This window comes from Pantoea latae (genome assembly GCF_002077695.1).
GTDB lineage: Bacteria > Pseudomonadota > Gammaproteobacteria > Enterobacterales > Enterobacteriaceae > Pantoea > Pantoea latae.
Genome location: NZ_MWUE01000017.1, coordinates 115343 through 172181, shown reverse-complemented (window position 1 = coordinate 172181; position 56839 = coordinate 115343). Strand labels below are relative to the sequence as shown.

51 protein-coding genes and 2 pseudogenes (1 of these 53 only partly in view) are annotated in these 56839 nt (G+C 54.7%); 19 read left to right on the top strand and 34 right to left on the bottom strand.

Going from position 1 to position 56839, the window contains the following annotated elements; translation table 11 throughout:
• Positions 1-44: 44 nt before the first annotated feature.
• The 4 genes from B2J69_RS12230 to B2J69_RS12215 all read right to left on the bottom strand — a co-directional run bounded on the left by B2J69_RS12230 (position 45) and on the right by B2J69_RS12215 (position 3919).
• Positions 45-941 (bottom strand): transporter substrate-binding domain-containing protein, encoded by an 897-nt coding sequence (locus tag B2J69_RS12230; RefSeq protein ID WP_081139563.1) that lies wholly within the window; start codon positions 939-941, stop codon positions 45-47.
• Between the two features lie 86 nt (positions 942-1027).
• Complete coding sequence (locus B2J69_RS12225) at positions 1028-1999, bottom strand: D-2-hydroxyacid dehydrogenase (RefSeq protein ID WP_081139562.1); 972 nt, start codon at positions 1997-1999, stop codon at positions 1028-1030.
• Positions 1999-2391: a RidA family protein gene (locus tag B2J69_RS12220; RefSeq protein WP_081139561.1), complete on the bottom strand. Its 393-nt coding sequence runs from the start codon at positions 2389-2391 to the stop codon at positions 1999-2001. The genes B2J69_RS12225 and B2J69_RS12220 overlap by 1 nt, the downstream gene beginning before the upstream one ends.
• A gap of 277 nt (positions 2392-2668) precedes the next feature.
• Positions 2669-3919 carry an acyl-CoA dehydrogenase family protein gene (locus B2J69_RS12215; RefSeq protein WP_081139560.1) on the bottom strand — a complete coding sequence of 417 codons (1251 nt, stop codon included), beginning with the start codon at positions 3917-3919 and terminating at the stop codon, positions 2669-2671.
• 365 nt (positions 3920-4284) lie between these two features.
• Between B2J69_RS12215 and B2J69_RS12210 the strand changes: the two genes are divergently transcribed.
• The 5 genes from B2J69_RS12210 to B2J69_RS12190 are packed head-to-tail and all read left to right on the top strand — an operon-like array spanning position 4285 to position 10781.
• On the top strand, positions 4285-5865 hold the full coding sequence (locus B2J69_RS12210) for an ABC transporter substrate-binding protein (RefSeq protein WP_081139559.1): 1581 nt from the start codon (positions 4285-4287) through the stop codon (positions 5863-5865).
• Positions 5862-6854 (top strand): ABC transporter permease, encoded by a 993-nt coding sequence (locus tag B2J69_RS12205; RefSeq protein ID WP_081139558.1) that lies wholly within the window; start codon positions 5862-5864, stop codon positions 6852-6854. The genes B2J69_RS12210 and B2J69_RS12205 overlap by 4 nt, the downstream gene beginning before the upstream one ends.
• Positions 6851-7735, top strand: coding sequence for an ABC transporter permease (locus B2J69_RS12200; RefSeq protein ID WP_081139557.1), 885 nt, complete (start codon positions 6851-6853; stop codon positions 7733-7735). Before B2J69_RS12205 ends, B2J69_RS12200 begins: the two co-directional genes overlap by 4 nt.
• Positions 7732-9381, top strand: coding sequence for a dipeptide ABC transporter ATP-binding protein (locus B2J69_RS12195; RefSeq protein WP_081139556.1), 1650 nt, complete (start codon positions 7732-7734; stop codon positions 9379-9381). The genes B2J69_RS12200 and B2J69_RS12195 overlap by 4 nt, the downstream gene beginning before the upstream one ends.
• A 20-nt stretch (positions 9382-9401) precedes the next feature.
• Positions 9402-10781: an NtaA/DmoA family FMN-dependent monooxygenase gene (locus tag B2J69_RS12190; protein ID WP_081139555.1), complete on the top strand. Its 1380-nt coding sequence runs from the start codon at positions 9402-9404 to the stop codon at positions 10779-10781.
• A gap of 232 nt (positions 10782-11013) precedes the next feature.
• Here the strand turns inward: B2J69_RS12190 and B2J69_RS12185 are convergent, their stop codons facing one another.
• Genes B2J69_RS12185 through B2J69_RS12165 form a run of 5 tightly spaced genes read right to left on the bottom strand, consistent with a single transcriptional unit; the run spans position 11014 to position 15459 of the window.
• Positions 11014-12330, bottom strand: a complete 1317-nt coding sequence (locus B2J69_RS12185) for an NAD(P)/FAD-dependent oxidoreductase (RefSeq protein WP_081139554.1) — start codon at positions 12328-12330, stop codon at positions 11014-11016.
• 17 nt (positions 12331-12347) lie between these two features.
• On the bottom strand, positions 12348-13097 hold the full coding sequence (locus B2J69_RS12180; RefSeq protein WP_167376576.1) for an amino acid ABC transporter ATP-binding protein: 750 nt from the start codon (positions 13095-13097) through the stop codon (positions 12348-12350).
• A complete protein-coding gene (locus B2J69_RS12175; RefSeq protein ID WP_081139553.1) occupies positions 13094-13903 on the bottom strand; it encodes an amino acid ABC transporter permease in 810 nt (269 codons plus the stop codon). The genes B2J69_RS12180 and B2J69_RS12175 overlap by 4 nt, the downstream gene beginning before the upstream one ends.
• A 4-nt stretch (positions 13904-13907) precedes the next feature.
• Positions 13908-14618: an amino acid ABC transporter permease gene (locus B2J69_RS12170; RefSeq protein ID WP_081139552.1), complete on the bottom strand. Its 711-nt coding sequence runs from the start codon at positions 14616-14618 to the stop codon at positions 13908-13910.
• Positions 14619-14634: 16 nt separating this feature from the next.
• On the bottom strand, positions 14635-15459 hold the full coding sequence (locus B2J69_RS12165; RefSeq protein WP_081139551.1) for a transporter substrate-binding domain-containing protein: 825 nt from the start codon (positions 15457-15459) through the stop codon (positions 14635-14637).
• A 191-nt stretch (positions 15460-15650) separates the two neighbouring features.
• Here B2J69_RS12165 and B2J69_RS12160 point away from each other — a divergent pair, with 191 nt between their 5' ends.
• The 4 genes from B2J69_RS12160 to B2J69_RS12145 all read left to right on the top strand — a co-directional run bounded on the left by B2J69_RS12160 (position 15651) and on the right by B2J69_RS12145 (position 19176).
• Positions 15651-16451, top strand: a complete 801-nt coding sequence (locus tag B2J69_RS12160; protein WP_081139550.1) for an IclR family transcriptional regulator — start codon at positions 15651-15653, stop codon at positions 16449-16451.
• A gap of 33 nt (positions 16452-16484) precedes the next feature.
• A complete protein-coding gene (locus tag B2J69_RS12155; protein WP_081139549.1) occupies positions 16485-17189 on the top strand; it encodes an SDR family NAD(P)-dependent oxidoreductase in 705 nt (234 codons plus the stop codon).
• Positions 17190-17203: 14 nt separating this feature from the next.
• Positions 17204-18532, top strand: a complete 1329-nt coding sequence (locus B2J69_RS12150; RefSeq protein ID WP_081139548.1) for an NAD(P)/FAD-dependent oxidoreductase — start codon at positions 17204-17206, stop codon at positions 18530-18532.
• Between the two features lie 410 nt (positions 18533-18942).
• Complete coding sequence (locus B2J69_RS12145; protein ID WP_081139547.1) at positions 18943-19176, top strand: EexN family lipoprotein; 234 nt, start codon at positions 18943-18945, stop codon at positions 19174-19176.
• A gap of 156 nt (positions 19177-19332) precedes the next feature.
• On the opposite strand, the gene B2J69_RS23830 is transcribed toward B2J69_RS12145, so the two are convergent.
• Positions 19333-19881 (bottom strand): hypothetical protein, encoded by a 549-nt coding sequence (locus B2J69_RS23830; RefSeq protein WP_143806281.1) that lies wholly within the window; start codon positions 19879-19881, stop codon positions 19333-19335.
• 470 nt (positions 19882-20351) lie between these two features.
• Between B2J69_RS23830 and B2J69_RS24345 the strand changes: the two are divergent.
• A pseudogene (locus tag B2J69_RS24345) lies at positions 20352-20795 on the top strand (helix-turn-helix domain-containing protein); the annotation flags it as partial.
• Position 20796: 1 nt separating this feature from the next.
• Positions 20797-21000, top strand: a pseudogene (locus B2J69_RS24535) (cation transporting ATPase C-terminal domain-containing protein); the annotation flags it as partial.
• Between the two features lie 60 nt (positions 21001-21060).
• On the opposite strand, the gene B2J69_RS12130 reads toward B2J69_RS24535, so the two are convergent.
• The 7 genes from B2J69_RS12130 to B2J69_RS12095 form a co-directional block, all read right to left on the bottom strand.
• Positions 21061-22242 carry an acetyl-CoA C-acetyltransferase gene (locus B2J69_RS12130; protein WP_081139545.1) on the bottom strand — a complete coding sequence of 394 codons (1182 nt, stop codon included), beginning with the start codon at positions 22240-22242 and terminating at the stop codon, positions 21061-21063.
• 171 nt (positions 22243-22413) lie between these two features.
• Complete coding sequence (locus B2J69_RS12125; RefSeq protein ID WP_081139544.1) at positions 22414-23067, bottom strand: HAD family hydrolase; 654 nt, start codon at positions 23065-23067, stop codon at positions 22414-22416.
• 36 nt (positions 23068-23103) lie between these two features.
• Positions 23104-23862 carry a hypothetical protein gene (locus tag B2J69_RS12120; protein ID WP_236722715.1) on the bottom strand — a complete coding sequence of 253 codons (759 nt, stop codon included), beginning with the start codon at positions 23860-23862 and terminating at the stop codon, positions 23104-23106.
• Between the two features lie 364 nt (positions 23863-24226).
• On the bottom strand, positions 24227-24676 hold the full coding sequence (locus B2J69_RS12110; RefSeq protein ID WP_081139541.1) for an AfsA-related hotdog domain-containing protein: 450 nt from the start codon (positions 24674-24676) through the stop codon (positions 24227-24229).
• 15 nt (positions 24677-24691) lie between these two features.
• Entirely contained in the window at positions 24692-25303 is a 612-nt protein-coding gene (locus tag B2J69_RS12105; RefSeq protein WP_081139540.1) for a hypothetical protein, read from the bottom strand.
• A gap of 59 nt (positions 25304-25362) precedes the next feature.
• Complete coding sequence (locus B2J69_RS12100) at positions 25363-26280, bottom strand: DMT family transporter (protein ID WP_081139539.1); 918 nt, start codon at positions 26278-26280, stop codon at positions 25363-25365.
• Between the two features lie 6 nt (positions 26281-26286).
• A complete protein-coding gene (locus B2J69_RS12095) occupies positions 26287-27006 on the bottom strand; it encodes an SDR family oxidoreductase (protein WP_081139538.1) in 720 nt (239 codons plus the stop codon).
• A gap of 179 nt (positions 27007-27185) precedes the next feature.
• Here B2J69_RS12095 and B2J69_RS12090 point away from each other — a divergent pair, with 179 nt between their 5' ends.
• On the top strand, positions 27186-28160 hold the full coding sequence (locus B2J69_RS12090; RefSeq protein WP_081139537.1) for a LysR family transcriptional regulator: 975 nt from the start codon (positions 27186-27188) through the stop codon (positions 28158-28160).
• Between the two features lie 173 nt (positions 28161-28333).
• Here B2J69_RS12090 and B2J69_RS24080 read toward each other — a convergent pair whose 3' ends face one another.
• Positions 28334-28474, bottom strand: coding sequence for a hypothetical protein (locus tag B2J69_RS24080; RefSeq protein ID WP_158083433.1), 141 nt, complete (start codon positions 28472-28474; stop codon positions 28334-28336).
• A gap of 84 nt (positions 28475-28558) precedes the next feature.
• On the bottom strand, positions 28559-29566 hold the full coding sequence (locus tag B2J69_RS12080; RefSeq protein WP_081139536.1) for an AI-2E family transporter: 1008 nt from the start codon (positions 29564-29566) through the stop codon (positions 28559-28561).
• Positions 29567-29735: 169 nt separating this feature from the next.
• Here B2J69_RS12080 and pagP point away from each other — a divergent pair, with 169 nt between their 5' ends.
• Entirely contained in the window at positions 29736-30293 is a 558-nt protein-coding gene (gene pagP, locus B2J69_RS12075; protein ID WP_081139535.1) for a lipid IV(A) palmitoyltransferase PagP, read from the top strand.
• Positions 30294-30303: 10 nt separating this feature from the next.
• Here the strand turns inward: pagP and B2J69_RS12070 are convergent, their stop codons facing one another.
• The 3 genes from B2J69_RS12070 to B2J69_RS12060 are packed head-to-tail and all read right to left on the bottom strand — an operon-like array spanning position 30304 to position 35416.
• The gene (locus B2J69_RS12070) at positions 30304-31269 is read right to left on the bottom strand and encodes an acyltransferase (protein ID WP_081139534.1); all 966 of its coding nucleotides are present in this window, start codon (positions 31267-31269) and stop codon (positions 30304-30306) included.
• Positions 31266-34328, bottom strand: coding sequence for an efflux RND transporter permease subunit (locus tag B2J69_RS12065; RefSeq protein ID WP_081139533.1), 3063 nt, complete (start codon positions 34326-34328; stop codon positions 31266-31268). Before B2J69_RS12065 ends, B2J69_RS12070 begins: the two co-directional genes overlap by 4 nt.
• Positions 34328-35416: an efflux RND transporter periplasmic adaptor subunit gene (locus B2J69_RS12060; RefSeq protein WP_081139532.1), complete on the bottom strand. Its 1089-nt coding sequence runs from the start codon at positions 35414-35416 to the stop codon at positions 34328-34330. The genes B2J69_RS12065 and B2J69_RS12060 overlap by 1 nt, the downstream gene beginning before the upstream one ends.
• Before the next feature lie 755 nt (positions 35417-36171).
• Between B2J69_RS12060 and B2J69_RS12055 the strand changes: the two genes are divergently transcribed.
• Positions 36172-38859: a cation-transporting P-type ATPase gene (locus B2J69_RS12055; RefSeq protein ID WP_081139531.1), complete on the top strand. Its 2688-nt coding sequence runs from the start codon at positions 36172-36174 to the stop codon at positions 38857-38859.
• Between the two features lie 344 nt (positions 38860-39203).
• Here B2J69_RS12055 and B2J69_RS12050 read toward each other — a convergent pair whose 3' ends face one another.
• From B2J69_RS12050 to galB, 6 genes are all read right to left on the bottom strand, one after another.
• Complete coding sequence (locus B2J69_RS12050) at positions 39204-40436, bottom strand: MFS transporter (RefSeq protein ID WP_081139530.1); 1233 nt, start codon at positions 40434-40436, stop codon at positions 39204-39206.
• 62 nt (positions 40437-40498) lie between these two features.
• A complete protein-coding gene (locus B2J69_RS12045; RefSeq protein WP_081139529.1) occupies positions 40499-41479 on the bottom strand; it encodes a VOC family protein in 981 nt (326 codons plus the stop codon).
• Between the two features lie 317 nt (positions 41480-41796).
• On the bottom strand, positions 41797-42675 hold the full coding sequence (locus tag B2J69_RS12040) for an NAD(P)-dependent oxidoreductase (RefSeq protein WP_407944743.1): 879 nt from the start codon (positions 42673-42675) through the stop codon (positions 41797-41799).
• 10 nt (positions 42676-42685) lie between these two features.
• Positions 42686-43768 carry a 4-oxalomesaconate tautomerase gene (locus tag B2J69_RS12035; protein WP_081139527.1) on the bottom strand — a complete coding sequence of 361 codons (1083 nt, stop codon included), beginning with the start codon at positions 43766-43768 and terminating at the stop codon, positions 42686-42688.
• A gap of 2 nt (positions 43769-43770) precedes the next feature.
• Entirely contained in the window at positions 43771-44487 is a 717-nt protein-coding gene (locus tag B2J69_RS12030) for a 4-carboxy-4-hydroxy-2-oxoadipate aldolase/oxaloacetate decarboxylase (protein WP_081139526.1), read from the bottom strand.
• The gene (galB, locus tag B2J69_RS12025) at positions 44484-45221 is read right to left on the bottom strand and encodes a 4-oxalmesaconate hydratase (RefSeq protein WP_081139525.1); all 738 of its coding nucleotides are present in this window, start codon (positions 45219-45221) and stop codon (positions 44484-44486) included. Before galB ends, B2J69_RS12030 begins: the two co-directional genes overlap by 4 nt.
• Positions 45222-45350: 129 nt before the next feature.
• Here galB and B2J69_RS12020 point away from each other — a divergent pair, with 129 nt between their 5' ends.
• Positions 45351-46577, top strand: a complete 1227-nt coding sequence (locus B2J69_RS12020) for a LysR substrate-binding domain-containing protein (RefSeq protein ID WP_081139524.1) — start codon at positions 45351-45353, stop codon at positions 46575-46577.
• A gap of 240 nt (positions 46578-46817) precedes the next feature.
• Positions 46818-48197, top strand: a complete 1380-nt coding sequence (locus B2J69_RS12015; RefSeq protein ID WP_081139523.1) for an MFS transporter — start codon at positions 46818-46820, stop codon at positions 48195-48197.
• Between the two features lie 109 nt (positions 48198-48306).
• Here the strand turns inward: B2J69_RS12015 and B2J69_RS12010 are convergent, their stop codons facing one another.
• Positions 48307-48777 carry an ester cyclase gene (locus tag B2J69_RS12010; protein ID WP_081139522.1) on the bottom strand — a complete coding sequence of 157 codons (471 nt, stop codon included), beginning with the start codon at positions 48775-48777 and terminating at the stop codon, positions 48307-48309.
• A gap of 10 nt (positions 48778-48787) precedes the next feature.
• Positions 48788-50215, bottom strand: a complete 1428-nt coding sequence (locus B2J69_RS12005; RefSeq protein ID WP_081139521.1) for a gamma-aminobutyraldehyde dehydrogenase — start codon at positions 50213-50215, stop codon at positions 48788-48790.
• A 321-nt stretch (positions 50216-50536) separates the two neighbouring features.
• Here B2J69_RS12005 and B2J69_RS12000 point away from each other — a divergent pair, with 321 nt between their 5' ends.
• From B2J69_RS12000 to B2J69_RS11990, 3 genes are read left to right on the top strand one after another with little or no spacing between them, the layout of a single operon-like run.
• Positions 50537-51262 carry a FadR/GntR family transcriptional regulator gene (locus B2J69_RS12000; protein WP_081139520.1) on the top strand — a complete coding sequence of 242 codons (726 nt, stop codon included), beginning with the start codon at positions 50537-50539 and terminating at the stop codon, positions 51260-51262.
• Between the two features lie 23 nt (positions 51263-51285).
• Entirely contained in the window at positions 51286-51972 is a 687-nt protein-coding gene (locus B2J69_RS11995; protein ID WP_081139519.1) for a cache domain-containing protein, read from the top strand.
• Between the two features lie 41 nt (positions 51973-52013).
• Complete coding sequence (locus B2J69_RS11990; RefSeq protein WP_081139518.1) at positions 52014-52319, top strand: type II toxin-antitoxin system RelE/ParE family toxin; 306 nt, start codon at positions 52014-52016, stop codon at positions 52317-52319.
• A gap of 52 nt (positions 52320-52371) precedes the next feature.
• Here B2J69_RS11990 and B2J69_RS11985 read toward each other — a convergent pair whose 3' ends face one another.
• The 4 genes from B2J69_RS11985 to puuE form a co-directional block, all read right to left on the bottom strand.
• Positions 52372-53853 (bottom strand): APC family permease, encoded by a 1482-nt coding sequence (locus B2J69_RS11985; protein ID WP_081139517.1) that lies wholly within the window; start codon positions 53851-53853, stop codon positions 52372-52374.
• Positions 53854-54002: 149 nt separating this feature from the next.
• The gene (locus B2J69_RS11980; RefSeq protein ID WP_081139516.1) at positions 54003-55274 is read right to left on the bottom strand and encodes a Glu/Leu/Phe/Val family dehydrogenase; all 1272 of its coding nucleotides are present in this window, start codon (positions 55272-55274) and stop codon (positions 54003-54005) included.
• A 101-nt stretch (positions 55275-55375) separates the two neighbouring features.
• Positions 55376-56824, bottom strand: coding sequence for an NAD-dependent succinate-semialdehyde dehydrogenase (locus tag B2J69_RS11975; RefSeq protein ID WP_081139515.1), 1449 nt, complete (start codon positions 56822-56824; stop codon positions 55376-55378).
• Positions 56825-56827: 3 nt separating this feature from the next.
• Positions 56828-56839, bottom strand: partial view of a 4-aminobutyrate transaminase gene (puuE, locus tag B2J69_RS11970; protein WP_081139514.1) — the 3' portion only. It continues 1263 nt past the right edge of the window; only the last 12 of its 1275 coding nucleotides appear in the window; its start codon lies beyond the right edge, outside the window — the gene reads right to left on this strand; the stop codon is at positions 56828-56830.

Genomic DNA, 56839 nt, shown 5'->3' with positions numbered 1-56839 from the left:
TTGCGCGCGATGCGGCAACCCAGCGACCGGGCTGAGTGTATGCATTAACCGCGTTCAACCACCGGACGTTCAGCCGCGCTGCCCTGACCCCAGTAATCCAGCAATTTCTTCTGTGCGCCGCTCTCCTGAATCACCTTCATGGCATCCAGCACCGCGCTGCGCAGCGTAGCGTTGTCTTTAGCGATCGGGAAGCCGACCATAATGGGCAGGTCGACGGTAAAGCCGCTTTGCAGCGTTTTATCGGCTTTGGCAATGGCGATGGCGGATCCCGCTTCGGTCAGGTAAATGTCCGCCCGCCCGCTTTTCACCGCCTGGATACTGTTGTCTGTGTTCTGCACCATCAGCATGCTGACTTCCGGCTTGCCTGCGGCGGCGCATCTGGCGCTCTGCTCCGGCACCAGCTTGTTAGCTTCATAGGAGCCCGCCGCGGCCGCCACCGTTTTGCCGCACAGGTCGTCTACGCTGCGAATGTTTTTGGGATTGCCTTTTGCCAGGATAGAGCCGTCCTGCACCTGCATAGAGGCCACAAACGCGATCTGTTTCAGACGCTCATCGGTGACGTACAGCATCGGGCCGATATCCGCGCGACCGCTGGAAATAGACGTCAGCAGGACGTTGAACGAACCGGTCTGATAGCTGTGTTTTGCCCCCAAACAGCTGCTGATGCGCTCAAACAGTGAGGGATCCAGACCCTCAATAATGCTCGGATCTTTCTCTGAAGGGGCTTCAAAACCTTTGGTGTAGCCGCCGAGGCCCACCACCAGTTCTTTGCCTTTCAGCGAGGGATATTTGGTTTGCAGCGCCTTGCACTGCGCCATCGCGGCAAAGTCGCTGGCGCCAGGCGTAATGGGATCGGTGCTGGCGGCGTGGGCGCTGGTGACTCCAGCCAGCAGCGTGCCGGTGATGCCAGAGATAAGCAGGGCGATGCGGGCAAATTTCATAATAAGGTTCTCCTGGTGCGGGTGAATGTGTAAGCGATGACCTTGTGTTTTATGAACGTCTTACGGTTTTTTTTGCTGCTGTTACGTCAGTACCCTTTTGCGACATCAACCTGGTTGCGCAGCGGTTCGCCACTGCGGTAACGCACCAGGTTGTCGATAAACACCTCCAGGCATCCCTCCAGGTAGGCGCTGTGATCGTCGAGGCTGCAGTGCGGCGTCATTACCACGCCCGGCGTATGCCACAGCGCATCGTCAACGGGCAGCGGCTCTTGCGGATAGACATCCAGCACCGCGCCCGCCAGCTCCCCGGCGCACAGCTTGTCGCGCAGCGCGGTGTAGTCAAAGACGGCGGCACGGCCGACAATCACGATGCCGGCGCGGGCCGGCAGCAGATCGAGGCGGCGGCGATCGAACAGCATTTCCGTCTGCGGCGTCAGCGGCAGCGTCGATACCAGCACATCCACCTGCGGCAATACCTCGTCGATGGCATCAGTGCGAATGCAGCGCGCCACATCGGCCTCGCACTGGCCGCTGCGCGTAACGCCGATTACGCGATAGCCCTGCGCGGTCAGCAGGTTGGCGGCGGCGGCGCCAATGCCGCCTACACCGAGCATCAGCACGGTTTTGCCGCGCGCGCAGCCACCGAACGAGGGGCGCCACAGGCGCTGAGCCTGATCCTGTAAAAAGCCCGGAATGCCAAAGTTGAACATCAGCGCGGCCATCAGGATGAACTCCGCACCCTTATCGCCGTGGACGCCGGATGCGTTGGTCAACGTCACGCCCTGCGGCCAGTGCGCCAGCCACTGCTCCACGCCAGCCGACATCACCTGTACCCAGCTGAGACGCGGTGTGCTGAAGGTATCGAGCGCCAGCTTGCGGCCGCTCCACAGCAGATCGCAGTTAGCCAGGAACGTCGCGGTCTGTGCGGGATCGCTGTTTTCCGTCAGCGTGAAATGGCTACGCAGTTTTGGCTCTGCGTCCAGACGCTGCTGCAGCCTTTCCCGTGACAGATGCAGGGCTGGCGGGGCGCTGGCGTCATTTTCGATATGAATATGCATTAGCGCATCGCCGTGACTTCCATCTCGACCAGCAGGTCGGGATGGTTAAGCTGAATGCCGACCGTGGCGCGCGCCGGGAAGGGAAACTGGAAGAATTCGCCGTAGGCGGCGTTCATTTCGCTGAAGGTGCTGAGATCGGTAAGGTAAATCGTTACGCGTACCACGTTATCAAAGGTCATCTGCGCTTCGTTCAGCAGCGCGCCGACGTTCTTTAAGACCTGCCGCGTCTGGCTGGCGATATCGTTGCCTGTAATCTCGCCGCTGTAGGGATCGATCGCTACCTGACCAGAGATAAACAGCATGGGTTCATGCAGCACCGCCGGAGAAAGCGGAGCCGGGCCCATTGGGCGGTCGGCGGCATCTATTCCAGGGTAGGTAATAACGGTTTTCATGGTGAAAATCCTGACGGGATTGTTTCACCGCAATTTCGTATACGATCTGAAAAGTGTCAATGCGTTTGATTGGTAGGCAGGGTTTAGCAGGCCGATTCGGCCTTCGTGCTAAATTTCACATCATGCGATTATATTATTGATATAAATATAATTTGTTTTTTATTCGTTAAGCGTTTTTCAGTAATTTTTTATCGTATACGATTTTCATATGCTTCGTCACTTAGCCAGGGTCGCGGCGCGAAATCAGCCTATGGTGTATATGGAGTTGATATTTGATCTACTGACTGCCATCGTTATTCTCTGAGCTGTCCGCCACACCAATACGCCACTGTTCAGGTGGCAGCGTACCGTTTACGGCGAAATCGCCCACAATACGATCTTTATAAATTCGCGGATTATGTGAAGAAAGGGTGCGCACATTGCGCCAGAACCGATCTAAAGCCAATGGTTTTAACGTACCTGAGGCCCCTAATGCGTCAAATAGCGTGGAGGAACTATTGAGCAGCAGATCCGTGACGACATTAAGCGATTGAGATACTTCGAGTTCAGCCATAGCAACGCTGCGAAGCACCTGCTGTTCATCACCGTTTATCTCTGCCTCAAACGCGCGCTGTAGTGCTTCGGCGGCCTGCAAGACTATCGCGCTGCTGCTGTAGGCCGCACCCCGTAAACGTCCAACGACCTGCAAAATCTGAGCATCCTGCGCTGCGCGGGGGGCGTTGCCATTGCTGTAGGTCCGCTTACGTGAGGCAACTTCCCTGGCCACTTCACTGCTCTGCGCGCGCCCAATACCCGCAAGGGTAGCCAGATGGATAAGCTGATAAAACGCGGGGGCGTATCTGAAACGTTCCTCTCTGTTAATGTCGCTCTGGTCAATAGCGACATTGTCAAAAATTGCCGTCCCGCTGGCGGTAAGGGTCTGACCGAAGCCATTCCAGTCATCAAGCACGGTGACGCCTTGTGCGGTTCGTGAGACGGTGACTGACACCGTTTTGTCGTTATCATCGGTAAGCCCGATATCTATCCAGTCTGAAAAAATCGAGCCGGTGGTGTAAAATTTTTTACCATTCAGCCGCCAGCCATCACCGCTGCGCTGGATACGCGTCGAGAAAGCCGTCTGACGGACATCTCCGGTTTCGCTCCATGCCGGACCCACTATCTCGCCACGACTCAGACGCGGTAACCACGCGTCACGAAACGAACGGCTATTACTGTTAAGCACATTTTCCACGAACCCCAGATGACCGCGAATCGCCTGAACCAGGTTTGAGTCCGCTTCACCTAATTCAATAAGCAAATTAATGAGTTCCGGCAACGTGACGCCGTGGCCGCCTGCGCTTTCAGGAAGACGTAACGCCGTAAAACCGCTTTGCCTGAGCCAGCCGATCTCTTCTACAGGCAGCTGGCGCCGTAGCTCACGATCGATCGCTCCGGCTCTGATTTTGTGAAACAGCGGGCGAAACTGTTCCGCCAGCTGTTCATATTTTGCTGACGGCCCGGCGCCCCAGCCTAATTCGATTTGTGACATTCTACACTTCTCCATTGGGTGAAGTATCATTGTTGAAGTTAAAACATCATGTCATCGCCCAATTCCGTTATTTAATGTTTTTTTCTCTAAGTTATTTCACAACCCGCCGCTGACGAGGTTATTCCAGTATCCGGAACTGATGAAGCGCTTTTTCATATTAACTGCCACTATTGTTATTTGCCCTGCATTAAATGTGTGATTTATTCAGCTGCTATTCGAAAAAGCATAAATGCCTTCGGGTGACGATGTTCAGCGAAAGATAAAGCGATCTGATGCTGGAGTGAATGGTTGTCTTTTACCAGGAAATATAGAGCTAAATGAACCCAATACCTTTACCGAGGTTACTCATCCCGCTATGCGTCATCATGGCACAGATGACGCTGTATAATAACGCATGGGCAGAGGGTAATATAACGGTTTCTGAGCAGCCCTCCTACAGCGATAATACATTGATTTATCTGCATGAGCAGGAGCCTCCCTGCCTGGGGGGCGGGTGGGTGCAGCAGGCTTATTTATCCCGTCAGGTGTTTGATTATTTAGTGAGTTACGATAACGGGACTATTCGTCCCTGGCTGGCGACAAGCTGGAGTGAATCACCTGACCGTAAAACCATTACGTTTACTTTGCGCCATGATGTGAAATTTACTGATGGCGATGTGTTTAATGCTGATGCTGTCATTGCGAACTATCCTGCCTGGCAAAAAGGGATCGGCTGGCACGGTTTTACCTATATGACCGGATTTACCCGGATCGATGATTATACCGTTGCGCTGCATTTGTCTGAGCCAAACCCTGAAATTTATAACGTGCTGAGCAATGGGCATTATGGTTTCCAGTCTCCTGATTCCCTGGCGCACAATAGTAGCGAACAAAAATGTTTGCGGCCGGTGGGAACCGGCCCCTGGAAAGTTGCACGCTGGGCAAGGGGAGAAGGGATCAGCTTTGTGCGTAATGATGACTACCACTGGGCACCGCCGAACGCACACCACAATGGTCCCGCTTATATCAAACATCTGGAATGGAAATTTGTTCCTGACGCCACGACACGTTGGGGGGCGTTAGTCAGCGGCGGAGCAGATGCTATCTATCAGCCGCCCTCAGCGCAGTGGCAAAAATTGCAGCGTCACTATCAGACCCTGTCGTATGTCGCAACGGGCCGGCCGCAGGCGTTCTCTTTTAATGTTCAGCGCGGCCCCTTTACCGATCAGCGAGTACGACAGGCCTTTGCCTATGCGCTGGACCGCAAACAGATCGTGAAAACGGTGTTCAAAGGCGCGGTGCCGTATGAAGGCAATGGCTCGCTGAGTAAAAGTACGCCGCTTTATCTCAACGTGGACGATCGCTATTCATTAAACGTCACCAGGGCGAATCAACTACTGGATGAGGCAGGCTGGACCGGTCGCAATGCGGATGGCTATAGGGTCAAACAGGGCACCGTACTGGAAGCCCGCCTGCCTTATATTCAGGCCATTATTGACCAGGAAGGCGCGCTGATGCTGCAGGCGGTGCAGGATCAGGTGAAGCGGGTAGGGATCAAGCTTGTGCTCATTCCCCTCACGCAAACAGAGGGATTTGCCGGGGCACGTTCGCGTCCTGCGGATAAGGAAATCAGCTTCGGCTACTGGGTGTGGCCCTCTCCCAATATCCTCGACATTGTTTACAACCACGCCCTTAACGGCGCGTTTAACGGCAATAACACCAGCTTTTTTAATAACCCGCGCATCGAAGCGCAAATTCTGGCGGCGCAGCGTGAACCCGATCCGCAGGTGCGCCAGCAGAAATTTGATGCTTTGCAGAGATGGTTTGACGATCAGGCGATTGCGGTCGGGGGATACAACTTTACCTATAACGTTGCCATTTCTAACGCGGTTCGCGGGCTATGGCAGGACAAGGGCAATGGATTGCTGAACTTTAACGATGCCTATTTCGTGAAGGAGAAGCCATGAGCGTCATCCCATCCACACCAGAGGAAAGCGCCCACAGCGGGGCTGCGCCCCTGTGGCGCAAAATTATTTTCCGTTTCGGCTCCGCCCTGTTTGTGCTGTGGGGCACCATCTCGGTGACCTTTCTCGTGCTCTCAATACTGCCAGGGGATCGCGCGACTATCCTGCTGAATATAACCTCTGGTCAGGTGATTGAACGTACGCCTGAAGAGCTGGCGCCGATCAATGCCCTGTATGGTTTTGATAAGCCGATAGGGAAACAGTATCTCTATTATTTCTGGCAGCTTCTGCACGCTAACTTAGGCTCCTCCTTCGAATTACAGCGCCCAGTAGCGCATATCATCGCTGAACAGCTGCTTCCTACCTTTACCTTAGCCATTGCGGCTTTGCTGCTTGCCTGGATGATTGCTATTCCCTGGACGCTCCTTACGGCGGGGCGCAACCGCCGTCTGGGCGCCCTGGGGGCTGCGGTCGAAACGGTGATGGCCGGGCTGCCACAGTACTGGATCGGTATTCTGCTGTTGATCGTGTTTGCTATTGATCTGCGTTGGTTTCCTGTAGTCGGCGGAGCGGGTCTTTTAGGTACCGTACTGCCCGCTGTCACGCTGGCCATTCCTCTGGCGGGATTTATTGGACACACGCTTCGGGATGAGTTCGAGCGCAGCATGCAGGAGCCGTTTGTTCTTTCTGCGCGCGCGCGAGGCATGAGCCTGGCGGGCGTACGGTTTCGCCATGTTTTACGCCATGCGTTAATTCCTGCTATCACGCTGAGCGGCTGGGCTATCGGCAATTTGCTTTCAGGCGCAGTGCTGGTCGAAGCGGTGTTTGCGCGTCCGGGGCTGGGCAATGTTCTGGTGAATGCGGTCAGCAACAAGGACTTTGCCCTGGTTTCAGGCATCGTCATCCTCATCAGTTTCCTCTATATCGTTATCAACCTGATGGTCGACCTGGTTTACCTGCTTGTCGATCCCAGACTGCGAGGTCGATCATGACGACACACCTGTCCGATTACGCCGGGCTAAAAGCGAAGCGTACACTGTGGCGTCAGCTACGCGATGTCACGGCAGTTATCCCGGTTTCAGCCATCCTTTCTGCGATCGTAGCGCTCTTTTTTTTGACCGCGGCGATCGCGCCGGCTCTGCTGGCCACGCACGATCCGTTCACCACCAATCTCTATCGTGCGCTTGACGCGCCGTCTCTGGCGCACTGGCTTGGCACAGATGACATTGGCCGCGATCTCTACAGTCGAATTATCTGGGGAACGCGTCAGTCGTTGCTGATTGGTATCGGGGCGATGGCCATTGCGCTGTGCGGTGCCGTTCTGCTGGGCTTTAGCGCTGCGCTGGGTCCACGCTGGCTCGCTGAAACGGTCAATCGCCTGCTGGAAATTTTGCTGGCCTTTCCCACGTTACTGCTGGCGCTGTTGTTTGTGGCGCTGCTCGGACCTTCTGCCAGCAGTTTACTGATCGCCGTCGGCATTGGTACTGCGCCGGGCTATGCGCGCCTGGTTCGTGCACAGACCTTAAAAATACGCCAGTCCAGCTATGTTGAAGCGGCTCGGGCGCTCGGTCATTCTGAACGAACCCTCTTTATGCAACATATTGCACCCAATGTCTTCCGCCCGCTCTCATCGCTGGTAGCGCTGGGAATTGGCCAGTCCGTGGTCTGGGCTTCTGGCCTCTCTTTTTTAGGATTAGGGGTGGTACCGCCGTCTCCGGAGTGGGGAGCGCTGCTTGAAGCAGGAAAACTTAACGTGACGGTTGCCTGGTGGCTGGAAGTATTGCCGGGAATTGCCATCGTGCTAGTAGCGCTCTCATTTACTCAGATTGGCCGCTACATTCAGCAGCGTGCTGAAGGAGATAACACGTTATGAGCAGTACACACCACTTCAGCCAAAAAATGATCGAGGTGAGGAATCTGAATGTCTGGGCGAACAGCGAGAGCGCTGTGCCACGCCATATTGTCAGGCAGGTCAGCTTCGACCTTTATCGTGGCCAGTGTATTGCAATAGTTGGCGAATCGGGTTCAGGCAAAAGCGTCACGGCACGATCGCTGGTCGGCCTGGCAGGTGAACAGCTTCGTGTGCAGGCCGATCGGCTCGACTTACAGGGGGAAACATTATTAAACCGCAGCGACGGCTGGTGGCAACGGGTACGCGGCAGCAAAGTGGGTTTCATTCTTCAGGATGCGTTAGTCTCGCTTGATCCGCTGCGTCCGGTCGGCAAAGAGATCGCTGAGGCGTTAACACTGCACGGGTGGGGAACGCGGGCCAGCCGACAGGCAAAAGTGCATGCCTTACTGGAAGAGGTTGGCGTTCCGCAGGCTGAACGCCGGGCCAGCCAGCGTCCGGGTGAATTGTCAGGCGGCCTGCGTCAGCGTGCCCTGATAGCATCGGCCATCGCCCTGCATCCGGATATCCTGATCGCCGATGAACCGACGACGGCGCTGGACGTTACGGTACAGGCGCAGGTACTGGAGGTGCTGAGACAGATGCTGGATCGAGGTACCAGCATCATCCTGATAAGTCACGATCTGGCGGTTGTGGCGAAGATTGCTGACCACATTTTAGTGATGCAGGGCGGAAGTATTGTCGAAGCGGGTCCGGTAAAGGAAGTATTAAGCCAGCCTCGTCATACCTATACGCAGGGCCTGATCAAAGCCATTCCCAGTGAACATACCAAAGGGCAGCGACTTTCCGACATTAAGCCGACCTTAGTACCGCAGCCGATTGCGGCCGCTGCTGACGCAAATGAGGTGCTGCTTGATGCCCGCCATATTATTAAGCGTTTTCGCAGCCACACCGCCGTTGATGATGTCTCATTCAGCCTGCGACACGGTGAAACGCTGGGCATTGTAGGGGAATCGGGTTCAGGTAAAACGACGCTGTCACGTATCGTGCTGGCGCTGGAATCGCCCGATCGCGGTGAGGTGTTGTTTTGCGGTAAGGCCTGGAGTCATGCGTCTACGGCTGAAAAGCAGGCCATTCGCCGTCAGATTTCCGTGGTGTATCAGGACCCACTCTCCTCATTCGATCCGCGCTGGCGCGTCGCCGATATTCTGCGGGATGCCATATCACTAGACCGCTATCCCGCCACGCAAAGCCCTGATGATCGAGCAGTCAGCCTGTTGGAGTCCGTTGGTTTACGTGCCGAGCATTTGCACCAGCGGCCTGCCCGTATGTCAGGCGGCCAGCGTCAGCGCGTAGCCATTGCCCGCGCTATCGCTACACACCCTAAAGTGATCGTGCTAGACGAAGCGGTATCAGCGCTTGATGTCACAGTCCAGGCGCAAATCCTCGATCTGCTCAGCGACCTGCAGGCGCAGCTTGGCGTGAGTTATCTGTTTATCTCCCACGATCTTGGCGTGATCCATCATATGAGCGACCGGGTTCTGGTTATGCAAAACGGCAGGGCCGTTGAGCAGGGCAGCGCCGATGAGGTGTTCTATCGACCGCGTCATCCCTATACCCAAACGCTACTTTCCTCGCTGCCCCGGCTGGGTGCGGTTGACTTCGCCTGAACAGTAAAAATGGAGCAAACATGACACGTGAACTGATCTACAACGGCTTTTTGCATCTGACCCCTAACCATCACAGCCACGGCTACTGGCGTACGCCGGAAGGGCAGATTCAGTATGGGTATAACAAACTGGATGCCTATGTAAAAACGGTAAAAACGCTGGAAAAAGGGTGCTTAGATACCTTGTTTATCGCTGATGTGGTTGGCGTTTATGATATTGACTATGGCGAGGGCAAAACCACCATCCGCGCCGGTACGCAGTTTCCTGAGCCCGACCCTATTACTATTTTGTCGGCACTCGGGATGGTGACCGAGCATCTGGGCCTGGTCGTGACCAGCAACGTTATTCAGGCGCATCCTTTTTCTTTTGCCAGACAGATTTCATCGCTGGACGAGTTTACCCATGGCCGCATCGGCTGGAATATCGTGACCTCTTATCTCTCGAACGGCTTTCGTAATTACGGTTTCGGCGACATCGTCGCCCATGACGATCGCTATGAATGGGCACAGGAATATCTGGATGTCGTCTATAAGCTCTGGGAACTTTCATGGGAAGAGGGCGCGGTCGTGCACGATCCCGCCACTAACCGTTTTTTTGACCCCGATAAAATTCATAAGATCAATCACGTCGGTAAGCGCTATCGCGTTGAAGGGCCTCACATTGTTGAACCGTCACCGCAGCGCAGCCCGGTGTTCTTCCAGGCGGGTAACTCTGAAGCAGGACGCCATTTTGCCGCACGCAATGCAGAAGTGACCTTTCTGCCTTCGCAGACACCAGAGACCGCAAAGAAAGACATTGCTACGTTGAATCAGAATGTGGTCGATTATGGTCGCCAGCCAGAGGATTTAAAAAAGCTGGTGATGCTCTCGACCGTCATTGGTTCTACGGAGGAAGAGGCGAAACGAAAACAGCAATACCTGTTCGACAACATCGATATTAATGCACTGCAAGGCTTTTACAGCGGCGGTTCAGGTATTGATCTTTCCAGTATCGATCCCGACACGCCCCTGACGGAGTTGAGTCGTCAGGAGCAGTTCAGCCAGCATATGCGTTCAAAGTTTCGTATCGCCGTAGACGCCGATTATGGCCAGGGCAGAGTCCTGACCTGGCGTGAATACCTGCTGAAACATGCATTACTTCCCGGTCGTTTTGCCGGCACGCCGGAGCAGATTGCTGATAGGGTGCAGCAGTTTGCTGACGCAGGCGTAGATGGTTTTAACGTCGTTCCTGTCACGACCCTGGGCTGGTGGGACGAGTGGGTTGAGCATGTAGTGCCGGTATTGCAAAAACGCGGGCTGGCGCAGACGTCTTACCGGCCAGGAACACTGCGGGAAAAGTTATTTGGCAAAGAGAGCACGTTGCCTGCTTCGCACCCACAGCGAACGTTGTCTTTAAAGTAATCGGGCCAGGAAATCTTCATAGCCACATTTGTGGTTTAGGATTAGTGGCTGAACAAACCTGTGCTGGTTACCACATACAGCAACGTCAGCAACCCGCGTGTTTATCCTGCCAGACAGCTTCTTTCTGCACGCATTTAAAAGCATAAAACGATTTGTAGCGGCAGTAACGCCGCATAAGGTGAAGGGCGTTTTATTCAGGGTTACATTAGCCTGACACCCTTATGCAACGGCGTTACCCTCTGTCCTGCGCCTTATCAACCGCATCTCTGAAGCGATACCAGCCGGTAACGAACGGCAAAAACCAGGGTTTGCCGTTATAAAGGGGAATAGGGCGGAAGGTATTGCGTTCAAACGAGAGCGGACGCGGCTCCGTACCCAGCAGCTTCTGCGCGGCGCGATAACCCAGCCAGCTCATCAGCGCAACACCATTACCGTTGCAGCCTACCGCAAATCGCGCATTGTCCATCTCGCCCGCGTAGGCGGTTTTATCCCACGTCATGCCCACATATCCGCTCCAGGCATGGCTGATGCGGTAAGGCGCCAGCTCAGGCCAGATAGCCAGCATGCGTTTGCGAATGCGTCGGGCGGCGGTCTTATCATCACAGTCCATGATGCCGGGACGCGATCCAAATAGCAGCCGCGTGCCATCTGGCGACGGACGGGTATAAATCAAATCGCGGCGGCTGTCTGTGATCATGCGACCCGACGGGATCAGCCTGGCGATCAGCTCGGCGGGAAGAGGCTCGGTGGCGATCTGGTAACTTTTCACCGGAACAATGCGCTGCGCCAGACGCGGCGTCGCCTTGCTGTCGGTGTAGCCGTTGGTCAGGAAAATTACCTGCTGCGCGCGCAGGCTTCCCCGTTCAGTAAGAACCGTTTTATGGCTCAGCTGCTGCGTCACGCCGGTGACGCGCGCATGCGAAAAGAGCTGCGCGCCCAATTTACGCGCCAGCTCTCGCAGCGCGCGGTTATATTTTCCCGGATGCACACCGCCATATTCATCCACCAGTATGCCGCCATGGTAGAAGGTCGAACCAATAATGGCATCCTGATTGCTGCGGTCGATGTTATGCACCGTGACACCCGTTACGCGATGCAGAATATCGCCCATCTTATACAGGCTCGCGAGCTGCTTCTGCGTGTGCGCGCCAAAATAGCGCCCGCTAATAAAGAGATCGGCGTCCAGCTGCTCACGCTCCACCAGCGCCTGGATAAACGCAAACGAGGCGATCGAGTCTGCGATCATGCGCTGGAACAGTTCAGGATCGATGCCCTTAATCGCTCCGCCCACCACCAGTTTTTGCCCGCTGCTGATCATCCCGCCGGTGCGCGTACTGCCGCCGCTGCCCAGCTCGTTGGCCTCCAGCACCACCACCTTTTTACCGTGGCGCGCCAGTTCAATCGCCGCATTCAGTCCTGCAAAGCCCGAGCCGACAATGACGATATCGGCTTCCGCGGGGAGCGGATCGCGGCAGGTTTCAGGTGGCGCGTCATCCCACCAGTACGGGCTGGTTTTGAAATCTTCAGTGAAAATTGCCTGATCGGACATGATGTTTTCTGACTCCGTTACAAAACCTGGCCGAGGAACTCGCGCGTGCGCGCGTCCTGGGGATGATCAAAGAGCTGGGCCGGCGGCGCCATCTCCACTATTTTGCCTTTATCGGTAAAGCAGACGCGGTGCGACACTTCACGGGCAAAGCGCATTTCATGCGTCACCAGCAGGCAGGTCAGCCCCTCGTCCACCAGCTCGCGGATGGTGTTTAGCACCTCTTTTACGGTTTCCGGATCGAGCGCGGCGGTCACCTCGTCAAACAAAATAATTTCCGGCTGCATGGCCAGCGCGCGGGCGATGGCGACGCGTTGCTGCTGCCCGCCCGATAACTCGCCCGGATAGCGATCTTCTTTACCGTCCAGCCGCACCTTTTTCAGCAGCCGCAGCGCGCGTTCCCGCACCTCTTCACGCCCATGCTTCAGCACCTGCATGGGCGCCATCATGACGTTATCCAGCACGCTCCGGTGCGGGAACAGGTTGTACTGCTGAAACACCATCGCCACCTGATGGCGCAGCGGCCGCATCGCTTTTTCATTTTGCAGTTCGTGCACCCGATGGTTGCCCACGCGAATAAACCCTTCGTCAACGGGCAGCAGGCCGTTGATACAGCGCAGGATAGTGGACTTTCCCGACCCGGAAGGGCCGATGATGCACACGGCTTCGCCTTTATTGACCTGTAACGAAATGCCTTTCAGCACTTCGGTGTTGCCAAAAGATTTATGGATATGGTCCAGCTCGATCAGGGACGTAGCGCGATCGATCATATTGCATCCCCTTTGGTTTGGTTTTCCAGCCGACGAGCCAGCAGCGCAATCGGATAGCAGTAGCAGAAGAACATCAGCAGCACGGTGATGTAGAAGTAGACCAGCGAACCTTCACTTTCGGTCGCCAGCGTGGTGCGCAATAAGGTGACCACTTCCTGCACGCCCGTGACCGTCGCCAGCGCGGTGGAGATGGCCAGCAGGGCGTAGAGGTTCATCCAGCCGGGAATAATGCGGCGCAGCGCCTGCGGCAGGATCACAATGCGGTAAATCTGCCACGGGCTGTAGCCTAACGAGCGGGCCGATTCCCACTGTCCGCTGTGTACCGAGTTCACCGCGCCGCGAATGACCTCGGCGAAATTGGCGGCGGTTGGCAGGCTCAGTCCTACAATCGCTTTGAACAGCGGGGATAAGGTAAAGTGCCAGCCCAACAGCTCTACGCGATACGGCAGCAGATAGAGCATCGCAAACAGCAGCACCAGCCACGGCGCGTTGCGCAGAAAATTCATCACTGCGCGCGCAGGCAGGCTGAGCCAGCGCCGTTTTGCCAGCATCATCAGGCCCAGGAACAGCCCCAGCAGGGTGGCGATCGCCATGCTGGCGATGCCGATAAAGATATTGAGGATAAAACCGCCGTTGAGCGGCCAGCCATTCATCGATCCCGTCAGCAGCAGCGGCAGTTTTTGCCAGACCTGATGCCACTGACCGCCCTGATCGTTCATGATGCTCAGGGCGAGGATCAGCAGAGCCACCAGCAGAAAAGCGCGGCGGGTCTGTTGTTTGCGCTTCAGGTAGAGGAGGTCACTCATCCGCTTATGCTCCGTAGCCAGGATAAACCAACGCCCGCTGCACCCGGCCGATCAGCCACACCACCAGGCTAACCAGCACCACATAGACCAGCAAAATAAACAGCATCACTTCCAGCGTGCGGAACGTGTCGTTGTAGATCTGCCCGGCGGCGTACATCAGCTCGGGAACGGTAATCACCGAGGCTTGCGAGGTGGTTTTGAACAGGTTGGTCAGCACATTGGTCAGCGGCGGCAGGCAGATACGTGCGGCAACCGGCATCTGCACATGGCGAAACATGCTCCAGCGGCTATAGCCCAGCGAGCGCGCGGCTTCGAGCGTGGCTTTCGGCACCGCATCGAAGCCGGAACGGAACGCTTCGATGCAGAGCGCGCCGCCAAACAGGCTGAGCGAAAACCCTGCCGACATAAAGGCGCTTATCATCGGTATCTGCAGCCCGGTCACCGGATCCAGCGTGGTGAAGCCTATCTGCGTCAGGGTGAAGTAAAAAAACAGCATCTGCAGCAGCGGCGGCGTGTTGCGAAAAAGCTCGACAAACAGCTCGATGCCGGCGTCCAGCCAGGCGCGCCGCAGCATCAGACCGTACACCCCCAGCAGGCCGATGAGGATGGCGAACAGCGAGGAGATCGCCGCCAGCTCCAGCGTTTGCAGGACGCCCTGTATCAGCCACTGCTGATAGGTTGGGTCCAGCAGCCACGAGAAATCGAGTCCGAACATCGATACTCTCCTGCGCTTACTTCGTGGCGCCGCGGGCAGCAATGGCCTGCTGAGCAATATATGGCGAAGGCGACATATCGAACTCTTTCTCCCAGCCAATCAGCTTGTCTTCACCTTCCGCTTTCACAATGGCCTGATTTACCGCCTCGCGAAATTGCTCATCGCCTTTACGCAGTCCCGCAGCCATTGGCGTGAACTCATAGGGCGCAACGGCGATTTTATAATGACTCCAGCCTGGCTCTTTCAGCTTCTTCTGCAGGGACATGTCATCAAACACCATCGCGACGCAGCGGTTGTCCTGCAGAGCGCGATACGCTTCTGGCAGGGCAGCGAAGTTCACCAGCTGCAGGCCGTAGTTTTGCGTCACCGTCTTGTTGAAATAGGAACCCTGCACGCCACACACCTTCTGTCCTTTCAGCTGCGCCCACTGGGTAAACTTCACCTCTTTACGCGCCAGAACAGAGGGGCCGGCGGCAGAGACATACGCGTTGGAGAAATCAATCTGGCCCTTGCGCTCGGGCGTGATGCCGAGTGTCGCCATAATCATGTCGATCTGTCCGGAGTTAAGGAACTGCATGCGATTAGAGGCGTTGACCGGCACCAGTTTGATTTTGTCCGGCGAGCCGAGCAGCTGGCTGGCGATATAGCGCGCCAGGCTGATTTCAAATCCGACGGTGTGGCCGTTGTTATCCATAAAGCCGTAGGGCGGATAGTCGTTTTTCACGCCGACGGTCAGGACGCCGCGCGCTTTGATATCGGACAGGGTATCGGCGTGGGTGATGGCGGGCGCAGCGAGTAACAGCATTGAGGCAGTGAACAGACGTATGCGATGGTTTTTCATAATAATTTCCTTGGTCAGGATGAATCTGCAGGTGTGTTACAAAGCGAAGGTGAGTCACTCTTTTTTGAAAAATCACGTTGCTCACTTGTCAATCGAATATGAAATCTGCTAGAAAATTAGTCAACGAAAAACCACATACTGAAATCTTATGACGATTAGTTTCACAATGTGGAACTAGACAGGTAAAGCCGATGAGCGAAAATGCAGGGAAAAACGGGGTTCAGCTACTCGACCGCGCGGTGATGCTGCTCGATCTGGTCGCCGATGCAGGCAGTGAAGGGGCAACGCTGAAAGCGCTTGGCGAGGCCTCCGGGCTGAACAAGGTGACCTGTCACCGCATCCTCAACTCGCTGGTGGAGCATCAGCTGCTGCAGAAGGTGCATGGGGATAAGTGCTACCGTCTGGGGACGAAATTGCTGGTGTATGGTGCGAAGGCCGCTCGCGGTCCTGGCCTGCGCCGACAGTTCCAGCCTGCGCTGGAGCGTCTGCGCCAGCAGACAGGCGAAACGGTGATGCTGATGGCGCGCGATCGCGATGATTCAGTCTGTATCGACCGTTACGACAGCGAGTATCAGATGCAAACCCTGACCGGATCCGTTGGCGGCGCAGTGCCGCTGGGGCTGGGTCCAGGCAGCCTGGCCATCCTGGCTTTTCTCGATCCCGACCAGCAGCAGGAGATTGTTGCCCGCAATCGCGCCCGATTAGAGAACTGGCCGCAGCTGGCGGCCGAGAAGCTCGCCAACAAGCTCCAGCAGACGGCGGAACAGGGGTTTGCTGTCGATCCCGGCGAGCTGATCCCCGGCATCGCCGGGATTGCCGTGCCGATCGCTGTTTCAGGCGCGGGCGTGATCGGCTCGCTGGGGATGACTTTCCTCTCGCCTCGACTCAACCCCGAGGTGCAACAGCGCTATGTCGCGTTGCTGCAACAGGAAGTGGCGGCGATAGCGCCGTTGATCAGCCCGCTGGATACGCGGCTCAGGGCCTCACTGTAGAGGCCACAACGTTATGAATACACCGGAGAGATGATGAGTAAAAGCACCCGTAAAGTGGCCATGATCAGCGGCGCAAGCCGCGGCATCGGTGCCGCCATCGCCGCCAACCTGCTGGCGCACGGCTGGGCTGTCAGCCTGGGTTGCCGCACCCCTGCGGAGGTCGCCCTCAGCGACAGCGAGAACCAGCTTGTGTGCCAGTTTGACGCCCTCGACGCCAGCACCGAGCAGGCCTGGGTCGACGCGACAGTGGCAAAGTTCGGCCGCATTGACGCGCTGATCCACAACGCGGGCATCATGCTGCCGTTATCCATCCTTGCCGCCAGCGACGACGATTTCGACCGCACCTTTGCGGTGAACGTGAAGTCACCTATGCGCCTGAGCCGTCTGGCGTGGCCACACTTACAGGCCAGTGGCGCAGGCCGCATCGTTATGATGTCTTCACTCTCCGGCAAACGCGTAAAGGGTGAGCGTTCCAGCCTGTATGCGATGAGTAAATATGCCGCGCTGGCGCTGGCCCATGGCCTGCGCAAAATCGGCGATGACCATAACATTCGCTGCACCGCGATCTGTCCAGGTTTTGTTGCCACTGACATGGGCACCGCGTTAAGCGATGTGCCCGTTGAAAAAATGACCCAGCCGGAAGATCTTGCGCACTTAATTCGCACCGTCATCGAGCTGCCTAACACCGCCAGCATCGCTGAAATTCCAGTGAACTGGACGGTAGAAGATAATTACTAAACAAGGATCCGGTCATGGGCCCAGGCGTAGACAGAGTACCTTCATCAGCGCGCTTTCCTGCTTCCGCAGAGGTGGTGGTGATAGGCGGCGGAATTATCGGCGTGGCGACCGCGCTGTCGCTGGTGGAGCAGGGCATTCGCACCGTTCTGCTGGAAAAAGGCACTGTCGCAGCGGAGCAATCGAGCCGAAACTGGGGCTGGTGCCGACGTACCGGGCGCGATCTGCGTGAACTGCCGTTAATCAACCTCAGCATGCAGCTGTGGGAAGGCATGAACGAGCGCGTGCAGCGAGAGACCGGCTTTCGCCGCTGCGGTATTTTGTATGCGGCGCGCAGTGAAAAGCAGCGTGATCTGCATCAGCGCTGGGTGAACGAAGCGCGGCAGTATGGCATTCACAGTGAGATGCTATCGCCAGCCCAGCTACTTCAGCACCTGCCGCAGCTAAAGGGCGACTACCCTGGCGGGATGTTCACGCCGCTGGATGGACGCGCCGAGCCGCAGAAGGCCGCACCGGCGATGGCGAGAGCGGCAATGGCGCTGGGGCTGAATCTGCAGCAACATTGCGCCGTCCGCACCATCGAGCGCTCGGCTGGGCAGGTGAGCGAAGTGATAACGGAACATGGCGCGATCCGCTGTCAGCAAGTGGTGGTGGCGGGTGGTGCCTGGTCACGTTTATTGCTGCAAGGGTTGGGCGTCTCTCTGCCGCAGCTGAAGGTGCTCTCTAGCGTGCTGCGCACGCGTCCCATCGATTTTGATCCCGGCGCCTGTGTCAGCTTTGGCAGCGTCGCGATGCGCAAGCGACTGGATGGTGGCCTGACCGTGGCGACGTCCGCCATCAGCACCGCAGACATTACGCCGGACTCTCTGCGGTTTAGCGCGCAGTTTATGCCGGCGTTCTGGCATGAGCGCAAAGCCATCAAGCTGCGTGCGGGAAAACGGTTTCTGGAAGAGGCGCTGTACTGGAAACCAGGGCAGGCTGACAAACGGTCAATTTATGAAGTTCTGCGCGTGCTCGAACCCACTATCGATGCGGGCATGATCCCGTTAATCCGTGACCGAATTAGCGCGCTGATCCCCAGCCTGGCGCCGCTGCCGGTGGCGCAAAGCTGGGGCGGCATGATAGACAGCTTGCCAGACGCCATCCCGGTGATTTCGGCGGTTGATCCGGTGCCGGGACTCTTTCTGGCGACGGGTTTCTCTGGCCACGGATTTGGCATCGCGCCGGGCGCCGGGCAGCTGATGGCGGATTTGGTGTTGAATCGCGCGCCATCGGTTGATGCCCATCCGTTCCGCTTTAGCCGCTTTACCGATGGTGAAAAAATTCGGGCGCAGTTCTGGCTGTAGGGAAGGGAGCCTTTAGGTGCTGGAGCATTTAATTGTGCGAAAAGGAAAGTAGTCAGACTTATCGGAGAGCGCCACACGCCGCAGGTGCTTTTGGGTTACCCCCCTACGCCGCGCACCGGTAGTTAGCAGGTACAAGCAGCACCGTACCGGCAGCGGTCACCCGCCGCGCTCGGTACAGAAAATTAACTTGGTTTACCAAACAGGTTTTTTTTCGCCTCATAGATGCCGTTTCCGGCACAAGTCAGATCCTAAGCGCATTCCATCTATCCCCCTAATTTTTTGTCGACAAAATGCGGCCTTTTTTCTTTTTTCCGCCAATTGGTAAAACCCTGATTCAGCCGAACCGTACAACGGTACGCGCTGCGGGACTATAATTGCTCCCGGGATTCACTCACTAAAAGGAAGATTTGATGAAAGCGGAATTGATTTCACTGAGCCTGCTGGCAACCATACTGCTTACCGGCTGCGATGCAGATGCTAAAAGCCTTGATTGGTATAAAGCGCATGATAAAGAGCGTACCGCTAAATTTGAGGAATGCAGAAAAGCTTCCAATCCGCGCGGCACCGAAGATTGTCGCAATGCTATTGATGCCACTGTACACGGCGGTTCTGTTACAAAGAGTAGCCCTGATAAGAGCTGGTAGATTAGACCCGCCAGGCGGTTTTTTAAGCCCTTCTGCGGGCATTCGGTAAACCCACATATTCCCGAATCAGCTAAAAGCTTGAAGACACCAGACGCGTCAAATCAAACGTTAAAGCCCGGCGTACCGGGCCTTTTAAAAGATATGTTTGTATAGCTGCTAATTGGCTATTGTTTGGCAGGGTAGAAATTCGGCAACTTTTGTATGAGTTTTGACCCTTTCCGCGCTTCCTGTTGTATGGTCTACTTTAACAAACTCCATAGAGCAAATATTACCTTCTTTATTCAACCGGTTACGCATTTCGTACAGTGCATCTTTTTCAGGCTTAAACCAGTGCGTCTGTAATGTACAGATCCCACCATCACTGGCGAATAAAGCTGACCGAATATCAAGCCATCCCTGAGTAGGGATGTAGCGTTCCTGATAGTCCAGAGGCACATTGGCAGGGGCTGGAACAGCCTTTTTGAATCCTTTATCCACTATGCGTGGAGGATTACGATCCTCATTCTTCTCGGGCCGTAAATAACCTAAATCAGTTGATTCTGTACACGATTTTATCTGATGTAGAGTCGTGTAATCTGTGAACCCAATAACACGCAGTTTAGCTGTTTCACCGGTTGCGTCCTGATAAAGAGTCCTGGGGGGATCTTTTTGTACACATCCCACCAGAAGCAAGCCGCTCAAAGATGCAATTAAAATACCTTTCATAGAATATCCTTTTCAATTTTTCAGGCAGCTAGCTTAAAAAAATCCGTATTCATTGCAAGCATGAATTCATCGGTGAGTTACTTTCAGCCGCCGTCAATTCGGGTCTGACCAGCGGAGCAGCGTATCAAACTCCGGGCGACTGTCGCGTTGCGACTGTACTGAAAGTATACTTACTACTGGCTACCCTATAATCCCATCAGTGCTTGCCCGCACGCTCGGCCTAAACCGCTGCGTAGAAGGTGAGACTGATCACCTGAAAAGCGTTAGCTTCTGTTTAACTGAGAGGAATAAGACTAAATTACCGGTCTTGATAACAGGAACAACTCTTTATTTAACATAAATAGTATTGTGCGCACCAAAAGTGTAACACCAATGTAGTAATGTCACTTTTCTCCCATTTAGAGATGTCACCTTCTACGGCATAAAGGATAAAACCTCTCTGCAGCAAGGACATCCGGATGTTAGTGACCATGTCAGATAAAGAATTAAACCGGGTTAACGTTATTCAGGCCGTTGTCGAAAAGCGTATGCGTCGCCGTGATGCTGCTGTCCGGTTAAAGTTAACTGAACGTCAGGTTTAGCGGCTGGTAAATCGTTTCTGAGATGCAGGCGCTACGGGTCTTGTCAGTCTGCGCCGTGGTGGCTCCGGTAATCACAGGCTGCCTGAATCACTGAAGCTGAGAACAATGGCGTTATTACACGAAAACTACAGTGATTTTGGCCCCACGCTGGCCGCTGAAAAACTCAGGGAGCGCCACGATATTACCGTTTCTGTAGAAACGCTCAGGAAATGGATGATCGCTGACGGTCTCTGGCTTCCGTATTCCAGACGCAAACCACGGGTTTACCGGCCGCGCTACCGCCGTGACTGCTTCGGAGAACTCATACAGATCGACGGTTCCCACCATGACTGGCGTGATCTTCGTCGGTTCGATGATTGCCGTCAGCGCCTTTCTACTTAAGGCTTGGCTGCAACCGCGCGGCTATTCGCCCGAGTTTATTCGCACCGTTCTGTTGCAGATGCTGGTCTCCGCGCAGTGGTTTTAAATGCTGAATTGGCGCGTCTCCAATCGCTTCTCCCTGAATAAAGGGCTGCTGCTCAATAAAGGCATCTGTATTGCTAGAGTATACAACCCTCCGGAACATTAACTTCCAGAGGGTCAGTGAGTGGCTTATTTTTTAGTAGTTTGTAGTAACAGCAAGTGCTACACCTTCCCCTCCACCGATGCACAATGCAGCAATGCCTTTGTTTAGTTGGTTTCGGTTCATGTAATGGATCAATGTTACTAAAATACGGCATCCTGATGCTCCTATTGCATGGCCTAAGGCAATAGCACCGCCTGATGGATTAACTTTCTCAGGATGCACTCCTACTGAATCCAATACTGCCAACGCTTGTGCTGCAAAGGCTTCGTTAGATTCAAGAACGTCAATCTCAGAAGCCTTCCAGTTCTGCTTCTTAAGGCATTTCTGGATAGCTTGTATAGGCGCAGCCCCCATAATATCCGGAGAAATACCTGTATTGCTGAAATTACCCAGAATGGCTATGACAGGTAAATTAAGTTGCAAAGCTTTTTCTCTACTGCAAAGGAGAATTGCTGCTGCTCCATCATTAAGGGTGGAGGAATTACCTGCTGTAACGCTACCGTTTTTTCTGAAAACTGGATTCAAAGAGGATAATTTATCCAGGCTGGTTACTCTGATCCCTTCATCTTTATCAAAGAATACACTTTCTTTTCCCTTCTGTAAGCATTCTACAGGGACGATTTCGTTATTAAAAAAACCGTTACATTGAGCTAAATTTGCGCGCTGATGGGATTGCAGAGCAAATTCGTCCTGTTGACTTCGTTTAATACCATATTCTTTAGCGACATTTTCCGCAGTAATACCCATATGAATATTATAGTAAGCATCCCAGAGACCATCATGAATAAGAGAGTCTTTGATCTCACTATGTCCCAGTCTTTGTCCCGTACGGGAATTTGTATGAATGTGGGGGGCAAGTGACATGTTTTCCTGTCCCCCGGCGATGATCATTTCCGCATCTCCACACTGGATAGCCTGCATAGCGAGATGCACCGCTTTAAGCCCGGAGCCGCACACTTTATTTATAGTTAGTGCGTTAACTGACACAGGTAATCCTGCGAGCAATGCAGACTGGCGTGCCGGGTTTTGACCACAGCCTGCGGTTAAAACCTGCCCCATAATGACCTGTTCAACCTCCTCAGCAGGAATATTATTTTCTTCAATTAATGCTCTGATAACCGATGCACCTAAAGTGGTTGCTGGCTGAGTAGCCAGCGATCCCTGAAAACTACCGGTTGCAGTTCTTTTGGCTGCAACAACAACTACTTCTTTCATAAAATCTTCCTTGTATTAGTGAGCTAATTAATTAGCCGCAATGAGATAATTTGATGCAATTGGATGTTGCTAATACAGCGCAGTAATATCTCGCAAATAATTTAGTATATTTCATATATCGCATAAATAAACTTTATGCGCTCTTACTTCTTTTTAAAGTTTTTAATGATGCTAGTTGATAATATTCCATTTTTTACTACAGGCATAATCTGCAAGCGGTGACAAGCCGCCAACACATACGGGGTTACCGATTATAGACAGCATTGGTATGTCAGATATATCGTCTCCATAGCTATAACAGTTATCCGCTGCGATACCAGTCTGATGAAGGTATGAGAGTACAGCTTCTTTCTTACCCTCACCTATTATCTGAGGAGACCCAATATACCCTGTCAGCACACCATTATCGTGCAGAAGTGTGGTACAGATAATTGTATCCACTTCAAGTTTTTCAGCCAGTGGACTTAATAGAGGAAGCATAGAGCCTGAGACAAAAACAGTCTCATAGCCGTTTTTTTTATGTTCATTTAATGCGTAAATTGTATCATTAATAAGTAAACTTGAGTCACTAAAAAATTGCGAGAACCATTTTTTTCCAGCAACATTCAACTCTTCTATATCGACCCCCTTAAATTGACGATAGTACATTCTATTAAGTTCTTCACGAGAGGTTTGTTGTTGAGATGCGTGCGAGAAAAGATTAGTAAATTGATGATACTCATGAAGAGCGGATCTTAGATCACACCAGTACTTGTAAAAATGAAACATGCTTTTTATTTTAATAAGAGTATTGTCAACATCAAAAAACGCTGCAACTGATTTCATATCATACCTCCATTAATAAAATATTCATTTTCATGCTTAGGCCACTGTAGTGAGTTCACAGAATCCTGATGCTTTGAGTTTTAAATGAGCGTGAATATCTCCTCCCAAGCCGTGTAAGCCGATTGCGCCACCATAACTCTGTTGGCTACTCATAAAGAGCACGACGACATTGATAATTCGGTTGCTGTCTTCAGTCTTTGGCGGAAAAGGATCCGGAAGTTCAGCCCAAAATTCCGCATCCCCGTTTGCGTCAGTAACAAATACATTAGGAATACCGAGTGGGCCAGGCCGACTTGGAGCTTTTACAGCCAGATCCTTTTCACGAAGACTCATTACCGTGTAAATACTGTGGGGGACAAGGTTTTTGAAGCTGAAGTTAAAGACTGCGCTCTTTTTATCGTCTGAGAGGGTGACCGCCAGTTCCCCACTCGCCCTGAGCCAATCAGCTAAAGTTATTGCTGGTAGTTTTCTTCGTCCATCATTTTTTCGGTAATCTGCAATATACCCCTCATGTAGAGGGAGCCGTTCCCTGACTACTTTAAAAGCTTCAGGGCATTGTTCTGGCGCAAACAACATTGGATAATTGTTTGAAGGCAGAGGTAACGGTAGTGTATGAAGAACGATTTTCTTCAGTGACTGTTCTGCCGCATCTTCAAGTTCTTTTACGATGGTGTATGGCAGAAATTGTCCGTACGGTGGAAGCGGACTTTTACTGCTAACAATAGCTGCTCCCCAGGTTGTTTCCTTTTCACGGATTATCTGACCAATAACGATAAAGTTTCCGTCGGCGTCCATAACCTCCGCAGGGGGGTATAAGGGCCCCTGCGTGGTCACGGCCAGCCGGTAGTTCTGGCCGTGCATTGTCATTGTAGGTAACCCATCCCTGAGTTGTTAAGAACACTGCTGAGTGCTATTGCTGCCAGATCTGATTCCCTTGAGCTTATAACCTCAGAAGGGTAGACAGTGAAACGCACTGACATACTGGAGCACAATTTCCCATCCTGAATGACGCTGATAATGGCGTTAAACCGGGCCCTCCGGTCATTTATATCCTTTTCCGTTACTTCATAATGGATTGTTGCAGGCAGCGGAAACATGAAGTTATGAAAATCAATATTCATATTATTGATCACATAATACGAATTACCTCTATTTTCAGTCATAAAAACTCTTCTGTTACTGCAATGAATGCTTGCCGACTTGCCTCCACCAGAATCATACCCTGCACATGCTGACCTGTTTGATGATCAGACATGAGCTCACTGTTCTCGTTAATAATCAGAGGAAGTGAAAACATACTGTTACTTATTTGACTGCATGACCCAATAAGTGTATTGCTTTTCAACTTTTTATGGGAATAACTGTTCTTTTTTTCAGATGCATAACCTACAAGACTATTGAGGTTAATTTTTTCATTTGTGCTGCGGTTCTTAACAATTGTACTGAGAGAGTCTTGGCAGATCCCCTGCCCGGGAATAAACTCAGTATTATCACTAATAACATTTGAAGGGATCTTTATCAGCATTTCTAGTTGGGCAACAGTGACAACATTTTCATGTTGTGTAAAATTTACAAATTTATCTCCTACAACCATCATTTTCCTAATCATCTTATTCCCCTTACATTAATGATTGATGGCTCGATAAATACGAGTATACAATCCGCCGTTCGAATCTGTAATATAGCTATCTGCTTCGCGAATAATTTTCTTATAGCGTTCATTAGTAAACGCTTCAACATATACATCTTTATCAACATCAAAAGCCGATACAAACATTACTCCCGGTTGGCCACTGATAAGTGAGTGGTATGACTCAAAGCTTTTGATATTTACTTTATTGTCGTGAACGACTTTAAAGATAGTTTCCGCGCGCCATGCACGATAGGCTTCATATTTTTCAGGTGGAACTTCAACATGTCGCAACTGCATGTACCGGCTTCTTGGAAGAATATTTTCATTTGGGATTGGGCTCTCAACAAATTTTAGAATTTCTCGACGAATGTCCCCTGCCAAATATGGTGAAAATGATTTAAAATCGGATTCAAGAAGCTCCTCATCTTTACAAATTTCGTTAAAATCATTATATGCTCTCAATTCAACAATTTCCTCAACATCGAGTTCTTCTGAGAGATAGAATTGTTTGCCCCTCTGAATTCGTGGGATATTTTTGATATCATTGAATTCAATGCCGGTTTTGAGTGGGTAAGTAGAAATTAAAATATATTTAGCAGACATAATATTACTCCGTTAAAAAAGTTAGTTTATTTAAAGAATCGATTGTCACTTAATAAATGCTACACCAAAACTTGCTTTTTTAATAAGCCCGATAACTGACCTTGGCCTAGTAGCACACCGAAGATGGTGATGATTGAACCAATTATCTGAATGATACCTGGTACTGTACCTGACATTATCTGTACCAGAATGGCAAACAGTGGAACAAAATTGAAGAATACTGATGTTTTGCCCGGCCCCCGAATAGAAATACCAATTACCCAGAATAAATAGGCGAGAACAGAGCCTGCAATTCCCATATATAACCCTGCCAGATGACTAGCCATTGTTGCTGCGGCGAGCGAACTGAAAGGCTGTTCATACATAAAGGCTATTGCTGTAAGGAGTAACGCACCGAAGAACATTGTCCAGGCAGTGGTTTCCAGTGGCGTCGAGTCCGTCACCATTGCTCGGGTTCCAACAGTATATACAGACCAGCCGAGACTACCGACAAAGATAATAATATCACCGTAAGAGAAATTTAATGTCCCACCTGTTACTACCTCCCCATTTGATATCACCATCGACACTCCAAACAAGCTTACCAGCATACCTAAAAGTCTTATTAATTGTGGCATTTTTTTGCTAATTATTGCCTCAAGTAAATTGGCTGAAATAGGTGTTGTGGCCATAATCAACGCCGCTGTAACCGGACTGGATGTTTGTAAGCCAACAAAAAGCGCGCCGTTAAATCCTGCCACACCAATAGCACCGAGAAAAATAAATGCCACGATATTCTTTTTTAGGGCATTGTACGTCACTAATTTTTTAAACGACATGTAAATGAAAATTGCTATCACTGCTATGAGAAAACGTTCAGCTGATGCTGACCATGGTTGCACAGTAGAAATTGCCACTCTGGTAGCCTGAAAATTGGACCCCCAGAAAAAAGTTGCCAGTAATGTTAATAATGCCGCAGTTTTCGGAGAGATTTTCATTTTATTTTAATCCTCATTATTCTGATACCATAAGGGAGCATCGAGTCGCATTGAAGATACGCATCCTGTAGATGGCATATTAAGTACAAAACATACCGCATCTGATACATCATCAGGTGTAAGCATTTTTTTAAGCTGCTCAACTGGGAAATCACCCTTGGGGCCTAAGTTTCTGCGAAATCCGGTGTCCACTTTATCAACCTGCAATGATGTTACTCTAATATTTTGTGTAAATGCCCAGTTACGGAGACCACCTGTGTATCCCTCAACAGCAAATTTTGAAGAGGAATATGAAAGAAGATTCGGGTTGTAATCTGTCCCCCATATTGATGAAACATTAATAATATCAGCCCGCGGAGATTTTTTAAGGTAAGGCAGTGCCAGTTGGGTTAATCTAAACATCCCTCTGACGTTAACGTTGAATGTTTCATCCCATTCATTTACGTCAGCTGTTTCAGGATCCCCACCATAACAAACTCCTGCGGCATTAATAAGCGTATCAATATTACCAAAAACTTTAATTGTTTCGTTAATGATTCCCCGACAACTTAGGTCATTACGCAAATCAAGTTTTAGTTTAATCAAGGACGGGTGAGAGTCTAAAAAAGCACTGAAATCAATATCAGCAGCTGCAACATTATGCCCGTCTTTTAGCAGATTCTTAACAATAGCAGCGCCTATTCCACCGCCTCCGCCTGTTACCAAAACCTTTCTTTTTAAAGTCATTTGTATTATCTACCTTATCATGTTAAGAGTATTTATTTGTCAGCAATAACAATTAGATGTTAATTGACTTTTGCTCAGGTAATTAAAAAGCATAATATGCTGCAAAGTTATCTTCGCTACACTTACTGCTCTATGTATGTATAATAGATGTTCACTTAATGACATGAAAATAGTTAAATATGGAAAGTGATTTTTCATTTGTGAAAAATAAAATTTACAGAAAGCTTATCTGGGATGATATTCATGTATTTTTGTCCGTTGCTCATTCAGGTACTTTAGGAAATGCTGCAAAGGCTCTTGGATTGGGTATAGCGACAGTGGGTCGTAGGGTTGAGCGACTTGAGGAATCACTTGGGCAGCGGCTTTTTGTTCATCATCAGTCAGGTTATAAATTGACTACTGAAGGTAAAGCTCTCTTGCCTCAGGCAGAAATGATTGAAGCATCTGTGGTAAGCCTTTTTTCCCGAGCTACAGAACCAAAAGAAATTGCTGGATCTGTACGCCTTGCGACCACAGAAATGCTGGCCAATGAACTTATTTTACCTGCGCTATATCAGTTGCAGGAGAATCATGCATACCTGAATCTGGAAATAGTCACTGACAGTAAAATCGTTAATATTCATCAGGTTGATGCTGATATTGCATTACGACTGGTTAAACCAGAGCGGGGAAATGTTACTGTCAGAAGGCTGGGGGTGATGGGGTTTGGACTTTATGGCAGTAAAGAGTTTATCGATAACAATAAATTCGCTTCACAGGAACAACTTTATACTCAGGGACGCTTTATCGGCTGGACAAAACAACAATCACATCTGCCAACGGCAAAGTGGCTTAAGGATAAACTGGATGGTAAACCTCTCATTCTGGAAACATCCTCCCTCGCCTCTCATGTCGCAGCAGTAAATGCCGGTGCTGGTATTGCCTTGCTCCCTCATTTTGTAGCTAACCGCCGTGGCTTAGTCTGTCTGGATATCCCCTCTGATATCGACTATCCGCTATGGCTAGTTACCCATTCTGATTTGTCTCATACCCCGCGTGTGCGGGCCGTTTCTGAGTTTCTTACGAAACTAGTTCATTCGAATGCAAACATCCTGGCTTTTCCTGTCTCTTATTACGAAGGCTGGTCTCTGATGGGCAATGAACTTGGTACCTGAAATCCAGATCACTCATTAACGAGCCTGCTTAAATCTTCCTTAGACAGACCGGTCACATTCATAACAGACTGAATGTCCATACCGTTCTTTAACAAAGTGCGGGCGATCTTCATGTTGGCTTCCTGTACGCCTTCGCGTAAACCTTCTTACCGGCCTTCCAACCGTCGTTCCTGTCAGCCTTTCTGTTCAAGCCGCTGTGCAATCGTCATCAGATCATCCTTATGTTGTGTTACCCGCTGCGCCAGTTCGCGGATAAAGGCACCTGCATCCGCAGTTTCACCCCCCTGCAGCATATAGTTTACCAGCGCATGCATCTACTGCCGGTCATGAATTCCGCAGCCATCAGTAGGGCCAGCTGGTTCAGTGCCTCATTAAAAACTTCCCGCTCCTGCCCACCCCTATTCTTCATCACGCTGAGAAACCGCCTGCCAGATCTTTTTCAGCAGAAAGGTCAGCGGGATTGCCAGCACCGCGCCGGTCAAACCCAGCACCGCCTGCCAGAACAAAAACGCCAGCAGCTGCACGGTAAGAGACAGGTTCAACTGTCTTCCCAGCATCAGCGGCTCCAGCACCGAACTCAGAAACAGGTTAAGAAAGACAAAGAACACCACGCTCAGCAGGCTGATCTGCGCATCGAACACAATAAACGTCTGGATAACCGGCGGGATGGCGGCGAGGAATGAACCGAGCACGGGAACGTAGTTGAAGATAAACATCAGCACCGCCCAGAGAAAGGCGAATTTCAAACCGAGCAGCGCCGCCGCCGCCCAGACGATCGCGCCGCCGAGCAGACCGGTCAGCGTCTTCATCCGCGCGTAAATAATAATGCTCTGCACTCCCTCTTCCAGCGCCTGATAGAGTTTGCTGTGACGTTCGCTGCCGCGCAGAAAGTGATTCAGCAGCGGCAGCTCATAGAGCATGAAAAGCAGCATCAGGAAAACCATCAGCCACCATGACAGCATGCCCGGGATCAGCGACAGCTGGGCAGTGACGACGCGCACCACGCCGCCGGCGTCGACAAAATTAAGCAGTTCATCAACGGTCAACACAATGCCCATCTGGCCAAGCAGCTCTACCAGCGTGTGCAGCTTGTCGATGAAAAGGCTTTGCGTCAGGCGGCTAAACTGAATCAGGTGCGGCGCCGAAGCGCTGACGGACATGGCAATAATCACGATCGCCAGCAGCAAAATGGCAATCAGCAGCAGCGAGGAAATAATGCGCGGGATGCCGCGCCGCGCCAGCCGGCTGATGGGCGGATCGAGCATTGCGGCCAGAAAAAGCGCCAGCAACACCTGATTGATCAGCGGCGCCGCCAGGTGAAGGCCAATCAGCACCAGCGTCAGCGATGCCAGCAGCATAATGCCCTGAGCAATGGGAGCCATCGATTTTACCCAATTCTGGTTCATCGGCGTGCGGTCTCCGCAAAGTAGCTGGTTATCAGCGGCAAAACGGCGCGCCGCAGCCGAATATGTCCGAGCAAAACAACTATAATATTAACTCAACAATCTTAGCGTTGAGTTTCAGATCATTCGGGCCTGCTCTGTTTTCCTCAGTAACCTGACGGAAGGATTCAACATGCGAACCGTTTCTCTGGCTCTGTGTCTGCCCTGTATGCTGCTCCTGCCGTTTGCCAGCGCCGCCACCTCCTTGCACGATGGCTGGAGCTGGCTCAAAAACGACGTCTCACAGACCGCGCAATCTCCCCAGCGCACCGATATTTATCTTCCTCTTATCAGCTGGCATGCCCGCTTCGCCTACGATAAAGATAAAACGGATAACTATAATGAAACGCCCTGGGGCGGCGGCTTTGGCGTATCGCGCTATGATGATGACGGCAACTGGAGCGCGCTCTACGCTATGGCTTTTAAAGACTCCCATAATGAATGGCAACCCATTATTGGTTACGGCTGGGAAAAGGGGTGGTATCTGGACGAACAGCGCGATTTTCGGCTGGGGCTGGGATTAACCGCAGGCATAACGGCGCGCGACGACTTTGCCAATTATGTTCCGCTGCCTATTGTTCTTCCGCTCTTTTCTGCCGGTTATAAGCGCGTCAACCTGCAGTTCACCTATATTCCCGGCACGCACAATAACGGCAATGTCCTTTTCGCCTGGCTTCGCTACGGCTTTTAATTTGAGCCTGTTAAAGGGTAATAACCTTTTTCAACAGGCCGTTTGCCAGCAATAAGCGGGCAAGCAACACCGACACGGCAAAGGTAAAAAGGATTAGCGTCAGCTTAATAGCCAGCGACGTAATCGGCACAAACGCGGACAAAAAATCAAATACGGAGTAGTGCAGGATATACACACCCGTCATGGTTTTGCTGATGGTCGCAATGATCCGCTCTTTCAACGCCGCATCTCGCCTGAAGCGCACGCGGCTGGCCGCAATCACCAGCACCACCACCAGGATATAGATCTGCGAGCCGGTCAAAATAAAGGCGTTGCGATCCGCCTTAAACAGAGCAAAGAAAAAGTGTTTTTCATAAAACCAGGTGAACAGATAGGTAAAGGGCAGCGCGTAAATAGCGCCACGGCTGACGTGGGTGCGGTTCAGCCAGTCGCTGATGCGAGCATCGCTCAACAGCTGACCGGTCAGATAAAACAGCAGCCAGGTCCAGAGACGATACTGCGGCGCCAGCGCAAAAAGCGGATTCTGCGGCCTGAGCACGGCGAGCAGATCGTAGCAGTAGGAGAGCAGCAGCAGGCAAAACACCAGCGCGCAGAAGAGGCGGCGATGTGCGCTGAGCCAGAGGATCAGCGGATGCAGGCTGTAAATCACCAGAAAAGCGAGGAGAAACCACGGCTGAATCAGATAGCCGCGCTGATAAGGCTCCCAGAGGTAATAAACCGCCATCCAGAAGAGAAACACCAGCACAACGTTGCCGATCTTCCTCAGCGGCCAGCGACGCTGCCGTTCGGCGCGCGCGTCGATAATACCGGCGACGACAAAAAACAGCGGTGTGGCGACCGTGGAGATAAAGGTCAGAAACTCAAGCAGCCAGTGATAATCGTAATCGTAGCGGTCCCAGGTATTGTAAAGGGTGAAAAAGGTCACCGCCGCCATGCATCCCAGCGTTTTGATCATATTCAGCCCGGTGGCGTTCATGGCGCGGCCGACGCGCGCTGCGGATGGAAACAGGCGTAGATGACCGGTAGCACCAGCAGCGTCAGCAGGGTCGCAAAGCCCAGGCCGAACATAATCACCACCGCCATGCTCTGAAAAAAGACGTCGCGCAGCAGCGGCGCCAGGCCAAGCACCGTGGTGAATGCAGTCAGCAGAATCGGCCGCAGGCGCGAGGTAGCGGCGTATAAGATCGCTTCATGCTGCGGCCGCAGCTGCTTCTGTTGCTCAATCTCCGCCACCAGCACAATGCCGTTGCGTATCAGCATGCCGCTCAGGCTCAGCAGTCCGATCAGGGCCATAAAGCCAAAGGGGATGCCGGTCAGCAGAAAACCGGGCGTTACGCCAATCAGCGCCAGCGGCACGGTCAGCCAGATGGCGACCGCGTTTTTCAGCGAGCTGAACATCAGCACGGTGATCGCGAACATCACCAGATAGCCGAGCGGCAAGGTAGAGAAAACGCCCTGCTGCGCTTCGCTGGAGCTTTCCGCATCGCCACCCCATTCGATGCTGTAACCATGCGGCAGCCTGAGCTGTTCGATGTCCGGCCTGACCCGTGCCAGAATATCGGCGGCGGTATCCTGGCTTAGCGGACTGGGATCGGTCATCACGGTGAGCACCCGGCTGCGATCGCGGCGCAGGATCAGCGGATCCTCCCACTCCAGCGCAAATCCGGCGACGACGTTGCTCAGCGGCAGGTAGCGCTGCTGGCTCTGGCTCCACACCAGCACATTATTAAGATGATTGACGTCGTGCCGCTCGCTGACCGGCGGGCGCACCACCACCGGCAGCAGATCCGCCCCTTCGCGATACAACCCTACGCGGCTGCCGCTGAAATTCATCTCCAGCGCCTCGTCGACCTCTTTTTTATCCACGCCCAGTTCGCGGCCCAGCTCTGGGTTAAACTGCGGGCGGATCACTTTGCTGCGGTTTTGCCAGTCGCTGCGCACGCTGTCGGTCGCCGGGTCGGCGGCGAGGATCGCGCTCACCTGACTGGCGATATGCCGCATGCGATCGGGATCGGGGCCTTTAATGCGCAGCTCGATGGCGCTGCCGCCTGAGGGGCCAAACATCACGCGGTGGGTGCTGGCGTTCACCTGCGGATAGTCGCGCGCCAGGGAAATGTCCAGCTCGCGCGTGAAGGCTGCGATTTTGCGCTGGTCGTCCATACGCACCATGATCTGCGCATAGTTGCTGTACTGCCGCTGGCCGTTATAGGTGAGCATAAAACGCATGCTCCCCTGTCCGATGGTGGTCACCGTGGTCAGCACTCCAGGCCGGCCGTTGATGCTTTTTTCCACCTCGCTGGCCATCTTCTCAGTGGCATTGATATCGGTGCCGTAAGGCAGCCAGAGATCGACAAAGAACAGCGGCGTATTTGCGGCAGGGAAAAAATTCTGCCGCACGGCGCCAAAGCCCCAGATTGCCAGCGCCAGCAGCAGCACCATCAGCGAGAGCGTGACGCTTTTTCGCGCCAGCAGCCTGTTCAGCATGCGCTGATAGAGGCGGTAGAAGCCGCCGTCGTAGGGCGACGCCGCCGTCGCGTCCGGCGGCACCGCGCGGGCGCTGAACAGCCACCGTTTTATCAGCACCGGCGTCAGAGTTAGCGCGGAGATCCAGCTCAGCATCAGCGAAATCAACAACACCTGAAACAGCGATTTACAGTATTCGCCTGTGGAATCCTGCGACAGTCCGATAGGCGCAAAGGCCAGAATAGCGATAACGGTCGCGCCCAGCAGCGGAAAGGCGGATCGCCGGATCACCTGGTTCATCGCCGTCACCAGCGGCGATCCCTGCTGGCGCGCGATCAGCACGCCCTCCACCACCACAATGGCATTGTCTACCAGCATACTCAGGGCAATGATCAAAGCGCCCAGCGAGATACGCTGCAGCTCGATGCCCAGCAGGTACATAATCAATAGCGTGCCCAGTACGTTAAGCGCCAGCGAGAGGGCGATGATAATGCCGCTGCGCAGGCCCATGAAAATTAGCAGCACGCCGACCACAATCGCCAGCGCCATTAAAAAGTTGGCGATAAAGCCGCTCACCGATTGCGCCACTTCCGCCGCCTGATCGTAGAACACGCTGATATGCAGGCCCGCCGGCTTTTCCGCCGACATCTGCTGCAGCCGGGCGGCCAGCGCGCGACCCACGTCGATGACGTTAACTCCGGCGACGAATGAGACGCCCATCGCGATCGCCGGGTGGCCGTTGGCATGGTAGATGCTGGAAGGCGACTCGCTGAGGCCGCGAGAAAGCGTGGCGATATCCCCTAATCGCGTGGCGGCGGTGCTGCCCAACGGACTGACCAGCAGATTGCTCAGCTCGGCAAGATTGTTAAACTCGCCGGTGGGATGCAGGCGGATCGATTCCATGCCGGATCGGATTTCGCCAGCGTTCGATACCACGTTGAGGCGGCCCAGCGCGGCGGAGAGCTGCGCCAGCGTCATGCCGCGCGCCGCCATTTTCGTCAGCGACACGTCTACATTGATCTGCGGCGAAATCGCGCCGCCGATGGCGACCTTGCCCACGCCCGGTACCAGCACCAGCTCGCGGCGCAGCTGTTCCGCATACTGCACCAGCTCGTCATTGCTGAAACTCTTGCCGTCGATGGCAAAGAAAAAGCCGAATACATCGCCAAAATCATCATTCACAAAGGGCGCGGCGACGCCGGGTGGAAACGCGCGCGCGGCGTCGTCCACTCTGCGCCGCAGCACATCCCAGATCTGCTGCAGCTGGTCAGAATGGTAGTGCGAGGCGATATTAACCGTGATCTGTGACAGGCCGTTCGAGGAGATCGAGCTAACGTTATCGAGATAGGGCAGCTGCTGCAGCGCGTTTTCCAGCGGCAGCGTGACCTCCTCTTCAACCTGTTGGGCGGAGGCACCAGGATAGTGGGTGATGACCACCGCCGTTTTGATGGTAAAAGCGGGATCTTCCAGCCGGCCAATATTCAGCAGCGCGAAAAGGCCGCCAACACCCAACAAGAGGATAGCCAGCCAGACGCGAACGGGGTTGTCGATAAACTGCCGGGAGATATCCATTACAGACCCCGCTCGCGCGTCCAGATGCGCACCGGCTGCTGCGCATGCAGTTCGTTTACGCCGGCGGCAACCACCCTTTCGCCCGGCGTCAGGCCGCTGAGGATCGCCACGCCGCCATCGGTGACCTCGCCCACCTCAACCTGACGATCTTCCACATGAAGCGCGTCGCCGCTGCCCTGCACCACCCAGACGTGAGGCGTATTGCGTGGGCTGTTGTCCGGGTTGAATAGTGCTTCCACCGGCACCACCAGCGCCTGACGGCGCACGCCAGCCGGCAAATTCGCCAGGTCGATGGTGACGGTGCCGCTGACGCCGCCAACCGCGGGAAAATCGGCCGGACGCGGCAGGGTCAGGATCACCTGCCAGGTCAGGGTCGCGCTGTTGCTGCTGGCGGTATGCTCTTTGTATTCAGCCTGAAAGGTGCGGTTGGGCAGCGCGTTGATACGGACCACCGGCCGGTAGGCCATATTGCGCATATCAAGGGCGGTAAACAGGTTTTCTGGCACGTTGAACACCACGTCGAGCAGATCGTTGCGGCTCAGCGTGACCACAGACTGGCCGGCGGCCACCACCTGGTGATTGCGGATATTCACCACGGCCGCCACGCCGTCGAAAGGCGCGGTCAGCGTCATCTGGCTGAGCTCTTCGCGCGCGATGTTCAGCGCGGCTTCCGCCGCGTCGCGGCTGGCGCGCTGTACGTCCATCTCCGCCTGCGAAATCGCCTGGCGTCCAGCCAGACTCTGGAAGCGGGCGAACTGCCGCTGCGCAAGTGTGGCGGCGGTTCGCCTCTCATTTACCCGCTGCTGCGCCTCACGCGCGTTGAGGCTGGCGAGGACGTCGCCCTGCACCACGCGCATGCCCTGACGCACGGGCAGAGATTCAATCTGGCCCGCGCGCTTAAAGGATAATTCAGTTGAATCGCCGGACTCTATTCTCGCCGGGAAAACGCGCTGCTGCGCCTCGTCGGACGCGGCTACCTCAACCACTTTCACCATGCGCGGCGCGGCGACGGTTTCCGTCTGTTTTTGATCGCAAGCTGTTGTTAAGAAAATAACAAAGGTCAGGGTGAAGATGAAATAGCGAGTCACTGTTATACCCCCAGCAACAACGATTTAATTGTCGGCACAATTATTAAAGGGTTAATTTATTCACCAAGCGCGGAAACAACCATATAGGTGAATAAACCTACCGCAGAGCTAATCACAATCGCCAGAACAACGAATAGCGTCAGACGAAGCAGGCTATAAACGGGCATGAATGCCTCCCTAAACCCCAGTCGCAGGAAATCACCACCAGCGCCAGAAATGGCACTGGTGATTCATAGATTTAACTGTCTCCGAATGAGAATAGACGCAGCAATTGCCAAATGTAAAGTTTATTCAAGCGCTAATTACCCTACAATACATAGAATATAATGCTAAATAATACTAACATATCAGATTTTTAGACTATCCTATGCGCAATAATCCGCTCTTTAACAAAATTAATAACGCATTCGCTCAAAATACAACCAGCTGATTTAACACCAAAATAAAGGGATGCACACCCGGCACTTAAAGCTTTCCGGCTTATTCAGTCACTGTTAAATCGCCTGCTATATGATTGGTTGAATATATTTCTCAGGCCTGTGCTACTTTTATAGCGCTCATTCTTTTTTCATTTTCGCGCTACGGAAATAAATGGCTTTATTCCGCCAGGCAAACATTAATCACTTATATTTCAGCTATAAGCGAGCGCCATCACAGGCAAAAGGCTAGCGTCTACCGCTTTTTGCTTAATCAGAATGTGTGAATAACGGAATATCACTGCCTTTAATTCCTGAACAGGATTTAAGGAGAAAGCGATGAATACAGCTAAACCAGAAAGCGCCTTGTATCAGCTTTCCATTGAAGAAACGCTGGCCAATACAGGAAGCTCGCCCGACGGCATAAGCGGCGCCGAAGCGGCGTCGCGCCTGCAGCGTTACGGCGAAAACGCCCTGCCGCAGAAAAAGGGCAAGCCTGGCTGGCTGCGCTTTTTAGCCCACTTTAACGATGTCTTGATCTACGTCTTGCTGGCTGCCGCCGTGCTGACGGCAGTCATGGGGCACTGGGTCGATACGCTGGTGATCCTCGGCGTCGCGGTGGTGAACGCCCTGATTGGCCATATTCAGGAAAGCAACGCGGAAAAATCGTTGCAGAGCATCCGTAATATGCTCTCAAGCGAAACGGTGGTCATCCGCGCGGGCCAGCACGAAACGCTGCCTACAACGGCGCTGGTGCCCGGCGATGTGGTGGTCATCCGCGCGGGCGATCGCATTCCGGCCGACCTGCGGGTTATCGAAGCCCACAATCTGCGCGTGGAAGAGGCAATTCTTACTGGCGAATCCACGGTGGTGGAGAAAGGAACGGATGCGCTGACCGGCGAACTGCCGCTGGGCGATCGCACCAACCTGCTCTTCTCCGGCACCACCGTCAGCTCAGGCGGCGGCAAGGGCGTGGTGGTCGCCACCGGCGGCGATACCGAGCTTGGCCATATTAACCAGATGATGTCCGACATTGAAAAACATCGCACGCCGCTGCTGGTGCAGATGGACAAGCTGGGCAAGGCCATTTTCCTGATCATTCTGGCAATGATGGCCGCGCTGTTTGTATTCAGCCTGCTGTTCCGCGATATGCCGGTTTCTGAGCTGATGCTTTCCCTGATCAGCCTCGCCGTTGCCTCGGTGCCCGAAGGGCTTCCCGCCATAATTTCCATTATCCTGTCGCTGGGTGTGCAGACCATGGCCCGCCAGCAGGCGATTATCCGTAAGCTGCCGACCGTGGAAACGCTCGGCGCTATGACCGTTATCTGCTCAGATAAAACGGGCACGCTGACGATGAATGAGATGACCGTTAAGGTCATTATTCACGCCGATCGCATCTACCGGGTGAGCGGCGACAGTTATGAACCGGTCGGCAACATCCACGAAATCGATCGACCTGATCCTACTGCCGTCGTACCCGGCTCGCTGCTGGCGCACTATTTGCGCACCATCGATCTCTGCAACGACAGCCAGCTGGTCAAAGATGAGCATGGATACTGGCGTATTACCGGCGGGCCAACCGAGGGCGCCCTGAAAGTGCTGGCGGCCAAAGGCCAGTTGCCCGCCGTGACCAGCGAATTGCGCAGTAAAATCCCGTTCGACTCGCAGTATAAATACATGTCGACGCTCTATCGCATCGGCGAAGAGGAGCGCATTCTGATTACCGGTGCGCCCGACGTGTTGTTCCGACTGTGCCAGCAGCAGCAGACGGAAAATGGTTTGCAGCCGCTGGATCTCGCCTGGTGGGAAGCGAAAATTGAAGAGTATGCGCGAGAAGGGCTGCGCATGGTGGCGGCGGCATGGAAGCCTGCGACGCCTGGGCAGCGCGAACTTACGCACCAGGATCTGCAACAGGGAGTAATCCTGTTAGGGATTGCCGGGATGATGGATCCGCCGAGGCCGGAGGCCATTACCGCCATTGGAGACTGTCTGCAGGCGGGCATTCGCGTCAAGATGATCACGGGCGACCATCCGCAAACCGCCATGAGCATTGGCCAGATGCTGGGCATCGGTAATGCCGCCTCGGCGATCACCGGCCGCGAGCTGGAGAAGATGAACGAACAGCAGCTTAGTGAAGCGGCGCAGAACTATGACATTTTTGCCCGTACCAGCCCGGAAGATAAGTTCCGCCTGGTGCAGGCGCTGCAACAGAAAAAAGAGATTGTTGGCATGACCGGCGATGGCGTGAACGACGCGCCGGCGCTGAAGCAGGCAGATGTGGGCATCGCGATGGGCATCAAGGGAACAGAGGTGACCAAGGAAGCGGCGGATATGGTGCTAACCGATGACAATTTCGCCACTATCGCCAGCGCGGTGCGCGAAGGACGCCGCGTCTACGACAATCTGAAGAAAACCATTCTGTTTATAATGCCCACTAACCTGGCGCAAGGGCTGCTGATCATTATCGCCCTGCTCGCTGGCAATCTGATCCCACTGACGCCCGTATTGATTTTGTGGATGAACATGGCGACCTCTGCCACGCTCTCTTTCGGTCTGGCCTTTGAGGCGGGCGAGCAGAACATCATGCGGCGTCCTCCGCGCGATCCAAAGCTGCACGTGATGGATGGCTTTGCTATCTGGCGCGTGATCTTCGTCGGCTCGATGATTGCCGTCAGCGCCTTTGTCCTTGAGGCGTGGCTGCAACCGCGCGGCTATTCGCCCGAGTTTATTCGCACCGTACTACTGCAGACGCTGGTCACCGCGCAGTGGTTTTATATGCTGAATTGCCGCGTCTCCAACGGCTTCTCCCTGAATAAAGGGCTGCTGCTCAATAAAGGCATCTGGGTCGTCAGCGCGGTGCTGCTGGCGCTGCAGCTGCTTATTATCTATACGCCTGTGATGCAGATGCTGTTTGGCACGGCGGCGCTGCCTTTCCGCTACTGGGTTATCACCTTCGTCATCGGCTTTGTGATGTTCCTGATTGTCGAGATCGAAAAACCCTTAACTCGCCGGTTCAGAAAGGCGTAGCGCTGCTGCCTGCGCAGGCAGCCTGTCTGCCTGCGCGTGATGTAGCGCGAAGATGTGCAGTGCTTCCTGCCAGGTATCCATGGATGCGCATGCTTTCAAACATCAGCCATCACGCTCAGCGTTGGCAGGCGATCCTGAAGCGTAATCAACACTATAAAAGTGAAGGTGTCTGAAACAGGCACTGCGCGGCGTGCCTGGCGAGCGGATCAAATGGAACTTCCCCAGGTTCCTGAACGGCCGCGACGGTAGCCTCATCAGGGGTTTTGCGCCGCTCTACCCCAGAGAAAACGGAAACCGTCATCCTTTCCGCGCTGGAAACCTGAGAAATCCTGCACCGATACGCGCTATTCCACCTGCGCCAGATCCACGCCCGTTGCGTTGGGCAGACACAGCGCCGCCATGATAGCGACGCAGTAAGAGGTAATGGCCAGCGCGCCCATCGCGTAACCCAGCGCGATATGACTCGAGACGATGCCGACCAGCGCGGGCATTAAAGAGCCGAATCCGCGGCCAAAACTGGCGCAGAATCCCGCGCCGCTGCCGCGGATCTGCGTGGGATAGAGTTCAGAGAAAGCAGGCGTTAAGCCTGACGCCAGGCCGCCCTGCAGCGCTCCCAGCAAAAAGCCGAGCCCCAGCGTGATATCAAGGCTGATACTGGCAAACATATAGACGCTAACCACGCCGATCTGGCACAGCAAAAAGAGAATAATGGTTTTCCAGCGGCCAAACTTGTCGCTTAATCGACCATAAATAAAAGGGCCGACCAGCGAGCCCAGAATATTTATCGCTAAATAGCCGGACATCGACACCACCGGCAGCCCCAGCTCCATACGCAGATAGGTCGGCAGCCAGGTGATCATAATATAGGCGCCGCCAAAAATGCCGCTGGCCAGCAGGGTCGCCGTAACGGTAATGCGGCGGTGCTTTAGCTGAAAGATCTCGGTGATCTTACGCTTCTGCTGCTGCGGCGAGCGCTGAGTAAAGACGGGCGACTCAGGCACCAGACGGCGAATAAACCAGACCAGAATGGCCGGCACGATGCCGATCAGAAAGAACAGCTTCCACGCCAGCTCCTGCGGAAAAAAGTAAAGCAGGATCGGCAGGACGGTTAACGAGATAGCGTAGCCCAGCGCATAGCCGCTCTGGATAGAGGCGCCTACCCGGCCGCGATAGCTGGCGCGGATGACCTCGCTTATCAGCACGCCGCCGACCACCACTTCCCCGCCATAGCCGAGCCCCTGCAGGAAACGGACGATCAGAAACTGCCAGAACTCGCCACACAGCGCGGTCAGCGCGGTAAAACAGGCGACCCACAGCACGGTAAGCTGCATCACGCGTATGCGGCCCCAGCGGTCAGCGAGAAAGCCCGCGCTCCAGCCGCCCAGGGCGCTGCCGATAAGCGACGCAGAGCCTAAAATGCCCGCCTCGGCTTTGGTTAAAATGGCCAGGCTGAGTAAGATTGGCATCACCAGCGAATAGATGGTGCTGTCCATGGAATCCAGGGTGAATCCCCCCAGACAGGCCCACCATGTTTTTTTCTCGTCCTTATTCAGTTCACCGTACCATCCCGTTTTCATTATTCACCTGTCGCCTGGATGTTGAAAAAGTGGGTGAGATTGCGCCGCCCGCGGAGCCGTTATTATTCTTTGTGTTCTTTGGCCACTGGCGGGGTGCCGTGGGTGTGGAAGGTATCAATGGTTTTTAGTCCCCACGCCTGCCCTTTTTTACGCTCCGCTTCGGTCCAGACGATGGTTTCCCAGTCCGGCGCCAGAATCAGGCGCGCGCCGGAGTTGGCCAGCTCAACGCGGTTGCCCGCCGGCTCCCAGACATAGAGGAAAAAGGTGCCCTGAATGGCATGCTTGTGCGGCCCGGTTTCTATATGGACGCCGTTTTCAAGGAAAATGTCCGCCGCACGCAGAATGTCCTCACGGGTGTCGGTGGCGTAGGTCACATGATGCAGACGGCCGTTGCCGCCGCCATGCTCTTCGGTGCAGGCCAGGTCGTAGGTTTTATTGTTGATGGTGAACCAGCAGCCGCCAATACGGCCGTTATCCAGCTGGATCATCTCCGTTACCCGCGAGCCAAGACAGGTTTCCATAAACAGTTTGAATTCACTGACGTCCGCCGCCAGCAGGTTAAGGTGATCGAGGCGGCGAGGCGAAGCGCCGCGCCCATGGTAGCGCTGCGCTAAATTTTTAAGCGATGGACGCTCGGCGGCTTCAGCCTGATAGCGCACGGTATCGTAATAAATCTCAAATACATGCCCGAAAGGATCCATAAAGCGAAAGGCGCGGCCGTGGCCCTGATCGTTCTCCTGCCAGCCGATCACCTCATATTTGCTGGCCTCAATGACGGCCACGCGTCGCATCAGCGCCGCTTCCGAGCTGGCGCGATAGGCAATGTGTCCGACACCCGTTGTATGATGACGCGTCAGTTTCAGGGTATGAAATTCGTAATCATCCCAGGCGCGCAGCCATGCGTGATCCTCATCCTGAGCCGAGACGGTCAGGCCATAGACGTTGACGAAGAAGTGGAGACTTTCTTCAAATTTGTCCGTAAAAATCTCAACGTGCGCCAGGTGAGCAATATCGTAACAAGGCTCAGGAAGTTGATTTGCCATGAAAATCTCCAGTACAGGTAAAGGTATCGATGTTTCATCGTTATTAAGGGATAAGGTAACTGCCTTTTATCCGGGCGATCAGTGGCTTTTCACGCAAAAGGTATGAGTTTCATTTATATTGTGACCGCGTTAACAGGCTGACAGGCGTCCATTAGCAGCCTCAGGCGGGCAGCGTGTGAACAGGGAAGGAAAGAGTGGTTAGTTTGAGAGCGTTACAGGGAGAGGGAAATCGACGATGCGGGCGCCCGGCCCGCGTCAGGGGGAAAACCAGCGCCGCTGAGGAGAGTACCTCAACGGCATTGCGGTGTTTAATGCCCTTATTTGGGCTGCAGTCTGTCCAGCGCCTCCTGCCAGATAAACGGGGTCAAATCGCTGTAGCGCAGATCGTGCGTCGCCATCTGCGCCGGCAGCGACGCCTGCACCTGCTGCGTCGCGCGACTCATGGCCGCGGACACGCCCACATCCTGCAGGGTCTTCACCACTTCGCCCATCTCTTCGGCGCGCCTGACGCCATGCTCCGCCACGCGGCTGATAAGGTAGTGCGGCAGCTGCTGATCCCATCCCAGCGACGGAAAGCTGGCGTGCAGCGAACGCAGCACCGCCTCTTCCACGCCGTAGCGCTGCGCGGCGCTAAGGCATTCAGTGGTTAACGCCTCCAGCCCTTTAATCATCACGCTGCGGCACATCTTAATGGCTGACACGTCACCGATGCGCTCGCTCGCGGCGCGCGCGTGACAGCCGAGTTCGCATAGCGTGGCCGCCACATCACTGGCATGTTGCCCGCCAGCCAGTAACGGCGTGGCCAGCCGTGCAGGCGGCACCGGCGCCATCACCGCAATGTCCAGATAGTCGCCGGCGCCTGAGGCAACCGCCTGCGCAGCGGCACGCTTGGTTTCGGGCGCCACGGAATTGAAATCCAGCAAATACTGGCCGGCCGCCAGTAGCGGTGCTGCCTGCTGCGCGACGTCGAGCGCATTGCCTGCGGTGACCAGCGACAGCACTAAATGCGCGCCCTCCAGCACCTCAGCCAGCGAACGGGCGGGCTGCACGGCGAACTTCGCCGCCACGCCGAGCAAATGTTCTGCCTGCGCGCCATCAAACTTCTTGTCCCAGACACGCACATCCGCAACCTTTCCCAGATCCTGCGCGTAAATCTGTCCCGCTTCGCCAAACCCGATAATCGCAATGCGCATGATTCAGCTCTCCTTAATCCTTTAACCATACCGAGCCCGGCACCGCGACCCGGCCGTCAAACAGCAGTCGCGCAGTGCGGATCAGGCCGCTGTGGGTGATATTCCCGGCGGCGTCTCGCGTCAGCATCACGCTGAACTGCCCTGTGGGATGCTCTACCGCCAGCCGCTGCGCGCGGGCGTCGCTGATGCGCGCCACGTCCTCCGTGACGGCGCCGGGAATAAGGCAGGCGGTCGCCACGCTGACCGCGCCTAATACGCCAATCGAAGCATGGCAGCGGTGAGGGATAAAGGTGCGCGTGGTCAGCGCGCCGTCCTGGGTCGGCGCGGCAATCAGGGTCATTTTCGGCACGGTGCGATGGGTGACGTCGCCGAGGTTCATGCGCGGTCCCGCCTGCAGGCGGATCGACTCCAGACGTGATTTCAGCTCCTCATCCTGATCCAGCTGCTCGCGCGTTTCCAGCCCGGTGCGCTGCAAATCCGCCGCCCTGATCAGCACCACGGGCATGCCGTTGTCGATGCAGGTCACCGCGATGCCGTCAAAGCGATCGCAGGCGTTGCCGGTTGGCAGCAAAGCGCCGCAGCTGGATCCGGCAATATCCTGAAAACTGAGCACCTGTTCAGCCGCAAATCCGGGCACCCCGTCAATCTGCGTATCGCCTTCATACTCCACCGCGCCGTCAGGCGTGGCGACGTCGGCTTCGGCAATCTGGCCGGTGTTCACCATAAAAATGCGCACCCGCGTCGTGGCGCCCTGCACCTTCACTAGCCCTTTTTCAATGGCGAACGGGCCAACCGCAGCCAGAATGTTGCCGCAGTTTTGCCCATAATCCACCACGGCTTTATCCACATTCACCTGCGCAAACAGGTAGTCGACATCGGCATCCGGGCGCGCTGAAGCAGAAATAATGGCGACTTTGCTGGTGAGCGGATCGGCGCCGCCGATGCCGTCAATCTGACGGCGGTCAGGCGAGCCCATCACCGCCAGCAAAACGCGATCGCGCAGCGCTTCATCGGCAGGCAGGTCAGTCTCCAGAAAACAGGCGGCTTTCGAGGTGCCGCCGCGCATCAGTACGCAGGGTATTGTGGTCTGTTTCATGGTCAGGCGTCTTTCAGTTCATCAAGGGTCGCCACATAGCGCAGCCCTTTTGCCGCCAGTGTCGGCCGCATGTGATAAATATCCAGCCCCAGTTCGCCGGCGGCGAGGCGCTGGCGTTTGCCCTCCTCCGCATCGACGCGCTTTTGCGCTGCGGCATGCACCGTTGCGGCCTGCTCGCGCGGCACAATCACCACGCCGTCATCATCGGCGATCACGATATCGCCCGGATTAATCAGCTGGCCCGCGCAGATCACCGGCACATTTACCGATCCCAGCGTCTCTTTTACCGTTCCCTGCGCCCAGACCGCGCGTGACCAGACTGGGAAATTCATGTCGCGCAGCGTCTGGCTGTCGCGAATACCGATGTCGCCGACCAGCGCGACGACGCCGCGCGCCTGTAACGACGTCGCCAGCAGGTCGCCAAAAAAGCCGTCATGGCAGTCAGAGGTAGGCGCCACCAGCAGCACATCGCCTGGCTGACACTGTTCGACCGCCACATGAAACATCCAGTTATCGCCGGGCGAGACCAGCACGGTGACGGCGCTGCCGGCAATGGCCCGGTTCTGCTGAATCGGACGCACCCGCACGTCAAGCAAACCGCTACGCCCCTGCGCTTCATGGGTGGTGGCGACGCCATAGCGCGCAAAGTCGGCCATTAAGCTGCTCGCCGCGCGCTGGATGCGGGTGACGACCACGCCCTTTCTGTTCACATGGCTCATGACAGATCCTCCGTGACGCGCGGAAACAGGCTCTGATAGCCTTCGCCGTGGCTGATCACCTTCGGCGAGGCGATGCCGACGTTACGTTTTGCCTGCACGCCGCGCTGCAGGGCCACGCGGGTATAGTATTCCCACAGGTGTTCCTGTCCCGCCATGCACTGTATCGCGGCATATTTTTTGTCCCAGACCGAGGTGATATCCAGCAGCACGTCAGGCTTCCAGTTGCACTGCTCGGGCTGATGTGGCTCGAAACAGTAGACCGGCGGCGCGCCGATAATGGGTTCGCCCGGACGATAGCCTTCGGCCTGCGCGATAATGCGCGCCTCCTGCGTCAGGTTGGCCGCCAGCGGATGATCGTAGTTATAGGGATCGTTGACCGAATGGGTCAGGACGAAGTGCGGCTGCACCGTGCGAAACACATCCGCCAGACGGAACAGCGTCTCTTTGTCAGCCCGCAATGGATAATCGCCAAGATCAAAGAATTCAATGCTGGCACCGAGGATTTTCGCCGCTGCTTCAGCTTCTTCCTGGCGCTTCTGCTTGACCAGGGCTTCCGTCATGTTGCCCTTACGCCAGAGCTTCGCCGATTCGCCGCGTTCGCCATATGACAGGCAGACCACGTGTACGTCATAGCCTTGTGCAGCATGCAGCGCAATCGCGCCGCCTGCGCGCCAGACAAAATCAGCGGAATGCGCACTGACCACTAAACCGGTTTTTTTCGCCATCTTTTCCATCGTCATATCCTGCGTTTGCCGTTTTTTTCATCCTGACATGGTGTAGAAGGGACGGATAATGCCTTTCATTGCGCGAGCTATGATTTTTATTTATGTTGTGATTCACCCTGCAAAATACCCAGCGCGAAAATGAAAATAAAATCTCAGGATTATATGATTAAAATCATGCAGATACGTGCGTTTTGCATGATTGCGGAACGCGGCACCGTTTCCGATGCAGCTGACAAATTGTTTCGCACGCAGTCGGCGATCACCCGTTCAATCCGTGATCTTGAACACACTTTAGCGACGCCGCTGTTTGAACGGCACTCAAGCGGCATGCTGCTGACGGAGATGGGAAAATGTGTCCTGCCGCGCGCCCGGCGGGCGATTCAGGAGCTGCATCATATTCCCCTGTTGCTGAGCAAGCTGAAGCAGCGTGACAGCCAGCGTGAAGAGGCGGAACCCATCTGGCTGTTCAACCTGAGACGATTACAGATCTTTCTTGCGCTGGGACGTTTTCACCACACGCAGAGCGTGGCGGTTTCGCTCGGCATCAGCCAGCCAGCGGTCAGCGCGGCACTGAAGGTGCTGGAGAAGGGCGCGGGTCTGGCGCTGTTTCAGCGCACGCCGAAAGGCATGATGCCTACGCCGGCCGGACGCGAGATCGCGCCCTTCATTAGCCGGGCGCTGAATGAAATCCGTCATATCCCGGAAGATCTCGCGGCACAGCAGGGCATACTCACCGGCACCGTGCACGTTGGCGCCCTGCCGCTGTGCCGCAGCAGCCTGCTGCCGCAGGCGATTACGCAGATGGTGAAGCGCTATCCCGGCGTTAAAGTCGTCACCAACGAAAGCGCGTTCAGCGCGCTGGTTTCCGAGCTGCGTGCCGGCGATATCGATTTTATTCTCGGCGCGCTTCGCCAGAACGACGCCGTTCCGGATATTCAAAATCAGGTGCTGTTCGATGAAGAGTTGATTTTGGTGGCGCGACCGCAGCATCCCCTGGCCGGTCGTCTGCTGACGCCGGATGATCTGGCGCAGACGCAGTGGCTCCTGCCCCGAGAAAACAGCCCAGCCCGCTATTTACTGGAGCGCGCCTTTGAGGCACTCGGCATGCCTGCGCCGCAGCCGGTGGTTGAAAGCGGCGATCTGGCTATCGTCAGGGGCGTGCTGCTGCAGTCAGATATGGTGGCGGCGGTTTCATCTCATCAGCTTGAATATGAATTAGGGGCCAACATATTGATACCGCTGACGCTTAATCTGCCCGATACGCGGCGGGAAATTGGCTTAACGCTCCGTCAGGGCGCGCTGCACTCACCTGCCGCCAGGGCGTTGCTGAACTGCATTGACGAAATAATGAAAGAAATAGCCTAAACGAAATTCATACAACATCCTGTCGGGTTGTGCGTCAGAATGAGCCAGTGCCGCGCTCTGACGCCTTTTTTTTCCTCTGCTGCCTGTGTTAATCCCATCACAATATAAACGTAACTCATACCACTAAAAGCCTTTTTAAACAGACAGGCCTTTGCGCCGCGCATAACGTGTTAGCTGATTGTTACCTTCCTCTCACCACAACGATAGCTGCCGTATGCAGCACAGAAGAGAGCGTACCCAATGACAGCAAACAACCTGATCAACGTTAAAACGTGGATTGATGCGCGGCCGGTTTCATCCTTTCAATGGCGCGTGCTGGTGCTATGCCTGATTATTATTATGTTCGACGGCTATGACGCCGCCGTGATGGGCTTTGTGGCACCGGCTTTGATTGAACACTGGGGCATCAGCCGCTCCGCCATGGGGCCCATTCTGGGCGCGGCGATGTTCGGCGTTGCGCTGGGCGCCCTGATCGCCGGGCCGTTGTCGGACCGATATGGACGCAAGCGCGTGATCTTACTCTCCGTGCTGATCTTCTCTACCTTTAGTCTCGCCTGCGCCTGGGCAGGCTCGCCCACGCAGATGGCGCTGCTGCGCTTTATTGCGGGACTAGGGCTGGGCGCGGTGATGCCGAACTGCGTGACTTTACTCTCTGAATATATGCCTGAGCGCCGCAAGGGCGTGATGATCACGCTGATGTTCAGCGGCTTTAATATCGGTTCTGGACTGGGCGGCTTTATCGCGGCCGGGTTGCTTGCCCATTACCACTGGCCTGCGGTGCTGATTTTCGGCGGCGCGCTGCCGCTGATCATGCTGCCGTTCATTGGCTGGCTGCTGCCGGAATCGGCGCTTAACCTGGTGGTGCGCAAAGCGCCGCGCGCGCAGATCGCCGCCCTGCTGAACCGCATGGGCGGAAATTTCACCGCCGATCACGCCTTTATCCTTAACTCTCCCGGCGTGAAGCGTAAAAGCACCATTGCAGAACTGTTTCGTCATGGCTTTGCGCGCGGCACCATTATCCTGTGGCTGACCTATTTTATGGGTCTGTTCGTGATCTATCTGCTCAATGGCTGGCTGCCGACCATTATGCGTTCTGGCGGCATTTCGCTGGAACAGGCCGCTATTATTGCCGGCTTATTCCAGCTGGGCGGCCCGGTGGGCGGCATCATTGTCGGCGCATTGATGGACAAACTGCGGGCAAAATGGGTGATCGGTGTGGTCTATTTTATCGGCTGCGCCTGTTTGATTATTCAGGGGCTGGCAGGCCTGAGCGGCGTGGCGCTTGGCGTCATTATCTTTATTACGGGCATGTGCATTAACGGCGCGCAAAATGGCCTGCAGGTCTATTCCCCCGCTTACTATCCAACCGAAATCCGCGCCACCGGCGTCAGCTGGATGCACGGTATCGGCCGCACTGGCGCCATCCTGAGTTCATCGACTGGCGGCCTGTTGATGGGCGCCTTTCCAGGGCAGTCAGCGATCTTTTTTGTTCTTGCGCTGCCGGCGCTGCTGGCCGCGGTCAGTATTGTTTTACACCGCAACGTTCAGCTGGAGATGAAAATCAAAGGCGCCGGGCTGAGCGAGATCCCTGCCCTGTCGCAAACCTTAAATAATCGATAAGGGCATACGGATAAGGGCGTGGTGCCGGACGCGAGAGCAATCGGAACAGGTAATGTTAATGCTTCTCCACGCCCAGACGTGGAGAAGCATTTACCCGTAGGCTTGAGGTTTAGTTTTTTTGCAGCTCAGCCTCGAGCTTTTTGGAATCATAATAGTCGCCCTGCCAGGTGATTTTCCCGTCTACGACTTTGATAAAGCTGACCCCTTCAAACTTGATGTTGTTGTTGGTTGCCGGTGCGCCCGCCCATTCGCCCGAGTTCTTGCCGGAAAACTGCCACTGAAAAGCGATGGTATCCTTGTTATAAACGGGCTGGCTGGTCATCTTCCACTGCAAATCAGGCACCGCGCGGATAAACGCGCCGATGACCTCTTTTTCCGCGCTCTCCTTGCCCTTGACCGGCGACCCGGTGGCGGCATCGTAATAAACGACATCTTTCGCCAGATAACGCGCGGCCTGCGACGCGTCATGGGCATTCCATGCGGCCATATAGCTGCTGACCACGGACTGAGGCGATGCTTCCGCCATCACAGCAGAAGAGATCAGCGCCAGAGAGAGCGCAGCGAGTTGGATCGATTTCATCTTGCTTCCTTTAGTGGTTGATGTCGCACATGATGTGTTTTACGCGGGTGTACTCATCCAGTGAGTACGATGAGAGATCCTTGCCATAGCCCGATTTTTTAAAGCCGCCGTGCGGCATTTCCGCGCACAGCGGGATATGGTTGTTGATCCACACCGTGCCAAAATCGAGTTCGATGCTGAAACGCTGCGCGCGGCCGTGGTGGCGGGTCCAGACGCTTGCCGCCAGCCCATACTCCACGTCATTGGCTTTGTTCAGGGCGTCCGCTTCGTCAGAGAAGCGCTGGATGGTCATCACCGGCCCAAACACCTCATGCTGTATCGCCTCGTCATGCTGTTCAAGCCCGGAGATAATGGTGGGCTCAAAGTAGTAGCCCGGTCCTTTTCCCGCACGGCCGCCGGTTTCAATTTTGGCGTGAGCGGGCAGACGCGCGATAAAACCGCTGACCTGATCAAGCTGATTGCGGCTGTTTAACGCGCCGTAGAGGGCGTCGCGATCGTCAGGCGTGCCGAACCTGATTTCACGCGTCCTGGCGACCAGTTTTTCCAGAAACGTCTCATAGGCCGAGTCCTCAACCAGGATGCGCGTTGCCGCGGTGCAATCCTGACCGGCATTGAAAAACCCGGCGGTGGTAATTGTCTCTACGGCCTTGGCCATATCGGCATCCGCAAAGACGATAACCGGCGCCTTACCGCCCAGCTCCAGATGCGCCTTGGTGAGATTGGCGGCGGCTGAGGCCGCAACCTGTAGCCCTGCCCGCACCGATCCGGTAATGGAAACCAGCGACGCGACTGGATTTGATACCACAAGCGAGCCGGTTTCAGCCTTGCCCAGCACCACGTTAAACGCGCCGGCGGGGAAAAACGGCGCGGCTAGCTCAGCAAGGAGCAGCGTGCTGACGGGCGTGGTGTCGCTCGGCTTCAGAACCACCGTATTGCCGGCAGCCAGCGCGGGCGCGATTTTCCACACCGCCATCATAAAGGGATAGTTCCAGGGCGCGACCTGGCCGACAATGCCCAGCGGTTCGCGCCGAATAACCGAAGTGAATCCGGCGGCGTACTCGCCCGCCGCCTTGCCTTCAAGACAGCGCGCGGCCCCGGCAAAAAAACGGATAGCGTCGCAGGACGCGGCGATTTCCTCTTTCTCAATAAAATGTTTGAGCTGCCCGGTTTCTTTACTCTGCCACTCCGCCAGGCGGGTGATATTTTTCTCGATTTCATCGGCTAACTTAAGCAGCGCTTTTTGTCTTTCAGCCGGCGTCGACTTTTTCCAGACGATGAACGCCTGTTCAGCCGCAGCGTAGGCAAGATCGACCTCCGCTTTGCCGCCGTTGGGCGACTGCGCATAGATTTCACCATCAACCGGACTGACCAGATCGAAAAAATCACTTCCCTGACTTGATACATACTGCCCATTGATAAAGTGCTGTAGGGTTTGCATCGCCTTCTCCGCTCGCATTAATACATAAAAGATATTATGTAATATATTATGAGGCGAACATTCAATCATCGCGTCCTGACAACATGAAGCGCATCGCATTTCTAACAAATCGATTACAATCCGTTCGCTAAGCGGCGGGCATGCGTCTGCTTCCCGCTGATAATGGGGCTGTGTGCTGGAGGGCATCAGCTAAGAAGAAGGGGAAAATCGGGCGCTCTCTTCTGCATCTTTTAACAATTACTCGACGGTATTTACTTCTTCCGTGCCCGGGTTGTTTATGCTAAGTATGGCGCCCTGTATAAGGGACTTTCAGAGAAGATTATGATTACTCACGCGGTTATATTCGCCCCTATTGGCCAGGCCAGTCGTTCTGATCAGATCGTTCAGCGTCTTACCAATGCCATTGTTACCGGCCTGCTTGAACCGCATGAACAGCTGCCCAATGAGTCGGATCTGGCAAAGATGATGGGTGTCTCGCACATTACCATCCGCGAAGCGTTAAACACCCTACGCGCGAACGAACTGATCCACACGGTGCGCGGCCGCAACGGCGGCAGTTTTGTCTGTGAAACGGTTCCCGAATCGGGCAAGAATCTTCATCCCTTCCGCAGCATCAGCACGGATTACCTCGCCGATCTGGGCGAAATGCACAGCGCGATAATCAGTCACAGCGCGAGACTCGCGTCGCGCAGGATGACCCAGACGGATTTGAATCGCTTACTGGAATTTACCGACGTGCTGGCAAAAGCGGAAACGCCAGAGCAGCGAACCCAGGCGGATATGCGCTGTCTGCTGGCCATCGCGGCCAGCTCACAGTCGGCAAGGCTCGCCAACCAGGAGCTGCAACTGCAGGCGGAATGGGCTTCTTTAGTCGCCGCGCTCTACCGTTCGCGCGATATTCATCGCGAGGTGATCGCGCTCTATGCTGTGCTGACAGAAGCGCTGGCCTCCCATTCAGAACAGACGGCGGTTCAGGCTGCCTCACAGCTTATTGATACCTTTACCGAATATTTATTAGAAAAGAAAATGAATTACCACTCTGAATAATAACCGTATAGGCAGTGTAGAAAATGAATCACGCAGAGCACCTTAGCGCGCTAACCCGTAAAATTGACGACATCATTCACTCCACTGTCGAGAGTACTGGTTTATTAGCAGATGAGATTCGGCAATCTCTCAAGGAGAGCCGGCCGGAGATATTACTGGAGCCCGGCGTTAAAACCGCGATTCAGTCGCATATCAAACAGACTCTCAATAGCAACCTTTACTGCTCCGGGGCGGGTTTTGCCAGCCATATAGAAAGCGCCGGCGCGGTGCGGGAGTACTGGCTGCTTGAGTGGTGGTACAAAAAGGATAAAGGCCTAAAGCAGGTGAGTCTCGATCTTGACCAGGCCACGCAGCAGCGGCTCGATTTTCGCACCTTCGAATGGTTTAAAACCCCGGTCGCCGAAGGTAAAGCCTATATCCACGGCCCTTACGTCGACTATATCTGCAACACCTCGCTGACGCTGACCGCCGCCGTGCCCGTTGTCATCGACGATAAAGTGCTGGGCGTCGCGGCGCTCGATATCCTCGTCAGCCGGGTTGAAGAGGAGCTATTACCGCTCTGCGGCAAGGAGAAGATCATCCTGACCAACCCAGACGGCCGGATCATTTTCTCGACTAATCCTCGCCTGCGCATTGGCGAACTGTTCAAAGCGGACGAGCAGCAAATGATTGACCAGAACAGCTACACCCTTCTCTGGTCAGCCCGCTAACGGCGGACGAGCTGGAAAAAGCAGGAGAATAGGAATCAGGGATGACGGAACGCTATACCAAAGAAGCGCGGAGCCAGATCCGTTCTATCCGCGCTTACCCACATCGGCGCTGGGGCCAGGAAGTTGCCGATCTCTACGCGCAGTCACTGCGCGTGACCATGACAGAAATTCTCGACCGCAAACCTTCTCCAGGCCTGAACCGCAGTAACGATCTCGGCGACGGCATTCTCAGCTTTCCCTGTGAGAGCCACGTCATTTATTACCGTGAGACGGATTACGGCATTGTGCTCCCTGGCGTCCTGCACCCTTCGCAGGATGCCATGCGTCATCTGCCACACAGCAGATAAAAAAGCCGTAGCGCTTTAGGCTACGGCTTAAGGTTGCAAAGGCGCCGGGCTATCAGACGCCCTCTTCCGCCCTTAGCTTGCTGGCATATTCAATGGCGTCATTTTCTGGCGCGCTGGAGCGCCCAAAGGGTTTGGCGACAGCCATATAGAGCAGGCCGGCAATCAGCACCACCGCCAGACCCACCAGCACCGTCCAGCGATCCAGGAAGCTGTCGCCGTCGGCTGGCTGAGCCAGCAGCCAAATCCCACACAGGCCATAGAGCAGCGCGAACAGGTTGACGATCACGCCCCACGAGCCGAGCGTCCACTCGCCCGCTGGCTTCCAGCCCTTGAGACGCTGGCGCAACGCCGCCAACACCACCAGCTGGAAAGAGATGTAAATGCCGATCACGGCAAACGCGGTAATGCGCGACAGATTATCCGGCTGAAAGTAGACCCAGACGCAGATGATAACGGGCAGGATGCAGCTGACCAGCATGGCGTTGTCCGGCACACTGTTTTTGGAAATTTTGGCCATCCATTCGCTGCCCGGCAGCATTTTGTCGCGAGAGAACGAGAAGATAAGACGGCTCAGCGCCGCCTGCAGCGACAGGATACAGGAGAGCATCGCAACGATCGCGACGACGATAAATATCGTGGCGCCTGTGCTGCCCAGCGCTTCGTTAAGAATGGCCGGGATAGGATCGGCGATTTTACCGTTGACGATATCGATCAGATCGGGCGAGGAGAGCAGATACCCCATCACTGAAATCACGGCGGAAATGGCGCCAAAAACAATGCTGAGGATCATCGCCAGCGGGATTTTTTTGCCGGGATTTTTGACCTCTTCCGCCACGTTGCCGCAGGCTTCGAAACCAAAGAACATAAACAGCCCCATCAGCGCGGCGGACATAAACGCCGTGGTGTAGCTGCCGTCTTTCGCCATCACTCCCATGGAGTCAAAGATAACGGAAAACGGCTGAGAACGATGGAAGATCAGCAGATAGATGCCCAGCGCAATCACGCTCACGATTTCGCACCAGAACCCGATCTTCGCCACGCGCGCCAGGTTCTTGGTGCCCGACATATTCACGCCCATCATCATCAGCAGCAACACGACGGAGGTCATCAGCAGATTGAGCGGCGTTTGCGCAAAGTGGAACAGAGAGGCGACAAAGGTAGAGGTGTATTCGGCAATCGAGGTAATGGTGACCACCAGCGCCCACAGGTAGATCCATGCGGCGATCCAGGCGAATTTTTTTCCCCATAAACGCCTTGCCCAGGGATATAACCCGCCGGTGATCGGATACTGGGAAGCGACTTCGCCAAACACCAGCGCCACCAGCAGCTGCCCGCAGGCGACGATCAGGATCCACCAGACCGCAGGCGGACCGGCCAGCGTCACGGCCAGCGCAAACAGCGAATAAACGGCGGTTAGCGGTGAAAGGTAGGTAAACCCAAGCGCAAAGTTAGAGATAAGCCCAATCGATCTGTTGAACTGTTCTTTGCTTTCGGGCTGATTATTATAGAGATTTTTTTCAGGTGTCTGTTCCATATGTCGTTCTCTTTAATGGCATAATCGCAGGCGATAGAGAGTAATTTATAAAACATAATAAGTTATATGTATATTGCGTATGTCACAGTTTTGTTAAACATTACCTGATGGCTAATCAGCGGCAGCAGCCCCGCGCGGCGGGCCGGAAATCAGGGATAGATGCCGCGCTCTTCGCGCGCAATCAGAATGCGCTCACAGGCAATGGCATAGGCAGCAGTGCGCAGCGACACGCCCAGCTCAAGAGACTTGTTCCAGACATAGTCGAACGCGCTGAGAATAATGGCGTCCAGCTTTTGATAAATTTCGTTTTCCGACCAGTAGAAGCTTGAAAAATCCTGCACCCATTCGAAGTAGCTAACGGTCACCCCGCCTGCGTTGCAGATCACATCGGGCAGCACCGTAATGCCGCGCTCGCGCAGAATGTCATCCGCCTGCGGCACCGTCGGGCCGTTGGCGCCTTCCAGCACTAGCCGGCAGTCGAGTCGTTCTGCGCGCGACGCAGTGATCTGGCCTTCAAGGGCGGCCGGTATCAGGATGTCGTAACGAAGGGTCCAGAATGCGTCGTGGTCAACCTCGGCAGCGCCGGCAAAGCCGCGGATTTCCCCCCGCGCCTGCTGCCAGGCGATCAGCGCCGCTATATCGATGCCCTGTTCATTCACCAGCGTGGCGGAATGATCCTGAACGGCAATAATGCTGGCGCCTTCCTGCGCAAACAGCTGAGCCGCCACGCTGCCGACATTGCCGAAGCCCTGAACGCCGATACGCGCCTGGCTGACGTCGATATGTAAACGTTCTGCCGCCTTGCGCCCGGTGACAAACACGCCGCGACCGGTTGCCTTCACGCGTCCCAGCGATCCGCCCAGGTGAACCGGCTTTCCGGTGACGACGCCGGTGGTCGTGGCGCCCACGTTCATGGAATAGGTATCCATCATCCACGCCATCACCTGCGCATTGGTGCCGACGTCCGGCGCGGGAATATCCTGCTGCGGCCCGATAATTAAACCGATTTCGCTGGTATAGCGTCGGGTCAGCCGCTCCAGCTCTTTTTTGGTCAGCGAGGCGGGATCGACGCGGATGCCGCCTTTGGCGCCGCCGAAAGGCAGGTTAAGCGCGGCGCATTTCACCGTCATCCAGGCGGAAAGCGCCATCACCTCTTCCAGCGTCACGTCCGGGTGAAACCTCACCCCACCTTTTCCCGGCCCGCGAGAGAGGTTGTGCTGCACGCGATAGCCCTCAAAATGCCTGACGCTTCCGTCATCCATTTCCAGCGGAATATCGACAATCAGGGCGCGCTTGGGACGCGTCAGGGTTGACGCCCAGAAGGTCAGGTCGCCCAGATGCGGAAGAACGCGCTCCACCTGAGTAACAAAAATCGACCATGCAGAATCTTTATGGCTATTGAGAAAGGACAGGGTGTTCATTCAGACTCCTTAACAGCGCTTCACGGCGGTTTAAAGGCAAAAAAAACGACGATAATCAATATCGTCGCGACTCATGCGAGCAAAGTACTACGGCAGATTAATTACAAAGCGACGCAAACATATTTAATTTCGAGATACTCATCCATGCCGAAGCGCGAGCCTTCACGGCCTAGCCCGGACTGCTTGATGCCGCCGAACGGCGCGACTTCGTTAGAGATCAGGCCGGTATTGACGCCGACCATGCCATATTCCAGCGCCTCGGGAACCAGCCATTGACGTCGGGCGTCGCGGGTAAAGATATAAGCGGCAAGACCAAATTCCGTCTCGTTGGCATACTGAATCACCTCTTCATCCGTGCTGAACTGAAACAGCGGCGCCACCGGGCCAAAGGTTTCCTCGCGGGCAAAACGCATCGACTGGTCGACATTGCCGATCACCGTTGGCGTAAAGAAATTGCCCCCCAGCGGATGGCGTTTTCCTCCTGTCAGCAGGGTGGCCCCTTTCTCAAGCGCATCATGGATATGGGACTCCACTTTATTCATCGCTCTCTCATCAATAAGCGGCCCCTGATTAATGGTTTCATCCAGACCGTTGCCCACCTTAAGCGCGTTGACCGCGTTGACCAGCGCATCTGACAGCGCGGCGTAAATGCCGCGCTGCACATAGATTCGGTTCGCGCAGACGCAGGTCTGGCCGCTGTTGCGGAATTTCGAGGCCATAATGCCGGCGACAGCCTGCTCGAGATCGGCGTCGTCAAACACGATAACCGGCGCGTTGCCGCCCAGCTCGAGGGACAACTTCTTAATGCTGGGCGCGCACTGCGCCATCAGGGTGCGGCCGGTCTCGGTAGATCCGGTAAAGCTCAGTTTGCGCACCGTCGGGTTCTGGCAAAGCTCCTCGCCTATTGCACGCGGATCGCCCGTCACCACCTGAAGCACGCCGGCTGGCAGCCCCGCCTCTTCGCCCAGCCGGGCAAGCGCCAGCGCCGTTAACGGCGTCTGCTCTGCGGGTTTGACAATGATGGCGCAGCCCGAGGCCAGCGCGGGCGCCACTTTGCGCGTGATCATCGCCGCGGGAAAATTCCACGGCGTGATGGCCGCGCAAACCCCGACAGGCTGCTTCGTCACTACGTAACGCTGCGACGCGTTGACCGGCTGCAACACCGCGCCGTCAACGCGCCGCGCCTCTTCGGCGAACCACGTAATGAACGAGGCGGCGTAGGCGATTTCGCCTCGCGCTTCCGCCAGTGGTTTTCCGCCCTCTGCGGTGATCAGGCGAGCCAGATCCTCGCGGCTTTCCTCAATAAGCGACACCCAGCGATGCAGGATTTTCGCGCGCTCGGTTGCGGTGCGTCGCTTCCATTCGCGCTGCGCCTGTTCCGCATAAGCAATAGCGCGCTGCGTCTCTGCACGGCCCAGCAGCGGCACGCTGGCGATCTCTTCGCCCGTCGCGACATTTTTTACGCTCAGTGTCGCGCCCGAATCGGCGCCGATCCACTGGCCTTCTACCAGATTTTTCTCGATAAGGAGTGCCGGATTGTCTAGTTTCATCCTCTATGCCTCCTG

What these genes read in the sequence shown, in the direction of transcription:
- pagP (WP_081139535.1), top strand. Translation starts at nt 29,736, where the DNA reads ATGCGAACCGTTTCTCTGGCTCTGTGTCTGCCCTGTATGCTGCTCCTG.
- B2J69_RS23830 (WP_143806281.1), bottom strand. Translation starts at nt 19,881, where the DNA reads ATGAAAGGTATTTTAATTGCATCTTTGAGCGGCTTGCTTCTGGTGGGA.
- B2J69_RS12070 (WP_081139534.1), bottom strand. Translation starts at nt 31,269, where the DNA reads ATGAACGCCACCGGGCTGAATATGATCAAAACGCTGGGATGCATGGCG.
- B2J69_RS12035 (WP_081139527.1), bottom strand. Translation starts at nt 43,768, where the DNA reads ATGAAACAGACCACAATACCCTGCGTACTGATGCGCGGCGGCACCTCG.
- B2J69_RS12155 (WP_081139549.1), top strand. Translation starts at nt 16,485, where the DNA reads ATGAGTAAAAGCACCCGTAAAGTGGCCATGATCAGCGGCGCAAGCCGC.
- B2J69_RS12230 (WP_081139563.1), bottom strand. Translation starts at nt 941, where the DNA reads ATGAAATTTGCCCGCATCGCCCTGCTTATCTCTGGCATCACCGGCACG.
- B2J69_RS24080 (WP_158083433.1), bottom strand. Translation starts at nt 28,474, where the DNA reads ATGCATGCGCTGGTAAACTATATGCTGCAGGGGGGTGAAACTGCGGAT.
- B2J69_RS12000 (WP_081139520.1), top strand. Translation starts at nt 50,537, where the DNA reads ATGATTACTCACGCGGTTATATTCGCCCCTATTGGCCAGGCCAGTCGT.
- B2J69_RS12205 (WP_081139558.1), top strand. Translation starts at nt 5,862, where the DNA reads ATGAGCGTCATCCCATCCACACCAGAGGAAAGCGCCCACAGCGGGGCT.
- B2J69_RS12220 (WP_081139561.1), bottom strand. Translation starts at nt 2,391, where the DNA reads ATGAAAACCGTTATTACCTACCCTGGAATAGATGCCGCCGACCGCCCA.
- B2J69_RS12125 (WP_081139544.1), bottom strand. Translation starts at nt 23,067, where the DNA reads ATGAAATCAGTTGCAGCGTTTTTTGATGTTGACAATACTCTTATTAAA.
- B2J69_RS12130 (WP_081139545.1), bottom strand. Translation starts at nt 22,242, where the DNA reads ATGAAAGAAGTAGTTGTTGTTGCAGCCAAAAGAACTGCAACCGGTAGT.
- B2J69_RS12195 (WP_081139556.1), top strand. Translation starts at nt 7,732, where the DNA reads ATGAGCAGTACACACCACTTCAGCCAAAAAATGATCGAGGTGAGGAAT.
- B2J69_RS12055 (WP_081139531.1), top strand. Translation starts at nt 36,172, where the DNA reads ATGAATACAGCTAAACCAGAAAGCGCCTTGTATCAGCTTTCCATTGAA.
- B2J69_RS12190 (WP_081139555.1), top strand. Translation starts at nt 9,402, where the DNA reads ATGACACGTGAACTGATCTACAACGGCTTTTTGCATCTGACCCCTAAC.
- B2J69_RS12005 (WP_081139521.1), bottom strand. Translation starts at nt 50,215, where the DNA reads ATGCAAACCCTACAGCACTTTATCAATGGGCAGTATGTATCAAGTCAG.
- B2J69_RS12145 (WP_081139547.1), top strand. Translation starts at nt 18,943, where the DNA reads ATGAAAGCGGAATTGATTTCACTGAGCCTGCTGGCAACCATACTGCTT.
- B2J69_RS12065 (WP_081139533.1), bottom strand. Translation starts at nt 34,328, where the DNA reads ATGGATATCTCCCGGCAGTTTATCGACAACCCCGTTCGCGTCTGGCTG.
- B2J69_RS12090 (WP_081139537.1), top strand. Translation starts at nt 27,186, where the DNA reads ATGGAAAGTGATTTTTCATTTGTGAAAAATAAAATTTACAGAAAGCTT.
- B2J69_RS12100 (WP_081139539.1), bottom strand. Translation starts at nt 26,280, where the DNA reads ATGAAAATCTCTCCGAAAACTGCGGCATTATTAACATTACTGGCAACT.
- B2J69_RS12050 (WP_081139530.1), bottom strand. Translation starts at nt 40,436, where the DNA reads ATGAAAACGGGATGGTACGGTGAACTGAATAAGGACGAGAAAAAAACA.
- B2J69_RS12175 (WP_081139553.1), bottom strand. Translation starts at nt 13,903, where the DNA reads ATGAGTGACCTCCTCTACCTGAAGCGCAAACAACAGACCCGCCGCGCT.
- B2J69_RS12160 (WP_081139550.1), top strand. Translation starts at nt 15,651, where the DNA reads ATGAGCGAAAATGCAGGGAAAAACGGGGTTCAGCTACTCGACCGCGCG.
- B2J69_RS11985 (WP_081139517.1), bottom strand. Translation starts at nt 53,853, where the DNA reads ATGGAACAGACACCTGAAAAAAATCTCTATAATAATCAGCCCGAAAGC.
- B2J69_RS12010 (WP_081139522.1), bottom strand. Translation starts at nt 48,777, where the DNA reads ATGAAATCGATCCAACTCGCTGCGCTCTCTCTGGCGCTGATCTCTTCT.
- B2J69_RS12210 (WP_081139559.1), top strand. Translation starts at nt 4,285, where the DNA reads ATGGCACAGATGACGCTGTATAATAACGCATGGGCAGAGGGTAATATA.
- B2J69_RS11975 (WP_081139515.1), bottom strand. Translation starts at nt 56,824, where the DNA reads ATGAAACTAGACAATCCGGCACTCCTTATCGAGAAAAATCTGGTAGAA.
- B2J69_RS12020 (WP_081139524.1), top strand. Translation starts at nt 45,351, where the DNA reads ATGAAAATAAAATCTCAGGATTATATGATTAAAATCATGCAGATACGT.
- B2J69_RS12165 (WP_081139551.1), bottom strand. Translation starts at nt 15,459, where the DNA reads ATGAAAAACCATCGCATACGTCTGTTCACTGCCTCAATGCTGTTACTC.
- B2J69_RS12180 (WP_167376576.1), bottom strand. Translation starts at nt 13,097, where the DNA reads ATGATCGATCGCGCTACGTCCCTGATCGAGCTGGACCATATCCATAAA.
- B2J69_RS12015 (WP_081139523.1), top strand. Translation starts at nt 46,818, where the DNA reads ATGACAGCAAACAACCTGATCAACGTTAAAACGTGGATTGATGCGCGG.
- galB (WP_081139525.1), bottom strand. Translation starts at nt 45,221, where the DNA reads ATGGAAAAGATGGCGAAAAAAACCGGTTTAGTGGTCAGTGCGCATTCC.
- B2J69_RS12080 (WP_081139536.1), bottom strand. Translation starts at nt 29,566, where the DNA reads ATGAACCAGAATTGGGTAAAATCGATGGCTCCCATTGCTCAGGGCATT.
- B2J69_RS11990 (WP_081139518.1), top strand. Translation starts at nt 52,014, where the DNA reads ATGACGGAACGCTATACCAAAGAAGCGCGGAGCCAGATCCGTTCTATC.
- B2J69_RS12045 (WP_081139529.1), bottom strand. Translation starts at nt 41,479, where the DNA reads ATGGCAAATCAACTTCCTGAGCCTTGTTACGATATTGCTCACCTGGCG.
- B2J69_RS12120 (WP_236722715.1), bottom strand. Translation starts at nt 23,862, where the DNA reads ATGGACGCCGACGGAAACTTTATCGTTATTGGTCAGATAATCCGTGAA.
- B2J69_RS12110 (WP_081139541.1), bottom strand. Translation starts at nt 24,676, where the DNA reads ATGATTAGGAAAATGATGGTTGTAGGAGATAAATTTGTAAATTTTACA.
- B2J69_RS12185 (WP_081139554.1), bottom strand. Translation starts at nt 12,330, where the DNA reads ATGTCCGATCAGGCAATTTTCACTGAAGATTTCAAAACCAGCCCGTAC.
- B2J69_RS11995 (WP_081139519.1), top strand. Translation starts at nt 51,286, where the DNA reads ATGAATCACGCAGAGCACCTTAGCGCGCTAACCCGTAAAATTGACGAC.
- B2J69_RS12170 (WP_081139552.1), bottom strand. Translation starts at nt 14,618, where the DNA reads ATGTTCGGACTCGATTTCTCGTGGCTGCTGGACCCAACCTATCAGCAG.
- B2J69_RS11980 (WP_081139516.1), bottom strand. Translation starts at nt 55,274, where the DNA reads ATGAACACCCTGTCCTTTCTCAATAGCCATAAAGATTCTGCATGGTCG.
- B2J69_RS12215 (WP_081139560.1), bottom strand. Translation starts at nt 3,919, where the DNA reads ATGTCACAAATCGAATTAGGCTGGGGCGCCGGGCCGTCAGCAAAATAT.
- B2J69_RS12200 (WP_081139557.1), top strand. Translation starts at nt 6,851, where the DNA reads ATGACGACACACCTGTCCGATTACGCCGGGCTAAAAGCGAAGCGTACA.
- B2J69_RS12030 (WP_081139526.1), bottom strand. Translation starts at nt 44,487, where the DNA reads ATGAGCCATGTGAACAGAAAGGGCGTGGTCGTCACCCGCATCCAGCGC.
- B2J69_RS12225 (WP_081139562.1), bottom strand. Translation starts at nt 1,999, where the DNA reads ATGCATATTCATATCGAAAATGACGCCAGCGCCCCGCCAGCCCTGCAT.
- B2J69_RS12095 (WP_081139538.1), bottom strand. Translation starts at nt 27,006, where the DNA reads ATGACTTTAAAAAGAAAGGTTTTGGTAACAGGCGGAGGCGGTGGAATA.
- B2J69_RS12150 (WP_081139548.1), top strand. Translation starts at nt 17,204, where the DNA reads ATGGGCCCAGGCGTAGACAGAGTACCTTCATCAGCGCGCTTTCCTGCT.
- B2J69_RS12105 (WP_081139540.1), bottom strand. Translation starts at nt 25,303, where the DNA reads ATGTCTGCTAAATATATTTTAATTTCTACTTACCCACTCAAAACCGGC.